Here is a 57,671-nt window from a genome sequence, read left to right on the forward strand (position 1 = left end):
CCTCCTGGGCAGCGGCGGATTCCAAAACAAACTACACCCCCAATTATGAAGAGCCAGATTGATCCCCGCAGAAGCGGGGATCAATCATATGTGGGAGAAGGGAAGCGGAGCGCTACAGGAGTCCGTCCGCTACTTGCTGGTCAGTGGTTGTGGCCGGAGTGATCCTCGGGCTCAAGGACCGTGTACCAGCACTGCTCGGTCACGAGCTCATCTCCGAGCTCGAGGGAGCGCTGGATGCCGCGGGGTGCAAATCCTGCACCCTGGAAGAATCTGGTTTTGGCCTCGTCACCAACCATGATCCACACCTGCATCTCACCCGCGTGATCTTGTTCGGCAAACTCTGCGATGGCAGCGAGGAGGCGCGAACCGTGTCCCTTCCGGCCGTTCTTCCTCGGCACCTCGAGGGCCAGAATCTCAATGGTTCCCGGGTTGTCCTCGGGATCACCGATGAGAGCCTGGTCGGCGGGAGCGAGGGCGGCGAAACCGACGATGGCGGCGCCCTCAACCGCGGTCAGGGTGCGGTAGCTGGGGGAGGGTGGAGCTGAGATAGATGCGGACCAGCTCTTGGAAAGGTTCTCTCTAGATAGCTGCTCGGCAATCTCCCCCGGGAGATCGTGGTCGAGAGCGGCTGAGAGAGTTGCCTGCATGGTTGCCGAATGAATGTCACCAATGAAGGGGACGTCGGAGATGATCGCGGGCCGGACAAAGGAATCGGGAAGAGCTGCAGTCACCTCCCTAGACTATCGACCGCGGCCACCCCGGTCTACATCGCCCCATCCGTCAGCTCCTCGACCACGCGACTGAGTGAAGGAAGCATCAAGCAAGGAGTGACCGAGATTTTCACTACGGAGATCTTCGATAGAGAGGAAGGATGCACTAGAGGGGACTTGTCTGTCCGTCACTCGTGAGTCAGGTGTCCAGTAGAACAGGAGTGGGTGACGAAGGTGCATTGCACGGCCCTGACTTTTGCTTTATTCCACACTGTCCACATGGCTGACACTTGCCCCGCATGGGCCACAGAAGGCAATGAACGCGCTAGGGTTGGGTCATGGGTAGTACACCGTCTCGAACGTTTGGCTCCGTCGGAGTGGCCATGGCAACGCCATTTGCAACCGATGGATCGCTTGATATTGACGCTGCACGGCAGCTCGCCGCACATCTTGTTGATCAGGGAGTTGACTGCATCGTGCTCTCTGGCACAACCGGTGAGTCGCCGACCACGCACCAGCCCGAAAAGGACCTCCTCGTGTCCGAGGTGGTTGCCGAGGTTGGCGGCCGCGCCAAGGTCATCGCAGGTGCTGGCTCCAACGACACCGCGCACGGTGTGCGCATCGCCAAGGGTGCCGAGAAGTCCGGTGCTGAGGGCCTTCTGATCGTGTCCCCGTACTACTCCCGTCCTTCGCAGGAGGGCGTGTACCAGCACATCACCGCGATCGCTGACTCCACGGATCTTCCCGTCATGGTCTACGACATTCCGGGACGCACCGGGGTGAAGATTGCTGACGAGACGTTTGATCGTCTCGCCGAGAACCCAAAGATCAAGGCCGTCAAGGACGTCGCCGGCGACCTGCCCACCGGCATTGCCGTCTCTCGCCGTACCGGACTCGAGTACTACTCAGGCGACGACGCTCTCAACCTGCCCTGGCTGACCATTGGTGGATCCGGAATCATTTCCGTTGTCGGTCACATTGCCGGTGCTCGCTACCGCGCCATGGTCGACGCCGTGGACGCTGGCAACTACGAGGAGGCACGCACGATCGACGACGGCCTGCACTCCCTCGTCAACATCATCATGGGTGGCGGCCAGGGTGCCGTCATGGCAAAGGAAGCCCTCGCCATGACCGGCATCATCCCGAGCGCAACCGTGCGCCTTCCCCTTGTCGGTGCCGGTCAGAGCGAACTCGATGCACTGCGCAAGGTTCTCCGAGTTCAGGGCTACCTCAAGTAGGAGCTGACTAGGCGAACAGATGTTGAGTCTGGACGAACAGAAACCAAATCTGTAACGGTGTGGGGCAGTCGACTGACTGCCCCACACCCATGTCTCTCTGTATTGCCCAATAATCCTCGAGGCATTGCTTAATCATGCTCTACCGTCGGCCGCTACTATGGCCGCTACCTGCTCCTTTGATTGTTCATCTCCTCTCGCGGGGCTTCGCTTTAGACACGAATGCTGGGAGGGGCGCGGACGTGACAAAAATCTGAGCCTGGAAGAATCACCCGTGCCCAGTACAGAATCGGCGGGCTTCATGGGAGAATGACCATGTGAATTACGCTCGACCAGATCTTCTCAAGCCCGGCCCCCTCAAAAAAAACACCCTGAGGATTGTCCCTCTCGGTGGATTGGGCGAGGTTGGGCGCAACATGACCGTCTTTGAAATCAACGGACGCCTCCTCATCGTTGACTGTGGCGTGCTCTTTCCCGAAGAGGGCCAGCCCGGCGTTGACCTGATCCTTCCCGACTTCGAATACATCGAGGATCGACTGGACGATGTCGAAGCCATAATTCTGACCCACGGGCACGAGGACCACATCGGAGCCGTTCCCTACCTCCTGCGACTCAAAAACGACATCCCTGTCGTCGGCTCGCAGCTGACCCTTGCCTTCATTGAGGCGAAGCTCCAAGAGCACCGAATCACGCCGTACACCCTTCAGGTCGCTGAGGGAGACGTTGAGCAGTTCGGTCCGTTCGAACTCGAGTTTGTTGCAGTCAACCACTCCATCCCGGATGCTCTCGCCGCGATGATCCGCACCGTGGCCGGCAACGTCCTCATCACGGGCGACTTCAAGATGGACCAGCTACCACTCGACCGCCGCATTACCGACCTGCGTGCTTTCGCACGCCTCGGTGAAGAAGGCGTCGACCTCTTCATGACGGACTCAACCAACGCCGAAGTCCCCGGGTTCACGACCGCCGAGGTGGAGATCGGTCCCGTCCTCAAGCAGGTGTTCGCTGGAGCCACCGGACAGATTGTCGTTGCGTCCTTCTCTTCCCACGTGCACCGCGTTCAGCAGGTCCTTGACGCCGCCGCTGCAAACAACCGCGTCGTCACGTTCGTTGGTCGTTCGATGGTCCGCAACATGGGTATCGCGGCCGATCTTGGCTACCTGGACGTTCCCGATGATGTTCTCGTGGATCTGAAGAAGATCAACGATTACCCGGAATCGAAGCGCGTGTACATGTCGACCGGTTCGCAGGGTGAGCCAATGGCCGTACTGTCCCGCATTGCCAACGAGAACCACCCGAAGGTCTCGGTCGGCCCAGGTGACACCGTTGTCTTCGCTTCTTCCCTCATCCCAGGCAACGAGAACTCTGTCTTCCGCCTCATCAACGGGCTTATGAGACTCGGCACCAAGGTTGTCCACCAGGGCATGGCCCGCGTGCACGTCTCCGGCCACGCCTCAGCCGGTGAGCTCCTGTACTGCTACAACATCGTCCAGCCCACGTCTGTCATGCCGATCCACGGCGAGATCAGGCACCTCGTGGCGAACGGTGCGCTCGCGGTCAAGACTGGCGTTCCTGCCGAGAACATTATGCTGGCCGAGGACGGTGTCGTTGTCGACTTGGTCGACGGTCAGGCCAGTGTCGTCGGAGCCGTTCCCTGTGGCTACGTCTACGTCGATGGCTCGTCCGTTGGTGACCTCACCGAGGCTGAGCTCAAGGACCGTCGCATCCTTGCCGAGGAAGGCTTCGTCGCCATCTTCGCCGTTGTCGATCCCTCGAAGAAGGAGATCGTTTCCGGCCCCCACATCCAGTCAAGGGCCATGGCGGAGGATGACGAGGTGTGGGACAAGGTTCTGCCCGAGATCACCCAAGCCCTCCAGGATGCTTTGGATGATGGTGCTGACCAGTACCAGATGCAGCAGGCGATCCGCCGTGCCATTGGCCGCTGGGTCTCCCGCAGGCTCCGCCGCCGGCCCATGATCGTCCCCACCGTCATCGAGGTCTAGGCAAGAAGTAGGACGTCTAAGCAAGAAGTAAGACACAGAAGCGATTCGCTTCACCTGATGGGAGGGTTGCCGGCAGGCGACCCTCCCATTCTTTTCCGACAACACCAGCTGGGTAAGTGGCCCCAGATACGTCAGTAGTTGACGCTACGACCAGCGGTAATACCCGAGTTTGTGGTTCCAGGGCGTTTGGAAAAAATCAGAGAACTCGAAAATGCAACCACTTTCTTGAAACGTCTCACGTGTTGGGACTTCCTCCCTGTGATCTGGGGCCTTACGATGGGGTGAACAAGTATATAACGGACAACGTTGTTCGATTGGGAGGTTTCAATGACGCAGTTTGTGGGTGTTAACAACATGGTGCGCTGGATTCAGCGTGAGGGCGTCGAGAAGATCACTGGGGATATGATCGTGGAGTTGGAGTCCGACTTCGGTAAGTGGCAGTCGTTTGAGAAGATTCCCCGCATTGCCTCCCATTCCCCGATTGGAGTCATCGAGCTCATGCCGACGAGCGATGGTGAGCTGTACTCCTTCAAGTACGTCAATGGTCACCCCTCCAATCCGACACGTGGGTACCAGACGGTGACGGCGTTTGGGGCGCTCGCAGAAGTTGATAACGGATACCCGGTGTTCGTTGCCGAGATGACGCTCCTGACCGCTCTGCGCACCGCCGGCATCTCATCCCTCGTCGCCAAGTATCTGGCTCGCAAGGACGCGAAGTCGATGGCGATGATCGGTTCAGGCAGCCAGGCTGAGTTCCAGGCTCTTGGAATGAGGGCGGCTCTGGGGATCGAGAACCTCACCATCTACGACGTTGACCCACATGCCATGGAGAAGTTCCGGAGGAACATGGAGCCTCTCGGCTTCCACGTGACGCTCTGCTCGAGCGCGGACGAGGCCGTCCTGGGCGCGGATGTCATCACGACCTGCACAGCGGATAAGCAGCTCGCCACTGTCCTGCACGATGCTCAGGTCGCTCCCGGGGTTCACATCAACGCCATCGGTGGCGACTGCCCGGGCAAGACCGAACTCGACGTCAACATTCTTCATCGCTCCAGCGTGTTCATTGAGTTTGAGGAGCAGACCAGGATCGAGGGTGAGATCCAGCAGGTCGGTCCCGAGTTTGAGGTAACGGAGTTCTGGAACGTCATTGCCGGAAACCACCCGGGGCGCGTGAGCGACGAGGAGATCACGATCTTCGACTCGGTTGGCTTCGCCATCTCCGACTTCGTGGCGCTTAAGGTGTGCCAGCGGATGACCGAGGGAACGGACCTGCAGGACGACATTGACCTCATTGCGGACCCGGACGATCCGAAGGACCTGTTCGCCATGACGCTCGTGAGTTCTCCCGTTCGGTAGTCCAACCGCGCCTCGGAGACCTCCATTCTGGTTTCGTTGAACCGGTGGGGATTCGACGGAGCGGACGTGGGTGCGACTGACAATTGAGTCGCACCCACACTCGTGTTTCGGGAAGCTTTGTGAGCCAGTGACAAAAACCGCTCACCTCACGACTTCGGCGCGTGGGTAGGAAAGTGACTGGTAGGCGAACTATTCTCGAGTGTGTGAGTAAGTCAGAACCGAGAAAACCGGGGCGGAAGGCGTCGCAGGAGACGAGTGGTCGAGTGCGATCGGGTGGTCGCGTGCGTTCGCAGACCCCGAAAACGGAGATCCAGCCAGCAGCTCCTGTTGAGCAGGAGTCGCCGGCACGCCGTGATGGTCTAGCCCTGACCCTCATCGGTCTCGCCATCATCATTGCCCTGCGGGAATGGTTCCAGCTTTCCGGGGCACTCGGTTCCGTCATTCACCACATCACGGCCGGCCCCGTTGGCCTGCTCTCAATCTTCGTTCCGATCGTTCTCGTGTTCTTTGCGATCAGGCTGTTCAGAGTCTCGGCGCGGGACGCGAATAAGAACCTTGTCATTGGCACGGTCCTGCTCATCGTGGCCATCACCGGCATCCTCCACGTGGCCCGCGGCGCGGGCAACCCGATGGACGACATTGCTGGAGTCGAGAACGCCGGCGGCATTGTTGGCTGGCTCGTTGGTGGGGGACTGTCCTACCTGCTGTCCCCGTGGGGCGCGATCCCGATCCTTGTTCTCGTCGCGATCTTCGCGATCTTGTACGGCGCCTCCACCTCGATCCGCGACATTCTGGACATGGTGCGGGACAAGAAGCCCGAGAGGGAGGATGGGGTTGCGAAGCAGTCTCTCGCAGAGCGCATCAAGGCGAAGCGGGATGCTGCCCTCAACGAGGAATCCGAACCCTACGAGGAACCGTACGAGATCGATCAGGCTCCCGACCTGCCCAAGGTCGACATGGCACCCAAGCAGAAGCCGAAGGCGAAGACCGAGAACCCGCCGACTCAGACCCGCGTTCTGAGCCCGAAGGAATCCATCGATCTGCCTGCTCCGGCACCATCGCCCGACGAGTCGGCCGAAGAGCCTACTGTTTTCGAACAGCCGGAACTGTCCTCGAGCCTCGCCTACGAACTACCGGACATGAAGATGCTGTCCGAGGGCGCCCCTCATCTTGAGCGTTCGCAGGTGAACGACAATGTCGTGGCGGCGCTGACACGAGTCTTCGAGGAGTTCTCGGTCGATGCGACCGTGACCGGCTTCTCGCGTGGCCCGACAGTCACCCAGTACGAGGTCGAGCTTGGTCCCGGTGTCAAGGTCGAGCGCATCACCCAGCTCTCGAAGAACATTGCGTACGCCGTCGCGTCCGCCGATGTTCGCATTCTTTCTCCCATCCCCGGCAAGCAGGCCGTGGGCATTGAGATCCCGAACGCGGACCGCGAGACCGTTGTCCTCGGTGACGTCCTGCGTTCCTCTGTCGCTCAGAAGCAGACCCACCCGCTCGTTGTTGGTCTTGGCAAGTCCGTGCAGGGCAACTACGTCGTGGCGAACCTGGCGAAGATGCCGCACCTGTTGGTTGCTGGCGCGACCGGTTCCGGTAAGTCCTCGTTCGTGAACTCGATGATCACATCGATCCTCATGAGGGCCACCCCCGATCAGGTGCGACTTATCCTCGTTGACCCGAAGCGCGTTGAGCTCACGGTCTACGCCGGAATCCCGCACCTCATCACCCCGATCATCACGAACCCGAAGAAGGCCGCGGAGGCCCTCGAATGGGTCGTGGAGGAGATGGATCGCCGCTACGATGATCTCGCTTCCTTCGGTTACCGTCACGTTGACCAGTTCAACGAGGCCGTACACGCCGGTCACGTGAAGCCGCTTCCCGGTTCTGAACGCGAGATCAAGCCCTACCCGTATCTCGTGGTCGTGGTCGACGAGCTAGCCGACCTCATGCTCATCGCGCCGAAGGACGTTGAGGCCTCCATCCAGCGCATCACGCAGCTGGCTCGAGCCGCAGGCATCCACCTCGTGCTCGCAACCCAGCGACCCTCCGTTGATGTCGTCACCGGCCTCATCAAATCGAACGTGCCGTCCAGGCTCGCCTTCTCCACTTCTTCTTTGGCTGACTCCCGAGTCATCCTCGACCAGCCGGGTGCGGAGAAGCTCATCGGTCAGGGCGACGCTCTGTTCATGCCCTCCGGTGCCACGAAGCCGATCCGCGTCCAGGGAGCCTGGGTCGGGGAGGCCGAAATCGAGAAGGTCGTTGACTACGTCAAGGGCAAGATGGAGCCCGAGTACCGTGAGGACGTGACCGCGAAGCCCGAGGCGAAGAAGAAGATCGATGACGATATCGGCGACGATCTCGACATCCTCCTTCAGGCCGCGGAGCTCGTGGTCTCCACCGACTTCGGTTCCACCTCCATGCTCCAGCGTAAGTTAAGGATCGGCTTCGCCAAGGCGGGACGCATGATGGACCTGCTTGAGGCACGCGACATCGTTGGCCCCTCCGAAGGCTCGAAGGCCCGCGAGGTTCTCTACAAGCCCGACCAGCTACCCGAGGTGCTCGCCATGATCAAGGGCGAGGAGCCACCCGAGGGTGCCTACGAGTCACCCGTGGAGGAAGAGCCGGTTGACGGCACTCAGATCCTTCCCGCATCCGGGGTCCCCTCAGCTGAGGACTGCTGGGACGAGGATGATGATGATTCGGAAGATGCCTGGCAGCTGACGGGGCGAGGCTAGCCCCGATAATCGAGGCTAATCGCAACCACATTCAGGAAGGCTATGGCTCAAGGCCGTAGCCTTCCTTACTCTGGGCTGAGGAAAGCCGTGCGTGGCTCCCGCCCATGCCTTGCTGGTCGTGTCCCTCAGTGCGCTGGTTGTGGAGTCAAGCATTTTCGGCACTGGGGATAGTGCGCGGTGAGCTGTGTAGGGACTATTCCCTGTCCTTTTTGGGGCGCTTCCTGAGGCTGTCTCGCGAACCTGGGCATTCTCGCGAACCTGCTCGCTTCGTGGCTTGTCCCCATCGACAACCCTCTTCCCATGAAATTGACGATTTGGTGTCGCGGGCATAAGACGTGAGGTGCATCGAATGCTTGATTGACAAGGGGGGATGGAATACTCTCGCTCCATAAACTCGCAGGCGTTTCATCCATGCCAACATATCGATGAAACGCCGAAAATTGCCATCTCAGGCGTCCCCTCGTTGCGGCGCCTCCAGTGTCTCCATCGGAGATGCAAGAACGATCAGTCGTGTAACTGATTGCAGTATGACAACCCCACAGCTAGACGATACTGATGGTGTTATAGCCACCTATTGAGGACGTGTTCAATGATGAAAAAGTCAGTACTGGCATTCGGCATCGTTGCCGCTTGCGCAGTTATCACTTTTGGTGGCACGAAGCTATGGCAAAAGGACCAGACCGAGCTAAATCAGGATGTAGAGACGGCTCCGGTGGGCTATTCCTCATTCGAGGATGCTCAAGAGCATCACGACGCTACATTGCTGATTATGGTGAAATCTATGGATGGCAGCTACGCTGACTTCGGCCTTGACGGAAAGCCCAACTTTGATGGGGATCCGGGGCTCGGAATCGAATACTTCACTGCGCACGTCGTCGACGTCATCTCCGGGGATGAGTCCCTCATGGGGCAGAGCATCGTCGTGACGCAACTTGAGGCTGGCACCGTGAGTGAGTCCGAGGCCGGCGATCAAATCGAAGCTGGCAAGAGCTACGTGATTATCGCATTGTCCTTCGAGCCCAATCCGGGCACGATCGAGAGCCGGATATGGTCAACGCCTCTCGCGGGGCAAGGGGTTTTTCCCGTTTTTGACGGTCAGGTGTTCCCAACCAACCCCGATGTGTTTCCGGAGGTGTTTGAAGGAAACTCAGTCTCGCTCGACGTTCTTAAAACCCAATAGCTGGTATCAGCTACCGTCGTGGCTCAACAGATGTGGAGACCTGTTCGGGAACCTCGAGGCGCTCACTACTGCCGTCCGCTTCCATGACCGGGTAGGTGACGTTCGCTCGCTCCTGGAGTTCGGCATCGCTCAGCGTGAGATTGGCAGGACGACCGCCGCGTAGCTCCTCATTGAGGAAGTAGAGGCGATTGTTGCCCGGAGCGTCCTGGGTGACAACGGTCCAATCGAGGCGGTCAACGGTTGCGGGGCCTTCGGCAGGAACATCGATGGTGGCGGTGCCGAGGTATCCGGTGGTCACGCGGTATCCGTGGTTGGCGATGGTCTGGCCGGAGATCAGGTTACCCATGGACCAGGCCACCCACATTCCCTCGCCCCGCGGGCCACCCTCGAGCTCCGTCACAGGCTCGGGAACGTGGGAATGGTTGCCATAGACGAGGTCGACCTGGCCGGAATCGGCAAGCTCCTGAGCAATGTGGAGCTGCTCATCAATTGGCTCCGACACGTACTCAGTACCCCAGTGCATGGAGACAACAACGAGGTCAGCGCCGTCGGTGCGAGCCTGTTCCGCCATGTTAATGACATCGCTCGTCTCGTACGGTCCAAGCTCACCAATGACGAACCAGGACCACGGCTCGTTCGCACGAATCGGAATGCCGTTCGTCAGGGTCGTGGCGGAGATGTTGGCGACGGTAACCGTTCGTCCCTCGACCTCAAGATCGTAGAACTGAACCTGCTTGGACTCTTCCTCCGTGCGGGCCCCGCCGTGGAAGCCCATACCGTTCTCTTCCAGAACAGTGTTGGTCCGTTCCACACCCGCGAAACCACGATCCATCGTGTGATTGGTTGCCGTATTACACCCATCGAAACCAACCTCCTTGAGGGAGGGGACGAGGTCAGCGGGCGCGCCGAAGGTTGGATAACCCGAGTACTCGGTTCCCTCAGGTGCGATCGGAACCTCGAGGGAGCAAAGGGCAAGGTCTGCTCCGCTGATCCACGGTTTGATCGCCTCGTACTGGTATGTGAAATCGAACGAGTCTGGTCCCGTCTGAGCGGTCTGATAGATCGAGGGGTGGAGAAGGATATCGCCGCCGGACACGATGGTCAGCTGTGCAATCGGCTCGGAATCGGCCGTCGCCCCCTCGGTGGGAGACTCGGACTCGCTGGGGGAGTCGGACTCCGTTGACTCATCGGTCGGATCAACCGTGGGACCCTCCGTCACGTCAGTTGTTGGTGTTTCCTCATTGGCTGATTGCTCACCATCATCATTGGTGGAAACAGAGCTGCAGGAGGCGAGGAGGAAAGCACTCGAGAGAAAGAGCGCACCGAAGCGGCGGGAAGACATGGGTCAAGCATAGGTGATGGTCCGCGATTAGGACGTAGGCTTAGAGGGTGAACAAACAAGATCCCGTACCGGTTCTCAACATCGCCAATGTTGTCACCGTCATCAGGCTCCTCCTGATCCCGGCCTTTATTTGGGCATTCTGGGAAGCCGACACCACCTCCCGGTGGATCGCTACCGGGATCTTCTTCGTGGCCGCCATGACCGACAAGCTCGATGGCTACCTGGCGCGCTCGCGGAACCTCATCACCGACTTCGGGAAGCTCGCCGACTCCATCGCGGACAAGGCGCTCATCGGAGCGGCACTCATCATGCTCTCGTGGCACGACATGTTGCCCTGGTGGATCACTATCGTCATGCTGGTCCGCGAACTCGGCATCACGATCATGCGCATGTACATGAAGCGCAAGGCCGTCATGGCGGCGGGTAAGGGCGGCAAGCTCAAGATGATGCTGCAGTCCCTGTTCATTGGTGGCCTGCTTCTGCCGTGGCGCTCGTTCCTCCCGGACTGGGCGGCAACCGGCATAGAGTGGCTGACCTGGGTCCTCGTGGCCGGCGCCCTCATCACCTCCATCTGGTCCGCCATCCAGTACGTGCAGGACGCAATCAAGATCAGCCGTGAATACGATGGCGACTCCCAGTAGCGAACCCCATCACCTCGTGGCCGCTTCCGAAGCGGCCACGATCCTTCTCGAACGGGGAGAGACAATCGCGACCGCGGAATCCCTGACCGGGGGACTGGTCAGCGCACGCCTCGTCGAGACCCCCGGCATATCAGCCGTCCTCCGCGGCGGTGTCGTGTCGTACACGAACGAGATCAAGGCCAGGGTGCTCGGTGTTGACCGGGAGGTGCTCGACACCGTCGGTCCCGTCAGCTCCCAGGTGGCGGTTCAGATGGCGTCGGGAGTGGCGAACCTGACCGGCGCGGAGCACGCGGTGTCCACGACAGGTGTGGCGGGTCCGGGACCCTCTGACGGTCACCCCGCGGGCACGGTCTGGATCGGGCGGGAGGACGGAAAGGCCACTCAGTTCCTATTCCCGGGCGACCGAGGAGATATTCGTTCCTATTCCGCGTCCTGCGCAATTATTCTCCTGGCCGGACTTGAGCTACCGGCGGAACTGGCTCAATACCAACGCTTGACGCAATCCTGGAAATAATCTGAGTGACCCAAGTGGTTCGCGGAATATCGGGAACAAATTAGGGAATCGTCTCGTTGTACTATTCGATGGCAATGGAAACACGTACCGGCGTTAACCGGAAAAAGAACCCAGAAATTGTACGCCCGCGCGACCTGGGCGGCTCCAAGTCGTCCGAACCTGTCCTTCTCCGTCGTGAACTCGGCGAGGTCCTGCGTGCATACCGTCAGCGTCAGGGCCGCACGCTCCGCGAGGTGTCCTCGGATGCTCGCGTCTCGCTCGGCTACCTGTCCGAGGTTGAGCGTGGCCAGAAGGAAGCCTCCTCTGAACTGCTTCTCTCGATCTGCCAGGCCCTGAACGTGCCCCTCGGCCACGTGCTGCGCCTCGTCGCGGACCGCATCGATCTCTCGGAAGGCCGGGTGCCCCCGAGCTTCCGTGTCCCCGACACCGTGCAGGAAGCACTCGCCGAAGCCGGCGTGAACTAAACTGCAACACGCTTGAGCCGCGGCATTTGCCGCGGCTTCTTGCGTCCCGCTATGAATCACTCAGAATTCTGGAAAGTCGTCGACGAAGCATTCGGCGCAGCATACGGCCAGGCCCTCACGAAGTCCCTGGCCCTACCCGAGCTCGGCCACCGCACAGCGGTCGAGCTCCTCGACGATGGTGAGGCACCGCAAAAAGTGTGGACCGCCATCTGCCACGAGATGGATCTTGACGAAGAGACCCAGTACCTCCACCGGCGCCAGCCAAAACGGACATAGGTCGGCGTGGTTCGTTCATTCGAACGAATGTTCAGTTAGTATGTTCTCCGGAGCAACGTGATCGCGGATGTCCACAACGAGGATTTCTGACGATTTTTGTGTCTAAGGCGTGGCCTAGCGTTGCTCTTAGGTTGCCGCTCGGCGAGGGCGGGTTCCCTACCGTTCGCCTGTTCTATCCGCCCTATTCAAGGAGAAATGATGGCTGTGAAAGCTGAAGACCGCCAAAAGGCACTCGATACAGCACTTGCCCAGATTGACCGCCAGTTCGGTAAAGGCTCGATTATGCGGTTGGGGGACCAGACGGCGCAGAGCGTGAAGGTCATTCCCACGGGTTCCGTGGCCCTTGATGTGGCGCTCGGAATTGGCGGACTGCCCCGCGGCAGGGTTATCGAGATCTACGGTCCGGAATCCTCCGGTAAGACCACCGTTGCACTCCACGCGGTCGCGAACGCGCAGCGTGCAGGTGGCATCGCAGGCTTCATCGATGCGGAGCACGCGCTCGACCCCGCGTACGCACGCAAGCTTGGTGTCGACACCGACGCTCTCATCGTGTCCCAGCCCGATACTGGCGAGCAGGCGCTCGAGATCATGGACATGCTGATCCGTTCCGGAGCTCTCGACATCGTCGTGATCGACTCCGTTGCGGCCCTTGTTCCCAAGGCCGAGATTGAGGGCGAAATGGGCGACTCGCACGTCGGCCTCCAAGCCCGCCTCATGTCCCAGGCTCTCCGCAAGATCACCGGCGCTCTCTCCGCGTCCGGCACCACCGCGATCTTCATCAACCAGCTGCGCGAGAAGATTGGTGTGTTCTTTGGCTCCCCCGAGACCACCACGGGCGGTAAGGCGTTGAAGTTCTACTCCTCGGTCCGCCTCGACGTGCGTCGCATCGAGACACTGAAGGAAGCCGGTCAGCCGATCGGTAACCGCACCCGCATCAAGGTCGTGAAGAACAAGATGGCCCCGCCGTTCAAGCAGGCCGAGTTCGACATCCTCTACGGTCACGGAATCTCCAAGGAGGGTGGCCTCATCGACATGGGTGTCGAGAACGGCATCGTCCGCAAGTCCGGTGCCTGGTTCACCTACGAAGGCGAGCAGCTGGGGCAGGGCAAGGAGAAGGCCCGCGCCTACCTGATCGAGAACAAGGACACGGCTGACGAGATCGAGCAGAAGATCCTTCAGAAGCTCGGCATCGGCGAGTACGCACCCGTCGATAACGCGCCGGCCGAAACCAACGAGGAAGAGATTCCCGACGAGTTCTAATGAAGCTCACCGGTGAGGAAACCCCGGAAGAAATCCGCGAGGAGGCCCGGGCGATTGTCTTGCGCCAGCTGACCATGACCGACAGGTCCCGTCAGCAGCTCATGACCGCCCAGGTCTCCCGCGGCGTTCCGGAGGACATTGCGGAGGAGATCGTCGACAGGTTCGAGGAGGTCGGACTTGTCAACGACGAGAAGTTCGCGAACATGCTCGTTCGGAGCCGAATGGCGGAGAAACCCGTCTCGAAGAGGGGGCTCGCCAGGGAGCTCGACAAGAAGGGCATCGATCGCGAGACCGCCGAGGCGGCCCTCGAAGAAGTGAGCGTCGATGACGAGCGGGAGGCCGCTCTCGAACTCGCCAGGAAGAAGGCCCGCGCCACCGAGGGGCTCGACCGCGAGGTCCGTAGGCGACGCATCTACGGCGCGCTTGCTCGCAGGGGATTCACCCCCGACCAGTGCATGCACGCGCTCCGAGTCGTTCTCGATGATGACGAGATCTATTGAGAAAGAGCATTCTAGGCGCTAGTCTTGAATAAGTAATTTCAAGGCCCAAGGCTTGGTGTTGAGAATGTTTGTTCTAACCATCGATCAGATCGGTTCCCGCAAGGGAGGCGACGAGGTGCCCGCGCTACTCGATGCGCTCAACGAGTACGACATGGTTCGCGAGTTCGAGCGGACCGCGGGAGACGAGGTCCAGGGAGTGACGGACGAAGCCTCCGTTGTTCGGTGGATCAGCCTCAAGCTTTTACGCGATGGGGGATGGCACATCGGCATCGGCGTCGGTGACGCCGAGCTCGGGAGCTCTGCTCGAGCGGGCACGGGTCCCGCCTACCTCCACGCTCGCGAGGCAGTCGACCGCACCAAGTCCCTCAACAGGTTCTCGCCCTCGATCGCTGTCGGTGGCGATGGGGAGGACGTCACGGCGGCAGAGTCAGTGCTGAGGGCAGTTGGGTTCATTTTCGCAAATCGCACCGATGCCCAGTGGGAGGCCATCGACGCGCACCGCGGGGGAGCCACGGTCAAGGAGATTGCGGCCTCCCTCGGCGTCAGCGTCGAGGCAGTGTCCCAGCGGCGCGGGCACGGGGGACAGGTGGTTGAAGAATCCCTGTGGCCCACCATTGACCTGCTGCTTGGAAGGAGCGCGTGATGGAGGTCGTGGTCGCGATCGTCGCGCTTGCCGTGTCCGCCTTCCTCGGTTGGCCTGTCGTTGAGGGAGTCTTTGCACTCGTGCGGGTTGTGCCGGACGAGTGGGAACGGAAGAACGACCTCGTCATTGAACCTCCCGCGCCCCAAAAGAAGCACGTGCTGCTTGGTGGTTCCGTGATCGGAATACTCGAGAGACTCTCGATCACGGGGCTCGTTCTCGTTGGTCAGCCCGGGCTCATCGCGGTCGTCGTTGCGATCAAGTCTTTGGGCAGATGGGCGGAGCTGCAGGAGGATCCCGCGGTCAACGAACGGTTCATCATCGGCTCGCTCGCCAGCTACTTCTGGGCCGGTCTGTGCGGCTTTATTGCGCTACAGATCATGGACTAATTATTTCTGCTGGTGAGGTCTCATGGCCCTAGAATGGGGGGCGATGACTGAGATGACTATTCCCCGCACCTATGCGATTCGCACCCTCGGGTGCCAGATGAACGTCCACGACTCCGAGCGCCTCGCTGGCATGCTGGAGTCGGCCGGCTACCAGCACGTTGATACCGTTCCGGAAGCCGCGCTACGTGCGACGGATGCGGGGGACGAGGGTGCGGACATTCTCGTGCTCAACACGTGTTCCGTGCGTGAGAACGCCGCCAACAAGCTGTTCGGTAACCTCGGTCAGCTTGCCGCGGTCAAGCGTGAACGCCCCGGCATGCAGATCGCCGTCGGTGGCTGCCTGGCACAGCAGATGGGCGACGGAATCGTCGATCGCGCCCCCTGGGTAGATGTCGTACTCGGAACCCACAATCTCGATGTTCTTCCCACACTTCTCGAGCGTGCCCGCCACAACCAGGAGGCCGCCGTCGAGATCGAGGAGTCGCTCAAGGTCTTCCCCTCCACGCTTCCAACGAAGCGCGAATCGGCGTACGCCGCATGGGTATCGATCTCTGTTGGTTGCAACAACACGTGCACGTTCTGCATCGTTCCCCAGTTGCGCGGCAAGGAGCGTGACCGCAGGCCAGGTGAGATCCTCCAGGAGATCGAGGCCGTTGTCGCTGAGGGCGCCATCGAGGTGACCCTGCTCGGACAGAACGTCAACTCCTACGGTGTTGGTTTTGGTCAGAAGGGCGCGTTCGCCGACTTGCTGCGTGCCTGTGGCCAGATTGAGGGACTCGAGCGGGTTCGCTTCACCTCCCCGCACCCGGCGGCCTTCACCCAGGACGTCATCGACGCGATGGCGGAGACTCCGAACGTCATGCCGTCCCTGCACATGCCGCTCCAGTCGGGGTCGGACCGCATTCTGCGTGCCATGCGCCGCTCGTACCGTTCGAAGAAGTTCCTCGGCATCCTCGATTCCGTGCGCGAGAAGATCCCCAACGCCGCCATCACCACCGACATCATCGTCGGCTTCCCGGGCGAGACCGAGGAGGACTTCCAGGCCACCCTCGACGTTGTCGAGCAGTCGAGGTTCTCCTCCGCCTTCACGTTCCTGTACTCGCCGCGCCCCGGCACGCCCGCTGCGGACATGGAGGACCAGGTTCCCGCCGAGGTTGCGAGCGAACGCTACAACCGCCTTCTCGCGCTCCAGAACCGGATCTCCACCGAGGAGAACGAGGCCATCGTGGGTCGTACCGTCGACATCCTCATCGCCGAGGGCGAGGGGCGTAAGGATGCGGACACGGCGCGCCTGACGGGCCGCGCTGAAGACAACCGGCTCGTGCACGTCGCCCTGCCCGATCACCTGCGCCACCTGGCCGGCACCTTCTCCTCCGATGATCACGCCTTCGAGTTGCCCCGCCCGGGTGACATGGTGCGCGCAACCGTCACGCACGGCGCACCCCACCACCTGCTTGCCGACTCGGCACTCGAGGGCGGCACGTTTGAGATCATCCGAACCCGTGCGGGCGATGCGTGGGCAAAGGACAAGGCCCGCGTCGCTGAGCTTGAGGCCGAGGCGCGTGGTCCCGTGTCCCTTGGTCTGCCCACCATCCGCCCCAGGTCATGATTCTCGCCATCGTTGGCCCAACCGCCGTTGGCAAGTCAGCGGCGGCAATTGAGCTGGCGGTGCGGATCGGCGGAGCCGACGCCGCGGAGATCGTTGGCGCTGATGCCATGCAGCTGTATCGGGGCATGGACGTGGGAACGGCGAAGGTGACCGCTGAAGAACAGCGGGGGATACCCCACCACCAGATCGATGTTCTCGACATCTCGCAGGAAGCTTCGGTTGCCGCATATCAGAAGCACTCCCGCGCCGACATTGACGCCATTGTCGCCTCCGGCAAGCTCCCCATTCTCGTGGGTGGTTCCGGACTGTACGTGTCTGCCGCTCTCGACAAGATCGACTTTCCCGGTACCGATCCGCACGTGCGTGAACGCCTCGAGCGTCGGGCCGAGGAGATCGGCGCAGATGCTCTGCACGCGGAACTGGAGGCCATCGACCCCGAATCAGCCAGGGTCATCGACCCCAGGAACGTCAGGCGCGTTGTACGCGCCCTCGAGGTCAACGAGGTGACGGGCAGATCCTTCCAGCCCGTTTTTCCCCGCCACACGTCCCACTACGACGGCACAGTGGTTGTGGGGTTGGAGATGGGGATGGGGGAGCTGGAGAACCGGATCGCGCTTCGCACGGACCTCATGTTCGAGAGCGGTCTTCTCGAGGAGACGAGGGCACTGCGGGAGCGGGGACTGGACGATGCTCCGACGGCCCGGACCGCCACCGGATACCGGGAGGCGCTTGCCGTGCTCGATGGTGTCATGACCGTGGACGAGGCGCGGGAATCGGTCACTTTCGCCACCCGGAGGCTCGTCAAGAAGCAGCTGACCTGGTTCAAGAGAGATCCCCGTATCGAGTGGGTGACCCCGGACCTAGCTCCGGCAAGACTGGATGAAATCGTCAGTAGAATGAACCCATGATCATCCCCGTTCTTGAAGGCCTCACACTCACCAAGGGACACGTTGGCAGCAGCGACGCAATCATCGTTCCCGACCTGACAGCATCCCGCACCATCACCCCCACCGACATTCACACCATCTGCGACCGGGTTCGCGGCATCGGTGCGGACTGTCTCATGCGAGTGGTGATCGCGGGTGATGGGGCGTGGCGCCTCGACGCATGGGACTCCGACGGCGCGCCCGCGACCGGGAACAGCTCGCTGCTACGCCTCGCCGCGCACTACCTGCGCGTCTCCGGGCTCGTTGACCTGGCCGATGGGGAATCTGTCGTGTTTGTGTCCGAGGATGGTGAGCAGTACGTCAGCAGGACGGGACTGCGGTACTCCACGGTCATTCCGCCCGCAACGCCTCTCAGCAAGGAGGCCGTCGAGCGTGGCTTTGACGTTGCCGTCATGCTCGATGGCGTGAGCGGTGCACGAGGCGGCATGAGGGGCGGTCTCACGATCATGTCCCAGAACCCCAGCGTTGTCGTCGCCGTCGAGCACGAGGACGAACTAAACTCCGCGACGGGCAAGGGCAAGGCCGATCCGGAGATCCCGGGTGCGGATCTTGTCCTGGTGGTGCCGCTTGGCGACACCACCATCATTGATTTCGACGGCGTGGAACGACCCGTCACCCAGTTCCGTGCGCGCACCTTCATGGACGGTCGGGAGGTTGCGAGCGAGAAGGGCCTGAGGGACGCTGCGATCGCGCTACACGCATGGGCGGGAGACACCGCTTCCGGGATCTACTATGCGCGCAGCTTTGGGCTGGACATGGAGATCCGGTTCGCTGGTGACGGTATCGAGATGACCGGGCCGGCCGAGATTGTGGCCGAATTTAACCTTGCAGGGATTGTGGGCGAGGGGCGCTGACGTCGAGGACGCGGAACCCGCCAGAGGATCCGATGCGTTCCACCTCGTAACCCTGCCCCTGCAACCAACTCCCGAGCGAATCGGCACCAAGGTTCTTGGACACCACGATGCTGGCGGTGCCGGTCAGGTACTGGAACCAGTCGAGCAGAAGCTGGTGAAGGGGGTCCTTGCCGATGCGGACCGGGGGATTGGACCAGAGTCCAGCGATCCCGTGCTCCTTGGCGATCGCGAGTCCCTCCTCCGGGGTGGCGACCTCAATGTTGGCAAGGCGAGCCCGCTTCGCGTTCTCGCGAGTCAGCTCGCGTGCCCGCTCGTTGACGTCAACGGCAAGGACTCGCGCGTTTGGGGAGGCCGTGGCGAGAGCGAGAGCAATCGGACCCCATCCGCACCCAACGTCGACGAGCAGACCATCCTCGGGCGGATCGATGACGTACTTGAGGAGAACCTGTGTTCCCTTGTCGAGGCGATCGTGGGAAAAGACACCACCGGACGACGTGATGTCGAACCGGGTGCCGCGGATCGTGAAGGAGTGCTCGCTTCGCTTGTCCGGTGCGGCTGGGTCGGGGGAAAAGTAATGCTCTGACACAGAAACTAAACTACCGCAGGGGAGCGCTCCGTGAGACAATGGGAGCGCGAAAAGGAGACTCTTATTACCGAACGTGACATTTTTTCCCGCAAGGGAACAGCCCTGCAGGCGGATGCTGACTATCGTCCAGAGTATGCCGGTGATGAACTTGAACGAGAACAGCGCTCGGCGCTTCGACGTGTTCCTAACCTCTCGACCGAGCTTCAAGACATCACCGAAGTCGAATACCGCCAGCTTCGCCTTGAAAACGTTGTGCTCGTTGGCGTGTGGACGTCAGGTACGGCCGAGGACGCCGAGATCTCGTTGAGGGAGCTCGCGGCCCTCGCTGAGACAGCGGGTTCCGCCGTTCTCGCGGGCGTCCTGCAGCGCCGCGACAAGCCGGACAACGCAACCTATCTGGGTTCGGGCAAGGCTCACGAAGTTGCGGACCTCGTAAAAGAAACCGGTGCCGACACGATCATCGTCGATACGGAGCTGTCGCCTAACCAGCGCCGTAACCTCGAGGACGTCACGAAGATCAAGGTCATTGACCGCACCACTCTCATTCTTGACATCTTTGCCCAGCACGCGAAGTCCCGCGAGGGTAAGGCCCAAGTCGAACTCGCACAGCTCGAATACCTGCTTCCCCGCCTGCGTGGTTGGGGTGAATCCATGTCCCGTCAGGCCGGTGGCCGCGTCGGTTCCGGTGACGGTATCGGTTCCCGCGGTCCCGGTGAAACGAAGATCGAGCTCGATCGCCGCCGCATCCGCGACCGCATGGCGAAGCTCAGGCGAGACATTGCGAACATGGAGCCGGCGCGTCGCACGCAGCGCTCCAACCGCCGCCGCAACCACCTCCCGTCCGTCGTTGTCGTGGGATACACGAACGCCGGCAAGTCATCTCTCATGAACCGCCTGACAAACGCTGGTGTGCTCGTGGAGAACGCGCTGTTCGCAACCCTCGATCCGACGGTGCGCCGTAGCGAAACAGCGGATGGTCGCACGTACACGATCTCGGACACGGTTGGGTTTGTGCGGTCCCTGCCGACCCAGCTCGTTGAGGCCTTCCGGTCCACTCTGGAGGAGGTCGCCGAAGGCGATCTCATGCTTCACGTGGTTGACAGCTCCCACCCCGATCCGGTCGGTCAGGTGAATGCGGTCCGTGAGGTTCTGAGCGAGGTCGAGGGTGCTGAGGATGTTCCCGAGGTCATCGTGCTCTCGAAGGCGGATCTGGCCGACCCGGTCGATCTTGCTGCCCTCCGGTCCCGGTTCCCGGGTTCGATCGTTGTCTCCGCCAAAACCGGTGAGGGCATCGACGAGTTGCGCGAACTGATCGCAGAGAAACTACCCAGACCCTCTGTTTCCGTCGATGTCGTCGTTCCTTTTGATCGCGGGGATCTCATCTCCCGCGTTCACACCGATGGTGAGATTCTGTCCGAGAAGTACAGCGAGGACGGGACCGTTCTCAAGGCTCTCGTTGATGAGGAACTGGCGGCCGAGCTCGTGGAGTCCAGTGTCGGTCACTGAGGTTCTCGATGATGTTGTCGGCACGATCGGTGGTCAGCGTCGCGAGGGTCAGGTTGAGATGGCGGAAGCCGTCTACGACGCCCTCAATGACGGTGGTCATCTCCTCGTGCAGGCCGGCACCGGCACCGGCAAGTCGATGGGCTATCTCGTGCCCGCGGCACTGTGGTCCGCAAAGACCGGCCAGAAAGCCATCATCTCCACCGCCACACTTGCCCTGCAACGTCAGATCACCCAGGAGGACGCTCCTCGCGTGATCGAGGCGGTCAAAAAGAACACAGGGGTCAAGGTCAAGACGGCACTCCTCAAGGGCTGGCAGAACTATGCGTGCCTCAAGCGCGTCAATCAGGACTCAGGACAAGAGGCGCTCTTTGATGCTGCCGAGGCCACCGACATGGGCAAGCAGGTCATCCGCGCCCGGGAGTGGGCACTCAACTCCGAGACAGGAGACAGGGACACTCTCGTTCCCGGTGTGCCGGATCAGGTGTGGCGCCAGATCTCCGTGACCAAGCAGGAGTGCGACGGCAAGGACTGCCCACTCATCAATGAATGCTTCCCTGACCTGGCCCGCCAGGAAGCCATGGAAGCCGACATCATCATCACGAACCACGCGATGCTCGGGGTCCAGTCCTCCAAGGTTGAGGTACTGCCCCCAGCCGGCGCTGTCATCATCGACGAGGCGCACGATCTCGTGGGACGCGTGACCAGCCAGCTCACCATCCGCATCGGAGCACCCGACATCAACCGCATCGCTCGCATGATGCGATCCTCAGGAAAGCTCGACTCCGAGTTCCTGCGCCACGGCGATTCCCTGCTCGAGGCTCTGAAGGAGATGGACGGGAGGATCCGGATGGTTCCCGACCAGGTCCGTGAATCCCTGGGAGCTATGGCCCGCACGCTCAAGGAGTCCTGCGAATCCGAGCAGTTCGCTAAGGCCTTTATCGCCGACGTCGATGACCTCCTGTCCGAGGAGGGCAAGTTCGTTGTGTGGGCGAACGAGGAAACACTCTACGGCGCACCACTCGACGTTGCTGGCCCCATCGCGAACGAAATCTTCTCCGAACGAGCCGCGATTCTCACCTCCGCAACCCTGGAGGTTGGTGGCTCCTTCGACCCGATGGCCTACCAGGTGGGCTTGGCGTTCCCCGATCAGGGGCCGTGGACCGGCATGGATGTGGGTTCCCCGTTCGACTACGCCAAGCAGGGCATCATGTACATTGCCTCCGACCTGCCCGCGCCGGGACGCGACGGTCAGTCGACCGACGCTCTCGACCGCATGGTCGAGCTGATCCGCGCCTCCGATGGTGGCGCCCTGTGCCTCTTCTCCTCCCGCAGGGGTGCCGAGGTCGCGGCCGAATACTTCCGCAAGCACGTCGATTTGCCAATCCTGTGCCAGGGAAAGGATCAACTCTCGACACTTGTTGACGAGTTCAAGAACGACGATCGAACCTGCCTCGTCGGAACCCTATCTTTGTGGCAGGGCATCGACATCCCGGGTCGAGCATGCCGGCTGGTCATCATCGACCGCATCCCGTTCCCGCGCCCCGATGATCCCGTCTCACAGGCTCGCACAGAGCAGGTCGGTAAGCGTGGCGGCAATGGATTCATGCAGGTCTCGGCAACCCATGCGGCGGTCCTCATGGCTCAGGCATCGGGCAGGCTTCTGCGCAGCACGTGTGACAGGGGAGTAGTTGCCGTGTTCGACTCCCGCCTCCTAACCAAGGCGTACGGCGGTTACCTGCGCGCAGGCATGCCACCCATGTGGCCGACAAAGGACCTTGAGCTCACGAAGAAGTCCCTGCAAAGGCTCGCGAGGGAAGAAGCCAACTAATCGCGTCAGCGTCCTTTAGGTCCGATCAGTCGCCTTGACGATCCTTGCGAGGGCCACGGTAGCCGAATCCGGATTGGTCCCGGCCAAGTCCTCACGGCCGACCCAATTTGTTCAAACCGTTCTTAGTGCATACCCTCATTGGTACAGATCCTCAGAAGTCAAAAACAAGCACTGCCTCTCCACGAGTGACCGATGAGTGGCAGTGCCTGATTACTTATATTTTCTTCTAAAGTGAGCGAATGACGGTGACGACGCGCCCAAGAATTGTTGCCGTATCGCCCGGAATGGGTGCGTAGGAGTCGTTGTGGGGCAGTAGCCACACGTGACCGTCCTTGCGATTAAACGTCTTGACCGTTGCCTCCTCATCGAGGAGAGCCGCAACAATATCTCCATTGATGGCGTCCTGCTGACGACGCACAACGACCCAGTCGCCATCGAAGATGCCGGCATCGACCATCGAGTCGCCAGACACCTCAAGCATGAACATGTCTCCGTTGCCTGTCATCTGGCGGGGGATGGAGAAGACGTCCTCCACCATCTGGTCCGCAAGGATCGGGGTGCCGGCCGCGATGCGACCAACAAGTGGTACGTTCACGGCCTCTGCGTGCTGGCTGCTCTCGTTGATCTCCGCGACGTGATCGTCACCAAGAGCGGCGTAACCAGTGTCGGTCAACATGAGGGTGCGGGGGCGACGCGGGTCGCGTGCGATCATCCCGAGTTGCTCGAGCGTGTCGAAGTGGTGCTTGACGGAGGAAGGGCTGGTCAGACCGACGCCAGCACCGGTCTCTCGCATCGTCGGGGCGTAGCCGTTGTCGGCAATGAATTGACGTAGGTACGCCAGGATCTCTACTTGCCTGTCCGTAATGTTCTCGGTCATTGCCACTCCCACAGGGTGAATCAAGGAAAAAAGTCTGTCCGAACCGCTTCGTAACGTAAATCCAGGATATGCGGCAACGAGGTGAACAACCAAACACTTGTTCTAATCGGCATGTCGTGTATAGAATACAAACAGTTGTTCGGGAACAAATGTTCGAGAGAGAAAAAGGAGATCAGCCATGAGTGCTCTTCTTGTTACGAAGCCCCAGCAGACTGAGTTGCAGCCCGTGAATCTGCCTCGACTTCGCGCAGTTTCTGCGAAGCCGGCGATTGACGTCCCGCAGTTGTCACCGGTGGCTCCCGCGCCCCGTCCGCGCCTCTCCGTTGTGTCGGAACAGCACGAGCGCGTTGTCAGCACCGAGCACCAGGGCCTCGAGCGCCTCGTGGGAGCACTGAAGGTCGGCGTTATTGTTGCCGCCTCCGTGGCCTTCGCTATTGGCCTTCAACTCTGGCTCTCCCTCTAGACACCCCGTGTAAAATGGCAGAATGCATTGCCCCTTCTGTCATAACACCGACTCCCGAGTAATCGACTCGCGCTCCCTCGATGAGGGACAGGCGATTCGCCGGCGTCGCGAATGCCCGGCATGTAAGCGCAGGTTCACAACGACAGAAACAGCCTCGCTCGTTGTGGTGAAGCGTTCCGGTGTGACGGAACCGTTCTTCCGAGAAAAAATCATTGATGGCGTGCTGAAGGCGTGCCAGGGTCGCCCCGTAAGCAGGGATGACCTAGCGGTCCTTGCCAGCCAGGTCGAAGAGATCGTTCGAGCCACCGGTGCTGCGCATATCAACTCAGACGACATTGGTCGAGCCATCCTTGGCCCGCTCCGCGAACTTGACCAGATTGCCTACCTGCGGTTCGCGTCTGTGTATCTCAACTTTGAAACCCTTGATGACTTCAACGAAGCGATCGAGGAGCTACGTCAGAGCAAGGTCGAGGCCACGGTCGAGTAGGAATCGTCAACTCACCTTCGAGCGCACTGAGGAAACTGAGCAAACGTAGATCTCAGGTGACCTCATATTCGTCGTTAAATGGCGAGGTTCAGGAACAAGAGCAAGAAGTGTAGGGCGGATGGTTGCCATGATTGGCACCATCCGCCCTACCTTTATTCTCTGAGGAGCCCGGCTCTTCAGAGAATTGTCTTACTTGTCTGCAGCGGTATCGGCTTCGTTGTTGGTCGCCGAGTCAGTATCTGATTCCTCGTCGGTGACCTTTGCCTGTGCGTTCTTGCTGACAACGTTGTCGAACTGTTGACGGAGTTCGTTTGCGCGTCCCCTCAGGTCCTCACCGGTCTCGGTCAGCTTCTTGCGCCATTCACCCGCGGTCAGCTCAAAGTTCTCGAGCTGTTCGCGGACGCTACGACGCATGACCTTGCCAAGCTGGGAGCGGGGGAGTTCGTCAAAGACGGCAATCGACTTCGGCATGGAGTAGTGGGACAGCTTGTCCTGGGTCCACTTGCGGACGTTTTCGAGGTCGATGGAGGCACCGGGCTCGAAAACGAGAGCCGCCACAACGGATTCGCCGCGGGAACCGTCGGGCACGCCGACAACAGCAACGTCGGCGACACCCGGCATGGAGCGAACGACTTCCTCCACCTGCGAGGGGTAGATGTTGAAGCCGGAGCGGATGATCATTTCCTTCTTGCGGTCAGCCATGACCAGGAAGCCATCGTCCCAGCGAGCAAGGTCACCCGTCCGGAGCCACTCCCCATCGATGAGGGTGGCGGCGGTTTCCTCGGGCTGGTTGAGGTAGCCGACAAAGACGTTGGGGCCGCGAACCAGGAGTTCGCCAACTTCGCCTTCCGGTAGCTCTTCTTCGATGTTCTCCGGATTGACGATCTTGGCGTCAACGGAGGGGAACGGGAGACCGAGCGTCGAGGGACGGCGGTCAGGTGAGACCGGGGAGCCGGAGAGGACCGGAGAAGACTCGGTCATGCCGTAGCCCTCGATGACGAGGGAGTCGGTAGCCTCCTCCCAGCGGTCTGCGAGCTCGGGGAGGAGCGGCATTGCACCAGACACCGAGTAGCGGAGCTTCGTGAACGGGTTCTCGTCTCCCATCTCGGCAAGGATCTTCTCGTACATGGGAGGAACACCCGCGAAGAAGGTGATGGGGTGGCGCTTGTTGGAGGCGATGAGCATCTTCGGATCGAACGTGGGAAGAATGTTCTGCGTGGCCGCGAGTCCGATCGAGAGCACGAGCGAGAGCATCATGCCGAAAGCGTGGAAGAAGGGGAGGATGGAGGCGATGGTTTCCTCGCCACGATCAAACTCATTCAGCCATGCAATGACCTGGGTGTAGTTGGACATGAGGTTGAAGTGGGTGAGGCACACGGCCTTCGGGGTGCCCGTGGTGCCGCCGGTGTGAAGGTAGACGGCAACGTCATCTATCTCCGGTCCCTCTGCCACGAAGTCGGCTGGGGCGGACGCCACCATCTTCTCGAACGAGTACACGTGGCTGGGAACCCTGCCTCGCATCTTGTCCCGCTGCGCGCGTGCTGCCTTGAGGGGGAGCTTGAGAAGGAGCTGCGACCGCTTCGGAAGTGCCGCGGTCAGATTGACGGAGATGATGGTGCGACCGGGAAGCTGGTCCGCCAGCTTCTCCAGGGTCTGCTCCCAACCGATCACGACGTGTGCGCCGTGGTTGTCGATCTGAGCAACGAGTTCGGAGGTGGAGGCGAGCGGGTTGTGTTCGGCGAGCGTTGCCCCGATCGCCCACGTTGCGTAGGCAACGGCCACGTGCTGGGTGCAGTTGGGGAGTATCGCTGCAACCACATCACCGCGCTTCACCCCTGCGAGGGACAGCATGGAGGCGGTCTTCTTCACCATCTCGCCAAGCTCCGAATAAGTGGTCTTCTGACCGATGAAGTCAATGGCGTGACGGTTGGGGAAGTCCGCGATCGCGCGATCTAGCAGGTCGGTGAGTGGGACGGTCGGTAGTTCGATCTCGTCCGGCACTCCAGCAGGGTAATGGGCTCTCCCCATAGCGTTCTCCTTCTCACGTAAAAACGGTACCTGTCCATTTTGACACGTGAAGTTGAACGTAACCTATGAATTAGTCTCGTGACAGAACGCGAAGGCGAATCGTGAGTTCAGATTCAGACAGTGTGCGAACAGCATCCTGAGGAATGTTGGATGCAATGTCGGTGACCATGTAGCCGACCTGCCCCTGGGTGGCGAGCTGCTGAGCGTCGATGTTGGCACCGGACTCCGCGAACACCTGGTTGACCTTCGCCAGCGCGCCGGGCATGTTCGAGTGCACCCAGGCGATGCGGTAGCGCGAGGAGTGGGCGGGAGATCCGTTGATCTGCGGCATGTTGACCGACATGTCCGTATCGCCCTTGCGGAAGTAGCTGACCAGTTTCTCGGACACGAACAGGCCGATGGCACGCTGGGCCTCCTCGGTGGAACCACCGACGTGCGGGGTGAGGATGACGTTGTCGAGACCGGTGAGAACCGATTCGAAGGAGTCGCCGTTCGAACGGGGTTCGGTCGGGAACACGTCAACGCCAGCGCCGGCGATCTGGCCCGACTTGAGGCGAGCCGCGAGAGCATCGACGTCGACAACGAATCCGCGGGACAGGTTGAGGAAGATGGCACCGGGCTTCATCATGGCGAACTGCTTCTCGCCAAAGAAGTTCTTGTTCTCGGCGCGACCATCGACGTGGATCGACACGACGTCCGCGACCTCAAGAAGCTCCTCGAGGCTATTCATGCGGCGTGCGTTACCGATGACGAGCTTCTCGGCGGTGTCGTAGAAGACGACCCTCATGCCCAAGGCCTCGGCGACGACCGAGAGCTGCATGCCGATGTTGCCGAAGCCGATGATGCCGAGGGTGCGGCCACGCACCTCGTGAGAACCAATGGCCGACTTCTCCCAGATGCCCTGGTGGAGGGCCTTGTCCTGGACGGAGAGGCGGCGGGACAGAGAAATGATCTCGCCAACTGCGAGCTCGACGACGGAGCGCGTGTTCGAGTAGGGAGCGTTGAAAACGGCAACGCCCTTGTTCGTGGCGGCTTCCAGGTCAATCTGGTTCGTGCCGATCGCGAACGTACCGATCGCAAGCAGGTCGGGGCGTGCTTCCAGGACCTTGGCGGTCACTTCAGTCTTGGAGCGGATACCGAGGATATCGATACCATCAAGCGCGTCAATGAGGTCGTTCTCGTCGAGGGCACCGCGGTGGCGTACCACCTCAATACCGGCACGAGCGAAGGCAGCATCGGCGTTTGAATGGGGATTCTCAAGTAGCAGAGCGCGAGTCATAGGCCTATCTTCCTCGCCTGTCCACAAATTGGGCAACTTTGTGCCACCACTTGAGAACTATCTATCAAGTTCGGCGCGTGCCTTGGGATCGCAGGTCTCCAGGAATTCGTCGATTCGGATCTTTTCTGGCGTCTCGCCGATGACTTCGGCCGCGCGGCCCAGGTAGAAGAGCGCCGAGAGGAAACCACGGTTGGGAACGTGTGAGTACGGGACGGGGCCGGTGCCGCGCCACCCGTTCTTCCTGAGCAGGTCGAGACCGCGGTGGTATCCGACGCGTGCGTAGGCGTAGGACTCCAGTTCCTCGCCGTCCTCCCACGCCTCCTGAGCAAGATTCGCCCACGCGAGAGGGGAGTCGGGGCGCAGTCGCGCTACGTCCTCGGGTGCGTGAGATTCGATCAGAGCGTCGACCTCGGGGTCTTCTGGCAGGCGGGTGGCTTCTGGTCCAATGTTGATCTGCATCAGATCTCCGTTCCGGGGGTGAGGATGAGGTGCTGAGTCGGGCGCGTCATGGCGACGTAGAGGTCACCGGGTTCCTTGATCGTCCCATCAATGATGACACAGTCAAACTCGAGGCCCTTGGACTCCCTCGGGGTCATCGAGTGGATCTGGGGATGGTCGATGGCGGGCGGGTTCTCGGAAATGATCGCGATGAGACCCTGGCCGGGACCGAAGCTGTCCTCAAGGAAGGCCAGCTCGTTGGTGATGGCGGTCTCGAGCGGCTCCACTCGCATCGCGTTCTCCACCTCGCGCACCGCGTTGACCGGGTGGTGCAGGGTGATGCCGCGGCGGTTCATTGCCTCCTCGGCCTCGTGGAGGATGCTGGCGGGGGTGCGGTAGGAGATGGTCAGGACCTCTACCCTCAGGTGAGAGGACAGGGAACCAAGCAGTTCCTCCCAGCCGCCCTTGGGTGCTCCGGTGGCTCTCTGGTCAAGATCGCCGACGATCGTCAGGGAGCGGGAGGGGACCCTGCGGGCCACCATGCGCCACGCGAGCGGCGAGAGTTCCTGGGCCTCGTCGACTACAACGTGGCCGTATGCCCACGTGCGATCCTGGGCGGCTCGCTGAGCGAGGGGCAGGTGCGTGGCCTCGGCATCGCGCTGGCGCTCTGCCAGCATCTTGGCCGACACAATGCCACCACCGAGGTTCATTCCCGCGAGTGTTGCTTCCGTGTACGCCTCGAGGCTGTCTTCCCGGACCGTGTCCATGGGGATGTCACCCAGGAGCTCCGCAAGCTCGTCGAGGATCGGGATGTCAGCGGGGGTGAAGCCGGAGCCGCGGGGACGGACGAGAACCCGTCGTTCCTCCTCCGTGAGCTCGGGAGCGAGCTGGGCGAGAAGCTCCGGGTGCGCGTAGAGGTGGTCAAGCAGCCACGTGTGGGTGGCGGGCAGCCACCGCAGGTTCACTTCCCTGCGCACGTCCTCATCGGAGGCAATGTCCGCAACGAGCCAGTCCTGGTTCTCGGTGTCGGAAACCTCGAGGTACTCCTTGACCAGCTCGTCGACAACGGTCCGGGCGTAGGCCTGACGCGCCTCGTTGTGCGGACCGCCGTGGCGGCGGGCACGGGCGTGCCCGTGCGCAACGAACTCGGGCTTCAGCTCGATCGTGTGTGAGTTGATGCGGAGCTTGATGGGCTTCTTCAGCGGGCGGCGCAGGTAGTCGACGGCGCGTTGGGCGATCTGCGCCCATATGGTTCGGCCCTTGATCTCGGCCGCTTCCGGGGAGTCCTCGGATGTGGGAGTGACCCCGGGCAGGAGTCCGTCCACGGTGGAGGAGACGACATCGGACTCGCCGAGGGAGGGGAGGACGCGGGAGATGTAGGAAAGGAACCCGTTGCTGGGACCGAGGATGAGAACACCGGAACGTGAGAAGCGAGTGCGGTGCGCATAGAGAAGGTAGGCGGCGCGGTGAAGCGCGACGGCGGTCTTGCCGGTGCCGGGGCCGCCCTGCACGACGAGAACGCCCGTGGAATCGGCGCGGATGATTTGATCCTGCTCAACCTGGATGGTGGCGACGATATCGGACATGTGGCCCTGGCGGGCAGAACCGAGGGACGCCATGAGCGCACCCTCGCCCGTGAGGTTGAGGTTCGCAGCAGCGTCCGTGTCAGAGGTCAGGAGCTCGTCCTCGACGGCCGTGACCTTGCGCAGGCGCGACTGGATGTGGCGGCGGCGCACCATCCCGAGCGGGTTGAGTGCCGTGGCCTGGTAGAACGGCTCCGCCTGAGGGGCCCTCCAGTCAAGAAGAATCACACTGCGATCCTCATCACGAAGGCCGATGCGACCCACGTGTGTCACGTCGCCGTTTTCCGCGTCAAGCCGGCCAAGAACCAGCTGGTGTTCAGCGTGGGCGAGTCGTGAGAGGTGATCCTCATAGTCGGCCGCAAATGAGTCCCGCTGGAACAGCTCCTCCGGATTCAGTTCATCCGATCTTCCCCGCCCTTCCTTGCGAATATCCGCCAACTTTGCCTTGTAGTCGGCGCTCAGGGAATCGAGGCGCGCGTACGCCTGATCGACGTAGCCCTGCTCCTCAGAAATTGAGTCCATTGCTTCTCCATCGCTCATGAGACATACAATTATCCAAGACGGATAGGCATCTTGTCATTCTTGAGCGGAGGTGGACCATGACGGACCTGTTGGAATTCACGTCAGATCCCGACGAATCCCCACAGCAGATCTCCACACTGATCTGCGTGGTCGGTGGGGGTCCGTTTGATGCGGGAGGAATCTCAAGTGCCGTCGGCCAAGCGATCGGCGAGGGTGAAATCATTGCCTCCTTCGATCCCGATCTCATTTTTGACTTCCGTTCAGAACGCCCCATGATCACGTTCGAGAACGGCGCCATGACCCGCATGACCGATCCCCGCCTCGACGTGCACCTCGTCGAGGACGTCGAGGGCGAGAAGTTCCTCGTGCTACGCGGCAACGAACCAGACCTGCGCTGGCACTCCCTCGCCGAAGGCGTCCTGCAGCTCGCCACCCAGTTTGGGGTCGAGAAGTTCTACGCCCTTGGCGGACTGCCCTCCGGGATCCCTCACACGAGACCGGTCGACCTCCTGATCCGCGGCTACCGCCGTACGCAACCCGACCAGGAATCGAAGTACATCCAGTCGGTCAACTTCTCCGAGTTCCTCGCCTACACTCTCGGCACCTCGGGCATCGAAACCACCTCCGTCCTGTCCCGCGTGCCCTTCTATCTCGTGAACTCGATGTACGCCTCTGCAGCCGGTGCCGTCCTCACCTACGTGTCCGACGATGCTGGACTCGCGCTACCGCTTGGTGACATCGAGCGCGTCGCCCAGTCCGAGACCGAGCAGATCGAAGCGAACTACGGAGAGCACGAGGACTTCCAGGGACTGGTCGCTTCACTCGAGCAGGAGTACGACACGGAAGGACCCAACTCCGGGTTCGTCATCCCGTCCGATGCGAGTAAGTCCGTCATCCCAACCGCAGACGAGCTCGGGGAGGCTGCGGAGCAGTTCCTTGCCCGCCGTAACCAGGAGCGCCCGGGCCGCAAGCGTGGAAGGCACGCAAAGCGTAAAGACGAATGAGCATGCGGATCTGGCTAGCTGGCCTAGCCGTCTACATCATGGCGGTGGCCGCCCGAACCAGCTTCGGCGTGGCCTCAGTCGACGCACTATCCAGGTTTGATATCTCGGCAGCGGAGCTGTCGATGTTCACCGTCATCCAGCTCGCCGTGTATGCCGGATGTCAGATTCCCCTCGGGGTTCTACTCGACCGCTTTGGCTCACGCCCGATCATCATCGGCGGGGCACTCATCCTGACGGCCGGCCAGCTGTGGCTTGCCTTTGCAGGTACCTATCCGACGGCGCTCGCGGCACGCGTCCTCATTGGACTCGGTGATGCCACGGCCTACACGTCGGTCCTGCGCCTTATCCCGCAATGGTTCCCGCCTCGCAGGGTCCCACTCTTCACTCAGCTGACCTCGTTCTGTGGCCAGTTCGGGCAGGTCATCTCCTCCCTCCCGTTCGCGATGCTTCTCGCTCGCTTTGGTTGGGAGACCGCGTTCGTCTCGTTGGGCATCGCCGGCGGCATTGTCGGCCTCATTGCCGCGATCTTCATCAGGGAAAAGGAGAAGTTCGTCCCCAACACGGGCAAGACCTCTTCCGGAACCCTCAAGCATCCGGGTGTGTGGCAGGGTTTCTGGGCGCACTTCACCCTCGGCTTCCCGGGCAACGTGTTCCTGCTCCTGTGGGGCGTGCCATTCATGAGGGTCAACGGAATCGAGCAATCGGTCTCTGCCGCGGTCCTCATTGTCTTCTCCGTTGCCGGCATCTTCACAGGTCCGCTTGTGGCCCGCATGGTGTCCCGGCACCCGCTGAGAAGGGGATGGCCGGTCGTCGCGATCGCGCTACTCCTTGCTCTCTCGTGGATCTATGTCCTGACGAGACCCCGGCCCGTGGAGGTCTGGGAGTTCGCAGTACTCCTCGTTGTCATGGCCTTGGGTTCATCCGGTTCCGGCATCGGGTTCGACTACGCGCGAACCTCCGTTCCCATCCGCTCACTCGGTGTCGCCAACGGCCTGGTCAACCAGGGTGCCTTCTTCGCGGCACTTGTATCCTCCTACATCATCGGACTCGTTCTTGACCTGCGAGCACCGGACGGCAACTACTCTGTCGATGACTTCAGGATCGCGCTCTCAACACAGCTCGTCTTCATCGCCATTGGTGTGGCCGGCTTCCTGCTTGTGGGGCGCAAGGCAACCAAGCGTTTCGAGCAGGACAAGGACATCACCGTTCCTCCCGCGCGTGACGCCATTGAGCGGATCCTGCGGGAAGCCCGTGCCGACCGCATCACCCGAGCCGAAGACCGCAGGGACCGCAGGAACGAGGGCAAGTCGCGCTGGCACTTCACTCTCCGCGGCAGCCACGCAGATCAACAAGGGGCCGATTCAGCTCAGCCCGAGTCGGATCCGGTATACGCCGCTCAGGAGACGGACCCTCCAGGTCACGCTGTGAGTGCCGGCGAGGTAGAAACAGGCGAGTACCCGTCTAACGATGACGTGGCTAATGACGCAAACGTGGCCAGTGAGGCTTAGAAGGACTTCATCCAGTCCTGGGACGACCACGACTCAGAGGCTCCCAGCGCAACGAATCCTCCCTCTGCCCCCAGCCCCGAGGGTCATTCCTAGGCAGTAACGCTTGTGCCTGAATGCTCGAGTCCGAATGCGTGTGCTCGAGAATCTGAGCGCGCGTACCTGCGTTCGACGATCTAAGCGAGTGTACCTGATCTCGAAAAGTTGAGCCTGAATGCTTGTGCTTGATTGGTTCTGATGATTGCCGCTAGTTGCCTGTGAGCCCCAGGTCGACCTCGGGGAGGTCGTGGTACGGGGAAGCGGAAGGCTTGAGGTTTGAGTAGATCCGTGCAGGGAGCGGAAGCTTGTACACCTCACGCGTCATCTCAGGCCACGGGGTCCGGCTCGCACCCAACACGATGTTCCCGTAGCGCTTGCCGGACCAGATGGCGGGGTCGGTGATGGCGACAACGTGGTCGAACACGGACAGGATCGTGGCGATCTCGGGCTTGTAGTGACGGGACAGATTGAGCAGGTAGATGCCGTCGGGGGAGAGCGCATTCCTTGCGTCGATTGCGGCCTCTTGGGTCATGAGGTGATAGGGAACGGTGCCCTCCGCGAACGCGTCGCGCACAATGACATCCCAGTTCCGTCCCGCCTGACCGTGCATGACCTGCCTGCCCTCGGCGTTTCGGATTCGAAGGCGGGGTGAGCGGGGGAGCGGGAACCACTCGCGAACCTTGGTGGAGAGGATCGCGTCAACCTCGACGGCAAGCTGACGCGAGTTGGGATGGCTGGCGTCGAGTGCCCTCGCAAGGGCACAACCTGCTCCGCCGATGTGGAGGCCCTTGATGCTCGTGCCGTGAGGGAACCTTGCGTCGGTCAGCAAGCGCATGTGCTGCATGTACTCAAACTCGAGATACTCCGGATCGTTCAAATCCAGGGCAGATGATGGCAGACCATCAAGATAGAGTGTGAGGAGGGAAGGTCGATCGGGATCAACCGTAATGCTTGCGATGCTCATCGACGTCGTTTCTTCCATAGGTTCAAGGTTACGGGAGGTGGCATGTCACGGGCTCCGAGATCCCAGGCGGGTCGCCGCATGAGAGGCGGCGACGATTCCCACACTCCCATCCTCCACGTCGACATGGATGCGTTCTTTGTTGAGGTGGAGTTGCTCGAGCGTCCCCACCTGCGTGGCAAGCCGGTTGCCGTCGGTGGTCAGGACCGGGGCGTCATCTCCTCCGCCTCCTACGAGGCCCGCGCCTACGGGGTGAACTCTGCTATGCCGGTGGCGCAGGCCAAGCGGCTCTGCCCGGATCTCATCATGATCCCAGTCCGCCACGGCATCTATTCCACCGTCTCCCGCCGCGTCATGGAGATCCTCGGATCCTTCACCCCTCTACTGGAGCAGGTCTCGGTCGATGAAGCCTTTCTCGACGTGTCCGGGGATAGGAAGCACACCCCGGTCCAGATCGCCAAGGAGATCAGGAGAACCATTCGAGAAAAGGAGGGGGTTCCCGCCTCGGTGGGAATTGCCGCAACGAAGCACGTGGCCAAGATTGCCTCCGCTCACGCGAAGCCCGATGGTTTCCTCCTCGTGCCCGAGATCGAGACACTGGCCTTCCTCGGTGATCTTCCCATCGGCGCCCTGTGGGGCGTGGGTGATGCCACCCAGAAGCGCCTCGCCAGCCGTGGCATCACTACCGTCCTCGACATCCGCGAGCTCTCGAAGGACGACCTGGAACGGATGCTTGGGAAGTCGGGAAAGAAGCTCTGGGAGCTGGCCAACGGGATTGATCATCGGCCCGTCGAAAGCACCCGAGTCGAGAAGTCCATCGGTAAGGAAGAAACCTACTTCGACCTGCTCACCACGAGGAGCGAGGTTGAGACCCGGATGCTTCACCAGTCCCACGAGTGTGCGCGGAGGCTACGGGAAAGACACCTGGTTGCGTGGCGGGTGAGTATCAAGATCCGAGATGCGTCATTTACAACGATCACAAGATCGCACACACTGGTTGCACCCACGAACCTGGCTTCGGAGATCTATCGGGTTGCGACATCGCTCCTGGAGATGCCGAGGGGAGGTGTGCGCCTGGCTGGTGTGCGTGTGGAGAACATTGAGCCGGGAGATTCAGCTCCCGCCGTTCTCGGTGACGATGGGCGGACGGAGCAGGCTGAACGTGCGCTGGATGCGGTCCGGAAGAAGTTCGGCTCTGGGGTAGTGGGACCCGGCACTCTGCTATCACCCAAGGGTGATGAACGGCTATGATATGCAGTAACGATGACTAGGAGGTCTCCATGGCGCTGTCAGAATACGAGCAGGAAATGCTCGCGCAGCTCGAGGAACAGCTACGGGATGAGGATCCCAAGTTGGCCGAGTCTTTTCAGCCTGCCCGCCAGGTTTCGCTCAAGAGACTAGTCATTGGTCTCTTCATTGCCGTTGCTGGCATCGCAGTACTCGTCGCCGCAGTCGCCTTCTCGATGAGCTGGCTCGGCATCATTGGCTTTGTCGTCATGCTCGGCGGCGCACTCTATATCTTCTCGGGCCCGCGCGGAATGGCGCCCGCCCCAACCCCCTCCGCCGGCAGCCAACGAAGCACCTCGAAGGAATCCTTCATGGCGCGCCAGCAAGAGATGTGGGAGCGACGGAGGGATCAGGACGGGCGATAGCCCCACTTTCCTCCACATCATCTGAAACCCGGCTTCGGCCGGGTTTTTCTTGTCTGAAAACAGGCTGAAAGTCATATTTCTCCTCCACCGCACTTTTTGGCTCTAACCAGCGGAAATTGCCTCCCCAGTCCGGTGATTTGCGGTTGCATGTGGAGGGAAGTGGGGTAAAGTGGTGCCAGCTGATGACAGGGGGAGGTGTGTCAGATGTTCCTTGGGACTTACGAGCCGAAGCTCGACGAGAAGGGACGACTGATCCTGCCTGCCAAGTACCGCGACCAGCTCGCGGACGGCCTGGTCATCACGCGAGGCCAAGAACGTTGCCTCTACGTGTTCAAGGTTGACGAGTTCATGCAGATGCAGGAGCAGGCCCGCCAGGCACCGCTCTCCAACAAGGAGGCACGCAACTACCTGCGTGTGTTCCTGTCCGGAGCGGTGGACCAGGAGCCTGATCGCCAGGGACGGATCTCCATCCCGGCCAACCTGCGTTCGTACGCGGGTCTCGAACGAGACCTCGCGGTGATCGGCACGGGCAACCGTGTTGAGATCTGGAACTTGGAGAACTGGAACTCGTTCCTGGAAGAACAGGAAGCGGCGTTCTCGGATCGAGACGAGGAAATCATTCCGGGACTGCTCTAGTCCCGGGCGGCGGCCTTCTCCCGTGGTTCTGGCAAAAATTCCCCATTGTCAGAAATACGGGAGGGGACCACTGTTCACGCAAAGGAGGTGTCATGAGCGCAGCGGATCTTCACGTACCAGTCCTGTTGGACACGTGCATGGAACTTCTCGCACCCGCTCTTGGCGAACCCTCCATTCTCATCGACGCAACCCTCGGCATAGGTGGTCACACGGAAGCAGCCCTCACCCGCTTCCCGAACGTGCGCGTGGTCGGCATCGACCGCGACCCGGAAGCGATCAGGCTTGCGTCCGAGAGGCTCGCACCCTTTGGTGACAGGTTCACCGCCGAGCACGCAGAGTACGATGCGATCGGTGAGATCGCTGCCAAGCACGGCGCCCCCATGGGTATCCTCATGGACCTCGGGGTCTCCTCCCTTCAGCTCGACGATGCCTCCCGCGGGTTTGCCTACGCGCAAGACGCTCCGCTCGACATGAGGATGGACACCTCCAAGGGGCAGACTGCTCAGGACCTGATTTCGAACTCGACCCACGGTGAGCTCGCCCGGATCATCTCCGTGTACGGGGAGGAGCGCTTCGCGGGCAAGATCGCCTCGAAGATCGTGAACCACCCGGACCGGCATTCGATGACGACATCTCAGCTCGCGGACCTCGTCAAGGATGCGATACCGGCAGCGGCGCGCAGGACCGGCGGCAACCCTGCGAAGAGGACCTTCCAAGCCCTGCGCATCGCCGTCAACGACGAGATGACAATCCTGGAGCGAGCGATACCGGCGGCGCTGGACAGCCTCGCGGAAGGTGGCCGCCTCGTGGTCGAGTCCTACCACTCCCTGGAGGACAGGATCGTTAAGCGGGCGATGCAGGACGCGTCCACCTCGAACACTCCCATCGGGGTACCGGTCGATCTCGATAAACCCCCGTTCACACTCATCACCCACAAGGCGATTCAGGCGGATGCCGCCGAGATTGCAAGAAACCCACGATCAGCTTCGGTACGAGTACGTGCCTGCGAGAAACTTAGTGAAGGACGTCGTTCATGAGCGCAACCGCTACGCAAACAGCACCTGCTCGCCCGGTTCGCCGGCCTGTCGTCACCGGGCTGCCGTCGATTCAGGTGGTACCGAGCCCCGCCCCCATGAAGGGCTTCATTCTTTCCATCATCGCCTGCATTGTGCTCCTGTGTGGCGCTTTCGCCACCGTGTTCTGGCTCAACACCGCCATGGTTGAGGGCGCGTACAAGATCCAGGAGCAGAAGGTGCTACTCAACGATCTTGCCGACACGCGCAACACGCTTCAGGACGAGATTGCGGAGGCCTCCACGGCCGTCGCTTTGCGCGATAAGGCCGAGTCCCTGGGTCTCGTTCCCGCGACCGAGATTCGTCACGTTGACCTCGGCAATAGTGTCGTTACCGGTGGTAGCGCGACCAACGGGCAATAATGGCAGACGTGAGCACCACGTCCTTCCGAGACCGACTGCGTAAGTTTCGCAGTAGGGTCGCCGTTAAGAATACGTTCGTTTCGAGACTCAAGCCGATCGTCGGCCTCTTTGTCGTGGGTCTCGTGCTCCTCAGCGTGCGCCTCGTTGACCTCCAGGTGGTTCGTGCCGACACCCTGTCGAACACGGCGATCCAGCATCGGTCCCGTACGTACACGCTTCCCGCGGAGCGTGGCGAGATCCTGGACGCCAACGGAAACACGCTCGCGGTCTCTCGTGAGCGCTACAACGTTGCCGTGAACCAGAACCTCATCCAGGACTACGTGCGCCGCGACGAGGAGGGCAACATCATCGGCAGGGGAGCTCCGGCCGCGGCCGAGGTGCTCTCATCCATTCTTGACATCGACGAGGCACGACTCGCCGGCATCCTCTACGGAACCGACACGAAGTCCTCGTGGACCTATATCGCACGCGACGTATCTCCCGAGGTGTGGCGTCAGATCAACTCGTACGGCATCCCCGGAATCGAGCCCGAGCAGTTCATGCGCCGCGAGTACCCGAACGATAGGGTCGGTGCCTCCGTTCTGGGCTTCCTCGGTGAGGACGATTCTGGCTCCGTCGTTGGTCAGGCCGGCATTGAACGCACCATGGATGAGTACCTGACGGGTGTCGATGGTTCCCTCACGGTTGAGATCTCTCGCTCCGGTGCCGTGATCCCCACGGGCCGCACGATCGAGGAACCCGCCGAGCACGGCAGCGACATCACGCTCACGATCGACGTTGACCTCCAGTACGCGCTCGACGAGGCACTCAACAAGTCCGTTGAGGCACAGGGCGCAGAGTGGGGTGCCGCGGTCGCCATCGAGGTCGATACTGGCCGCGTCCTTGCTCTGTCGGACACGGGCACCTTCGATCCGCAGAACGCGAGTGAAGGCGGTTCCGTTGGATCACGCGCTGTCCAGACCCCGGTTGAGCCCGGTTCCTCCGGCAAACTCATGACGTTCTCGGCCGCCCTCGACCAGGGCACGGTCACCCCCCTCACCATGTTCCCGGTGTCGTCCACGATCACGATGCCGAACGGCGAAACCATTCGTGACAACGATTCGCACCCGTCGGAGAACATGACCGTGGCCGGCATTCTGGCCAAGTCCTACAACACGGGCCTCATCCAGATCGGTGACACGATCGATGATCAGACCCGCTACGAGTACATGAGGCTGTTTGGTTTGGGAGAGCGGACCGGCATCGAGCTTCCCGCCGAGTCTCCAGGCATCATGTCCGATCCGGACAACTGGGGTCCGCGCACGCGGTACACGACCATGTTCGGTCAGTCCTACGCGCTCACCACCGCCCAGCTCGGTCAGATGGTTGCGACGATCGCGAACGGTGGCGTCCGAAACGACCTCCATATCATCGACTCGGTCACGCACCCCGATGGCACTGTGGAACCCACGATCGTTGACGACCCGGTTCGCGTCATTGAAGAGGACACGGCCGATCAGATGCTGGAGATCATGCAGGGCGTGACGGAGTCCGGATCCACCGGCTACTACGCCCGCATCCCCGGCTACAACGTGGCGGGCAAGACCGGTACGGCGCAGATGGCGGACGAGTCCGGCAGGCTGAACGACAGGGTCGGCACGTTCGTTGGCGTCGTCCCTGCCGAGGATCCGCAGGTCGCCGTCGCGGTTGTTGTCTACAACGGAAATGGACCCGGCTACGGCTCTGAGACGGCAGCGCCCGTCTTTGGCGAGTTCGGTGCCTTCGCGGTCCGCCACCTTGGCATCCCGCCCTCATCGGAGCCGATCGTCCAGTACCCCTGGACCGAGTCTGAGCTGAACAACGCACAGGGTGGCAATCTCCTCAACGAGGATGGCACCTACCGAGAGTATGTGGAGTACCGATGAAACTGAGTGAACTCACAAGCCTCGGTGAAGTGAGGGGACCAGGCCAGGACGTAACCGGGATCGTTGCGGACAACCGCGAGACCCAGCCCGGGGACCTGTTCGCTGGCGTGCCCGGCGCCCACGTGCACGGAGCAAAGTTCGCTCCCGATGCCATCGGCAGAGGAGCGGTTGCCGTTCTCACCGATCAGGCTGGCGCCGAGTACGTCCCGGCCGATGTTCCCCTCGTCATCGTCGATGACGTGGCCGGCATTCTCGGTGAGGTGGCCGCACGCATCCTCGATCGACCCGCCGACAAGCTCCGCAGCTTTGGCGTGACGGGTACGAATGGCAAGACTACGACCGCGTACATGATTGAGCACATCCTGGCGAAGCTGGGCCTCGTGACCGGCCTCGTTGGCACCGTTGCCCTGCAGATCGCGGGCAGGGATGTGCCCGCCAAGCTCACGACCCCTCAGCCCGCGGACCTGCAGAAGTTTTTGAAGCGGCTCGTGGATGAGAAGGGCACGGAGCTGGTCATGGAGGTGTCCTCCCACGCACTCTCCCAGCACCGCACCGATCCGATCACGTACTCGGTCGCGGGGTTCACGAACCTGACCCAGGACCACCTCGACTACCACGACACCCTCGAGGATTACTTCGAGGCCAAGGCCATGCTGTTCGACGAGAACAAGTCAGATCGCGCAGTCATCTGGACCGATGACGAGCACGGCAATCTCCTCTTTGAGAGGCTGAGTGGCGACGGCAGGAACCCGAGGTGGGTCGGCAGGACCGCGCGCGACGGGTACGGCTGGCTCGTCGACGGCAGTGACGACTTCACCATGACGGAACAGGGTGTGGACGACCCGGCCGTGCACCACTGTCACACGGGCCTTCCGGGTGCATTCAACACCGCGAACGCGGCACTGGCCGCGGCGATGGTGCTTGAGGCGGGCGTCGACGGGGCAGACAAGGCCATTGCCGACATCACCCCCACCGTGCCGGGACGCATGGAGGTCCTGTCGGAGCGCCCTAGGGTCGTCATTGACTTCGCACACAACGCGGACGCCCTGGAGAAGGCCATGTCGGCGTTGCGGGCCGACACGGAGGGCAAGCTCATCACGCTGACTGGGTCGGCGGGGGACCGCGACGCGGTCAAGCGGCCAATCATGGGTCGCGTCGTGGCCGAAGGTTCCGATGTCTTCTACCTGACCGACGACGATCCGCACTCCGAGGATCCCGCAACGATTCGCGAGCAGATCCGTCAGGGCGCCGAAGGACTCGTTGAGATCATTGAGATTGGGGACAGGGCCACGGCCATTGCCGCCGCCATCGAGAATGCCGATGATGCGGACACCGTTCTCGTTGCTGGTCGCGGTCATGAGACCATTCAAGAAGTAGCCGGCGTCGAGTACGAGCTTGACGACCGGGTGGAAGCGAGAGCCGCTCTCGCAAGGAGGCAAGCGCAATGATCCCTGTATCGCTTCAACAGATCGCCAGCGATGTGTCGGGTCGTCTCCTGGCCGGTGGCTCCGAGCAGGAGACTGCCGGCTCCGTCATCATCGACTCCCGCCAGGCCGTCCCCGGCACGCTCTTCGCTGCCATCCCCGGTGAGCGGGTTGATGGTCACGACTATGCGCAGAACGCACTCGAACTCGGTGCCAGCGGGGTGCTCGTGGAGGATCCCGAGCGCGCGCTCGCAACCGGTGCGGACCCCGCACGCCTCATCTCGGTCCCGTCCACGCAGGACGCCCTGGGTGAGCTCGCCAAGGCTAACCTGCTGCGGGTGCGCATGGCGGGCAACCCGCTTGTTGTTGGCGTGACCGGTTCTGTCGGCAAGACCACGACGAAGGATCTGCTCGCAACCCTCCTGGAGCCAAGGGGTCCGATCATTGCTCCTCCCGGTTCCTTCAACAACGAGATTGGTTTGCCGCTCACGGTGCTCCGCGCCGATGAAAAGACCGCGACCCTCGTGCTGGAGATGGGAGCGGATCACGTGGGTAACCTCAAGCATCTGACCGGGATTGCTCCCCTCGACATTGGCGTGGTCTTGGCCGTGGCACGCGCCCACCTGGGTGAGTTTGGTGGCATCGAGAAGGTCGCCGAGGCCAAGGCGGAGCTCGTCACCGGCATCCGCGATGGCGGCACAGCCGTCCTCAACGCGGACGACTTCCGCGTTGAGGCCATGAAGTCCAAGGCCAAGAAGGTCGTCATGTTCTCCCGCACTGGTGAGGCCGACGTGTTTGCGACGGACATTGAAGTCGGTCGGGATGGTCGGGCTGCCTTCACCCTCAATCACGACTCCGAGCAGGCACGGGTCAACCTCGGTCTTGTTGGCGAGCACCACGTATCGAACGCCCTCGCGGCGGCCACCGTTGGCGTGCTCGCAGGTTTTGATCTCGCCGAGATCGCACAGCGCCTCGGCGGACTCGGTGCCGCCTCCCCGCACCGCATGGACGTGTGGAGCGCGGGTGAACTCACCGTCATTGACGACTCGTACAACGCGAACCCTGATTCCATGAGAGCGGGACTGCGTGCGCTGTCCCAGATCGGCCAGGGTGGCCGCAGGGTCGCCGTGCTGGGTGCGATGCTCGAGCTTGGCGACGAATCGGACGCCGAGCACGCCTCCGTTGGCCGCGAACTCTCCGACCTGGGAATCGACACCCTGATCGCGGTGGGGGCTCCCGCCCTTGCCGAGAGTGCCAGTGAGGCCGGTATCGACACGACCGAGGCGGCCGACATCGACGAGGCTTGGGCGGCGTTATCCCCACTCCTTGGCGAGCCAGGGACTATTCTGTTGAAAGGATCGAACGGATCCAAGATTTGGCAGCTGGCTGATCGCGTGAAGGAGGAGACATGCTAACGATCATGGTTTCCATGGGAGTCGCTATGCTGATCTCCCTCCTGGGCACCCCGCTGTTCATCAAGTTCTTGGTGAAGAAGCAGTACGGCCAGTTCATTCGCCAGGACGGTCCGACCTCCCACGCAACCAAGCGCGGCACCCCAACCATGGGTGGCGTCGTCATCATCCTCGCGACAGTCATCGGTTACGCCGTCGCCAACATTGTGGCGGGGCGTATGCCGGGGGCCTCCGGATGGTTGCTCATCTTCCTCATGGTGGGCATGGGTTTCATTGGCTTCCTCGATGACTTCATCAAGATCTCGAACCAGCGTTCCCTGGGATTGAGTCCCGCGGGCAAGATCGTTGGTCAGGCTCTCGTCGGCATCCTCTTTGCCGTTCTCGCCCTTCAGTTCCGCAACGACGAGTTCCGCACCCCCGCCTCGATGCGCATCTCGTTCGTGCGTGACACGGACCTAACCCTCGCCTTCGCCGGAGTCGGTGTCGGCCTTGTCCTCTTTGTCATCTGGGCGAACTTCCTCATCACGGCCTGGTCGAACGCGGTCAACCTGACGGACGGCCTGGATGGTCTCGCCACGGGTGCTTCGATGATTTCGTTTGGCGCCTACACGATCATCACGATCTGGCAGTCGAACCAGTCCTGCCTCTCCATCCTTGACCCCTCGACCGGCTGCTACGAGGTACGCGACCCTCGTGACCTCGCGATGATCTGTGCCGCGATCGTCGGTGCCTGCTTCGGCTTCCTCTGGTGGAATGCGTCCCCGGCTCAGATCTTCATGGGCGACACCGGTTCGCTCGCACTCGGCGCCGCCTTCGCGGGTGTCTCGATCCTGTCCCGCACCGAGGTCCTCGCGGTCCTCATCGGCGGCATCTTCGTCATCATCGTCATGTCGGACGTGATCCAAATCGGGGTTTTCAAGGCAACAAAGAAACGCGTCTTCAGAATGGCGCCGCTTCACCACCACTTTGAGCTCAAGGGCTGGGGTGAAGTGACGATCGTGATCCGCTTCTGGATCATCGCAGCCCTGCTTGCCGCCCTCGGTGGTGGCTTGTTCTACACGGAATGGTTGGCCGTCCAGTGAGGCATGTACTTAGCCGAGAAGATTTTGATGGCGCACGCATCGCCGTTGTTGGTATGGGATTGTCTGGTCGGGCAAGCTTCGCGGCGCTCACGGAGCACACGAACGCGACCCTGTCCCAGTGGGACAGCAAGGGTGACGATGTTGGTGCCCGCCTCCTGACCCCCGAGGCACTGCTGGACTGGGGTCCGAACCTCGTCGTCATCGCCCCCGGTATTCCCGCCGTCTCCGACGTCTACGAGGCACTGAACGCCTACAAGATCCCGGTCTGGTCCGAGGTTGAGCTTGCGTGGCGCATGCGCTCCGTCGATGCCGATGGCACTGCGGCCCCGTGGCTCGCTGTGACCGGCACGAACGGCAAGACCACGACGGTGCAGATGGCGACCGCCATGGCGCAGGCCGGAGGCTTTACCGCCCAGGCTGTTGGCAACGTTGGCGACCCTCTCATCACGGCCGTGACGTCGGAGGAGGGACCAAATCTCGTGGTCGTGGAACTCTCCTCCTTCCAACTGCACTCGACGCACACGATGTCTCCGCTCGCTGCCGGATGCCTGAACATAGCCGATGATCATCTCGATTGGCACGGTTCGCGCGAGGCCTACTGGGCCGACAAGGCACGCGTCTACAACAACACGCAGGTTGCCTGCCTCTACCCGGTCGACGAACCCAAGGTCGCGGCCATGGTCGAAGAGGCCGACGTCGTCGAGGGCGCCCGCGCGATCGGGCTCACGAAGGGTGTTCCCGGCCCCGGCCAGATCGGCCTCGTTGAGGACCTCGTGGCGGAGCGCGCCTACGGACCCGAACGCTTCCATTCCGCGAACGAGCTGTTCCAGGTCAAGGACCTCGAGCACCTCGCCCACGGTGATGTTCCCGTCCACCTGTTGAACGACGCGATGATGGCGGCGGGGCTCGTGCGGGCCGCCGGCGTGACTCCCGAAGCCATTCAGCGGGCACTGTCCTCGTTCAGTCTGGGCGGGCACAGGATCGAGACCGTGGCGGTCCAGGGCGGTGTCACGTGGATCAACGACTCGAAGGCAACGAACGCACACGCGGCACGCGCCTCCATCCGTGCTCAGGAGGACGGGTCGGTCGTGTGGATCGCGGGTGGTGTCGCCAAGGGCGCACGCTTCGACGAACTCGTCTCCGACATCTCCCACAAGCTCAAGGGCGTCGTTGTCATCGGTGAGGACCAGGAACCCATTCTTGAGGCACTGAGATCAGGGGCACAGGGCGTGCCTGTCACGGTCATCCCTCCCGGCTCCGCTAAAGTCATGACCGATGCTGTCGCGGCAGCGAGACAACTTGCAGGTCAGAACGCTGTTGTCATGCTCGCCCCAGCATGTGCGTCCTGGGATCAGTTCGCGTCCTATGCCGATCGCGGCCAACAATTCGCCCAAGCAGTATTGGAGTAAAGAATGAGCGTCACACTGTCCGCGACTGACGAGCGGGCGAGAGACGTCATTCGCCAGGCCATCGTACTGGTCGTTACCGCCACCCTGATCCTTGCGGTCATTGGCATCGTCATGGTGTTTTCGGCGACCTCGGTGACCTCGATTTCGCAGGCCCTCGTCTACGACAATCCGGCCGCCCGTTTCGCTGATGCACAGCGCCAGCTCACCTTCGGCATCGTGGGCGTCATCCTGCTCCCCATCGCGGCCGCGATACCGCCCGGGTTCTACAAGCGGTTTGCCTGGCTCATCTTCATCGGTGCCGTCATCCTCCAGTACCTTGTTCTCACGCCCCTGGGCATGTCCTCGCGAGGCAACAACAACTGGGTGAACCTCGGTGGCTTTACCCTGCAGCCCTCCGAGTTCCTCAAGTTGGCGGCCGCGCTGTGGCTCGCGGTCATGGTAGGCAGGCTGAGCCGGTCGGACATGACTGACCTGAAGAAGGTGGCGTGGCCGGCGGGATCCGGAGCCATGATTGCCCTCTTCGGTGTTCTTGCGGGCCGCGACATGGGTACCGCCATCATCTTCGTCCTCATGTACGGCGTTCTCTTCTGGTTGGCCGGCATCCCCGGAAAGTGGCTCACGGTCCTCATCATCTGTGTCGGCATCGTCGCTGTCATCCTCATTGCCGCGGAACCCTCGCGCCTCAACCGCGTGGCCGACTACTTCTCGAACCTGTTCGTCACCCCCGATGTTTACGACCCGACGCAGTCCGAGTACGCGATGTGGGCGTTCGGCACGGGCGGCATCGGCGGCGTCGGACTCGGCGCATCACGAGAGAAATGGAACTATCTTCCCGAGGCACACAACGACTTCATCTTTGCCGTGATCGGTGAGGAGCTCGGCCTGGCTGGCTGCCTCGCCGTCATCCTCCTCTTCGTCATTCTCGGTTTCGGCCTCATTAGGATCGCAACCCACCACAAGGACATGTGGGTGCGGTACTTTGTCGCGATGATCGCGATCTGGCTGACCGGCCAGGCAGTACTCAATATGATGGTCGTGACGGGTGTGCTTCCGGTCTTCGGTGTGCCCCTCCCGTTCATCTCCCAGGGTGGTTCCTCGCTCATCGCTTGTCTCTTGGCGGTTGGCGTCGTGCTGTCCCTCGCGCTCCGCCAGCCCGGCGTCATGCAGTCCCTGCACCTGTCCCGGTCCGCCTTCCAGTCCACCGCTTCCCTAAGGAGCTCCCGATGAGAATTCTTGCCGCAGCCGGAGGCACCGCCGGTCACGTCAACCCGATGCTCGCCGTGGCACGGGAACTTCGGGAACGCGGGCACGAGGTCATCGCGGTCGGCACGCGGACCGGCCTGGAAGCAGAGCTTGTCCCCGCGGCCGGACTTGAGTTGCACCCGATTCCGAAGATCCCGCTCCCGCGCAAGCCCTCCCTTGACCTGGTCAAGCTCCCGGGCAGGCTCCGGGGTGCGGTGAATGACCTCGCGACCCTCATCAGGGACCGCGACATTGATGCCGTCATCGGTTTCGGTGGCTACGTGTCCACTCCCGCCTACCTTGCGGCACGCAAGGAGGGCAAGCCCGTCATCATCCAGGAGCAAAACGCACGCCCCGGCCTTGCCAACAAGCTCGGTGCGCGCTTCGCCAAGGGCGTGGCCCTCACCTTCGATTCGACCCCGCTTGTCGCCAAGAATGGCGTCACCAAGGTGACGGGCCTGCCCCTGCGCGCAGAAATCAGCGCCCTCGCGGAGGACTTTCAGGACCCGGACCGGCGCAGGTACCGCAGGGAGTTCGCGGCCACCAGGTTCGGGCTGAACCCCTTGGAACTCATCGTGCTCGTGACCGGTGGCTCCTCCGGAGCTCAGCGCCTCAACGTCGCGTTCTCGGAAGCCGCCCCCACGGTTCTCGAGAAGGCTCAGGTTCTGCACGTCACGGGCAAGGGCAAGGGCTCGGACATCGCGGCGGGCGCCGAGGGTGACCGTTACCGGGTTGTCGACTACGTGCGGGACATGGAGGAGGCGTACGCGGTTGCGGACCTCGTCATCACCCGCGCCGGTGCCGGCATGGTCGCCGAGCTGGCCGCTCTCGCCATCCCCGCCGTCGTTGTTCCCCTCGCCATTGGTAACGGCGAACAGTACCTCAACGCCAAGTCGTACATTGACGCTGGTGCCTTCACCCACATCCCCAACGACGAATTCACGCCGGAGAAGGTCCGATCCGAGATCGTTCCCCTCATCGACCCAACCGTCCTGATGAAGCGCCGCGAGATCCTTCAGGCCTCCGGTGTCTCCAACGGCGCGGCCGCGGTCGCCGACATGGTGGAGGAGTGCGCATGAAGTTCCATCTCATCGGTGTAGGTGGCGTCGGCATGGTTGCCGTCGCGGAACTGCTTGCCTCTCGCGGACAGCAGGTGTCCGGATCCGATGCCGTCGCATCGGCTAACACCGCCCGCCTCGAAGCCATTGGCATCACCGTCCACATCGGGCAGGCCGCGGAGAACGTTGACCCGGATGCTGCGGTCGTTGTCTCCTCCGCAATCAAACCCAACAACCCGGAATTCGCCGTCGCACGGGCTCGCGGTCAGCGAATCCTGCACCGCTCCGAAGCTCTCGCCCTTGCCGCCACCGGACTCGACTTCATCGCGGTCGCCGGAGCGCACGGCAAGACCTCCACGTCGGGAATGCTGGCGGTGGCTTTGACCGAGGTTGGTCTTGACCCCTCGTACGCTGTGGGGTCGACGCTGCCCGGGGGAGCCTCCGGCGCGAAGCTCGGCACCGGCGACGTGTTCGTTGCCGAGGCGGACGAGTCGGACGGCTCGTTCCTCAACTACACGCCTGCAGTCGCCATCGTCACCAACATTGAACCCGACCATCTCGACCACTACGGCACCGAGGAAGCCTTCCAGCAGGCATTCGTCGACTTTGCAGCATGTCGGGTCAAGGGCGGGCTCCTCATCGGTTGTGGCGATGATGAGGGATCGGCCAACCTGTTGCGTACCGCGGAGGGTCGGCGCTGGTCCTACGGCGTGGGCAAGCAGGTCGAGGGAACCGACGCCCACATCAGCGTAGGAATCTCCGGTCCCGGATCCGCGACCCTGTCCTTCCATCCCAAGCGTGGCAACACCCTGACCGCCAAGATCCGACTTGCCGTACCCGGTGAGCACATGCTCCTGAATGCCGCGGCCGTGTGGGCGACGGGCATCGAACTCGGTGTCGACCCGGAGAAGATGGCGAAGGCCATCGGCACCTTCAAGGGCACGGGACGCCGCTTCGAGAAGCGCGGGGAAGCCGGGGGAGTGTCGCTCTACGACGACTACGCCCACCACCCGACCGAGGTCGAGGCGACGATCCGGGCAACCGCGGAACGCACCGAGGGACGCATTCTCGTTCTGTTCCAGCCCCACCTGTACTCGCGCACCAAGAACTTTGCCGCCGAGTTCGCCAAGGCACTCGACCTTGCGGACGACGTTGTCGTGACCGGCGTGTACGGCGCCCGCGAGGAACCAATGGACGGGGTTGAGGGCGACCTCATCACGAACCTCATGGTGCGCGGCACCTTCGTTGCGGACATGCACGAGGCTGCAGCCGAGATCGCGAAGCGGGCGGAACCCGGCGACCTCATCTTGACCATGGGCGCGGGTAGCGTCACCTCCCTCGGACCTGAGATCCTGGCGCAGCTGTGAGACCACCTAAGCAACCCCGACGGATTGTCACCGATGCGGAGCGGGCAGCATCTGAGGCTCGCGAGGCCGCGGCCACCGATCACAGTGGCCAACAAGCCGCACCCGAAACGGGTGAGCGAGGTCCTTCCCAAGCGAGTAAGCCCAGGGGTAAGCAACAGCCCACGCCCCGGAGCGGGGAGAGCGCCACCGGTGCAGGTACCTCGGGCGGTGCGCAGGGGTCGAACGGTTCGAAGGCTCCTCACGGTTCTGCTCGGGTAGCGAAGCATCAGGGGCGGTCCGCCGGTGCATCAAGCAGGAGGAAGCCGACCGCTCCGAAGAGCCGGCCCGCAGGCTCTGCATCGAAAGGGATCATCTCTCGGCCCGGGACGGGCAAGACCAGTCCGTCAATCACTCCCGCAACCGCGGCAACCACGGCGACCTCGCTTTCTGCGCCATCCGCGGCGTCCCCCGATGCTCCAGCGTCCGCTTACAAGGCGGGTGCTCAAGCTTCGCAAACGCAGTCAAGGTCCCGCAAGCTCGTGCGCGGACTGCGCCGCAACAGGACGAGTTCGGTACCCGAGATTCCCGTTCCCAAGCACAGGAAGAAGTCCTCGGATCCGTACCCGCTGAGTGACAAGGTCGAGAAGAAACGGCAGGCGAAGCGCAAGAAGTTCGCCATCCGCCTCCTGCTCATTGTGTTCGGCATCGGTATCGTCGCTGGCGCGATCTGGCTCCTGTTCTTCTCCAGCTTCTTCACCGTCAAGGACGAAGGAATCGAGATCACCGTGACCGATCCCGCCGGGATCGTGAACGAGGAACAGATCCGTGGCATCGCACAAACGGAGCTCGGCACCCCCGTACTGCGGCTGTCGACCGCGGAGCTGGAAAACCAGTTGGAAGAGATACCGGAGGTTCTCGACGCGAGCGTGAGTGGCTCCTTCCCGGATGGGATGATCGTGACGATCACGGCGCGCGAACCGGTTGCCTGCGTGGGTAGCCCGGAGTCGTGCGTGGGCATTGCCGCGGACGCGACGCAGTTGCAGGTGAGTGACGAGTTGCGCGGTCAGCTCCTGAAGATCTCGATGGACTTAGGCTCGGAGCAGGCGGAGCAGTACCTCACCGGACTGCTTGATGCCGTATCTGCGCTACCCGAGGACGTTCGTGGGCGTGTCCAGGGCGCATCAATTTCTGATTCCGGTCTGATCGAATTTCAGCTCGACTCCGGCACCATCAAGTGGGGTCCGTCCGAAGAAAATGAGAAGAAAGCGCGAATTGTCGCGGTTCTCATCCAGGAACCGGCCGGCACGTACGACGTGACGCTCCCCGACGCTCCAGTGACGTATTAGACGACTTTGCCGACACGGCGCGTCGGTAGTTGAACAGGGCCCGGATCGTCCGTAACTTATGCGCGAGGTTGGAGCCAAAAAACCTCAACCATAACTTGAGGTACCCCGGAGGAAATATGTCAACAATCAACAATGCAGCAAACATCAAGGTCATTGGCGTCGGCGGCGCAGGTGTCAACGCCGTTGACCGCATGATCCAGGATGGTGTCGCCGGGGTTGAATTCATTGCCGTCAACACCGACGGTCAGTCCCTCGTGAAGTCCGAAGCCGAGACGAAGCTCGACATCGGACGCTCCGTCTCCAACGGCCTCGGCGCAGGCGCCGATCCCGCCATCGGACGCAAGTCCGCCGAAGAGAACATCGACATCATTCGTGCCGCCCTCGAGGGCGCAGACATGGTGTTCGTGACCGCAGGTGAGGGTGGCGGTACCGGTACCGGTGCGGCTCCGATCGTCGCCAGCGTCGCACGCGACCTCGGCGCACTCACTGTGGGCGTCGTGACCCGCCCCTTCGACTTTGAGGGACGCCAGCGCGCCTCAAAGGCAGCCGAGGGCATCAAGGAACTGCGTTCCGCAGTCGACACGCTCATTGTCATTCCCAACGATCGTCTACTCGAGATCGCTGAGACCGAGCCCTCGATCATCGAGGCCTACCACATGGCTGACGAAGTGCTCCGCTCCGGCGTCAAGGGAATCTCCGACCTCATCACGATTCCCGGCCTCGTCAACCTCGACTTCGCGGACGTCAAGGCAGTCATGAAGGACGCCGGTACCGCCATCATGGGTATTGGTTCTGCTTCCGGTGAGGACCGCGCCATGAGGGCAACGGAGAACGCGATCTTTTCCCCGCTCCTCGAGGCACGCATCGATGGCGCACACGGTGTGCTCCTGTCCTTCCAGGCGGGTGCCGACTTCACCATGCGTGAGCTGGCAAGCGCATCCCAGCTCGTCAAGGAATCGGTCGACCCGAACGCCAACATCATCGTTGGTCAGATCATCGAGGACTCCCTCGGTGACGTCGTCAACGTGACCGTCATTGCCGCGGGCTTCGACGAGTCCGAGGACCACATCCTTGAGGGCCGCATTCCCGGATCGGCTCCCGCACCCAAGGCGCAGCAGGTGCCCGCAAGCGCGCCGTCCGCTCCGGTCCAGCCCGAGTCCGCTTCGTCCAACGAGGCAGAGCCGGGGCACCTCGTGTCCCCGTCGGCACCGGCCGGCCCGACCCAGCAGCCGCAGCACTCCCAGCAGCAGCGTCCGCGCGTTGAGGAAGAGCGTGGCCGCTCGGATCTCGACATCCCGTCCTTCCTCTTCAACGAGGACTGATCATTTTCGAGGTCCAGCTTCCGGGGGTGCTCGCAGGCTTCACAACGCGTGATGCCGGGTCGCCCCCGGACTCGTACGCAGGGAACCTCGGCTACCACGTGGGTGACGATCCAGGAAATGTCGACACGTGGCGAGCCAAGCTCCAGGCCGAGACTGGTCCGCTGTCGTGGATGAGCCAGGTGCACGGCACCACCATCCTTGAGGCGGAGCCGCACGTGCAGGAGGCCGACGGCCTCCTGCTGCGCCCCGGTCAGGGCGGAGCCGTCATGGTGGCGGACTGCGTCCCGCTCCTCATGGTGGGAACCACCGAAGGCACTGATCCGGACTTGGGTTTGGGTTCGGACCTAGGTTCGGGTTCGGGAGCCACGGGTAAGGTGACCATTGGCGCGGTCGTGCACGTGGGCAGGGCTGGGCTGCTTGGTGGGATCGCCACCAAGGCCGCAGGTATCCTCCGCGAGGAGGGTGCCACAACCATTCGGGCCGTCATCGGCCCGGCGATCTGTGGGGACTGCTACGAGGTGGGCGAGGAGCTCGCCGCACGTTCCGAACAGATCATCCCGGGATCGTCCAGTGTCACTCGCTGGGGGAGCCGGGGTATAGATATTCCGGGGACGCTGGAGCGTGAGCTACGCATCCTCGGGGTCGAGGTAGATCGGGTGCTGGTGTGCACGATGGAGGACGAACGGTTCTTCTCGCATCGGCGTCAGCACGGGCGTGCTGGGCGGTTTGCCGGGGTGCTTGTCCTGGCACCTTGACGACACTCCGCGGGGCTTAACGCCAACGCAGAGCGGACTGAATTACCGTAAACATGGCATGCCAATATTGGAAGGGGGAGCGCCGTGGGAATGTTTGAGCGCTTCATGGAGAAGACACCGGCCATCGACGAGAACGAAGAGTACTTCGACGAGGCCTACGACGAGTATTCCGACTACGAGGAAGAGGCTCCCGTGAGCAGCATTCGGGCCGTGGCCCCCCAACATGAAGAAGTGTCCCGCATTGCGACGTGCAGGCCGCAGGATTTCACAGACATTGAGGTCTTCGCCAACGAGTTCCGCAAGGACCTCCCGGTGATCCTGAACCTGGCCGACACCGCCGACAATGCACGCCAGCGCATCGCCGATTTCGCTCTCGGTGTCTGCTACGGCCGTGGCGGCAACCTCAGGCAGATCTCCGATGACGTTCTGCTCATGGTTCCGTATTCGGTGGAGCTGGCTGATCACGGTCCTCAGAAGGAAAACCGACTCGGTCTCTGATGACACTCATCCTCACTATTCTGTGGTGGGGCCTTTGGCTATACACCCTGGTTCTTTTCGCGAGAGTCGTCATTGACCTGGTGTCGGTACTCTCGCGCGATTGGCGACCCACCGGCGTGCTGCTGGTGCTCTCCAACCTGGTGTATCGCCTCACTGACCCGCCGCTTCGATTCCTTGGACGCTACATTCCTCCGCTCCGACTCGGTGCAGTCGCGCTCGATATGGGATTCCTCGTTCTCTTTTTCGGGGTATCGATTGCCCAGTGGATCATCCAACGAATCATTATTGCTCTCTAAATGCACTTTTGGCCGCAAGTTTCTTGATATACCTGGTGTAGTCTTAAGATCGACCAAGCACTACCCAACTACCATATGAGGTGAAGACATGGCGCTGCTCACGGAAGAGGATGTCGTTAACAAGACATTCACCGAATCCCGTTACCGCGAAGAGGGATACAACCAGGACGAGGTTGATGACTTCCTCGACGAGGTTGCAGAAACCATTAAGCAGCTGACGGAAGAGCGCGACAGCCTCCGCGACCAGCTCGCACAGTCCAAGGCACGTGTTGGTGAGCTCGAGTCCGGCGATGGCCAGCAGGCCGCTCCCGCCGCCGCAGCGGCTCCCGTGACCACGGCCAACGAGACCGGCGACCTGTCCGGCCCCGCCGCAGGTGTTCTCGCACTCGCACAGCAGCTCCACGACAAGTACGTCAACGAGGGCCGCGAAGAGGGCGACCGCATCCTGTCCGAGGCTAACGCAGAGTCGGCTCGCCTCATCAAGGAAGCAGAAGACCAGCACAACCGCACCCTTGCTCAGCTCGAGCAGGAGCGTGGCCTCATGGAGCGCAAGATCTCCGAGCTGCGTGACTTTGAGCGCGACTACCGTTCGCGGATGAAGTCCTACCTCGAGTCCCTTCTCTCCAATGTTGAGAACGGCCAAACCGGCGCAGGCAACATCTAAGGAAAAGTGTTCGATGGCGGCCTACGGGCCGCCATCGGTGTGTTATGTACCGATTAGCATTCCCCATTTCCCTGGTCATTATTCTCGTTGACCAGGTCACGAAGTTCTGGGCCGAACAGGCACTCTCCGACGGTCAGCGGATCCCCGTGATCGGCGACTTCCTCAGCTTCGTGCTCGTCTACAACCCGGGCGCGGCCTTCTCCTTCGGCACCGGCAACACCTGGCTGTTCACGATCTTCTCGATCGTCGTCATCATCGCGATCACGTGGGTGCTCAAGGAGTGTCGCTCGAAGGCATGGGGCATCACCCTCGCCGTTATTCTGGGTGGTGCGGTCGGTAACTTCATTGACCGAATCTTCCGTGACCCGTCGTTTGGTCAGGGACACGTCGTTGACTTCATCAACTACAACGGATGGTTCGTTGGCAACATCGCCGATATCGCGCTCGTGCTCGGTGTTCTCGCCCTCATTGTTATCGAGCTGCGCGGCATCCCCTTCGGGGGAACAAAGGAACGGGCGGAGGACGTGACCGAAGAAATCGATGATGTGCAATGAGTGAACTGCGTCGATACTTCGTCCCCGAGGGGCTCGCTGGGGAACGCGCCGACGTTGGCGTCAGCAGGCTGACGGGCCTCACCCGATCCAAGGCTCAGGAACTCATTGACGAGGGGAAGGTGAGGGTCGCGGGGCGCGACGTTCAGCGTTCTCGCCGCCTGCTCGATGGGGAGTCCATTGAGGTTGAGATCCCGGCACCGCCGCCAACGGAACCCATTGAGACGCCGGTCGACATGGATGTCGTATTTGAGGATGACGACATCATTATCATTGACAAGCCCGCGGGCGTCGCTGCCCACCCGTCGGTTGGCTGGGAGGGCCCAAACGTCGTGGGTGCGCTCAGAGCAGCCGGCGTGAAGATCTCCTCCTACGGTCCCGCAGAACGTAAGGGCATCGTCCACCGACTTGATGTGGGAACGTCCGGGCTCATGGTCGTGGCGAAGTCGGAGCAGGCCTACACGGTTCTCAAGAGGGCCTTCAAGGAACGCACGGTCTCGAAGATCTACCACGTTCTCGTTCAGGGCCACCCGTTCCCGGCGAAGGGCACGATCGATGCTCCGATCGCGAGGGACACGAGGCACTCGTGGAAGATGGGAGTGGTGGCCGGAGGCCGCCCCTCCATCACCCACTACGACACGATCGAAACACTCGGTGGCGCGAGCCTCCTCGAGGTCAACCTCGAGACTGGCCGGACCCACCAGATCAGGGTGCATATGGCGGCCGTCCACCATCCCGCGATCGGTGACCCGCTCTACGGATCAGACCCCACCCTGTCGGCGAAGCTCAATCTCGACCGTCAGTGGTTGCACGCAACGAAGCTGTCGTTTGCTCACCCGCGCACGGGTGAGGAGATCAGCGTTCACTCGGCCTACCCGGAGGACCTCCAGTTCGCTCTGGACCGCATGAGAGAGGGTGACCTGTGGTGATCACGCGCGTGACCTCCGCGGAGGACATGGAAGGGGCCTGGGCGATCCGCAAGAGCGTCTTTGTTGAGGAGCAGCACGTTCCTCTCGAGGAGGAGCTCGACGACCTCGACCACGCCGCCACAACCATTCACCTTCTCGCCACGGACGAGGAGGGCCCGTGCGGAACGGGACGCATCCTTCTCGACGGTCCCGGCCACGTCCATCTCGGCCGCATCTGCGTGCTGAAGCGAGTGCGGGGGACCGGGCTCGGACGGGACGTCGTCCTTGAACTCGAGAAGGTCGCTTTTGAGGAGTACGCGGAAGGCGGCAACCTCGAGATCGCGCTGTCTGCGCAGGACGTAGCCCAGGGCTTCTACCAGAAACTTGGATACGAGTACGTGGATGACCGCGAGTACCTCGACGCCGGCATCTGGCATCGCGACATGAAGAAGACTGTCACGGCCCCTCGGGCCTCCTGACTCCAACTGCTATTTCTCTTCCAGAGCCCTCCCTCTTCCTGCGGTCTTCCCTCCTCCTGCGGTCTTCCCTCTACTTGCAGTCTTCACTCGTCCTTCCGCTTCGTTCTCAGTTCTATCCATGAGCTGACCTTCAGGTCCCTTTTCGCACGGGTTACTCGCGCGAGGTTTGCACGATGATTCGGATAATCAAGCTACGTCGTGGTGGTCAACCTCCCAGTTCCTCCCGCGGCGATCAGGGGGATTGAAAGTCTCTCGTTAAACGGCGTGATAGCAACGCTTTGTCTGAGTTGGCGGGGCTGTGGCCGGGGCCATTGTGGCGATTCGATCAGTTTGTTTGGGTTGGTTGGCTCGTAGACTTGTGGGCATGGCGATCAAGGATGAAGAGTTCGTGCACCTGCACGTCCACACCGAGTACTCGATGCTCGATGGGGCGGCAAAGATTCAGAAGCTGGTTGATGCGGCGGTGCGCAACGGTCAGAAGGCACTCGCCATCACCGACCACGGTTACCTGTTTGGTGCCTACGACTTCCATCGCACGGCCAAGAAGGCGGGCATCAAGCCCATCATTGGCCTCGAGGCGTACATGACTCCCGGGATCTCCAGGTTCTCAAAGAACAGGGTCCGGTGGGGCCGGGACGACCAGAAGGCCGACGACGTTTCGGCATCGGGTGCCTACACCCACATGACTCTGCTCGCGCACTCGACCGAGGGCATGCACAACCTGTTCCGCATGGGATCGAAGGCGTCCCTCGAAGGACAGATGGGTAAGTGGCCCCGCATCGACCGTGAATTGCTTGAAACCTACCATGAGGGGCTCATCGCGACGGCTGGATGTCCATCGGGTGAGGTGCAGGTCCGCCTCCGGCTCGGTCAGTGGGACGAGGCCGTGCGTGCTGCTGGCGAGATGCAGGACCTGTTCGGCAAAGAGAACTACTTCGTTGAGCTCATGGACCACGACAATGAGATCGAGCGGAGGGTCCGGAACGAATTGCTTGAGCTCGCCAAGCACATTGATGCTCCCGTGATCGCCACGAACGACTCCCATTACGTCGATGAAGAGGACGCGAGGATCCAGGACGCGATGCTATGCATCAACTCCGGCTCGACCCTGACCGACCCGGACCGGTTCGCGTTCGATGGTCACGGATACCACCTGCGCACGACGGCGCAGATGGAGAGCCTCTTTGGGGATGTACCCGGGGCACTGTCGAACACTCTTCTCATTGCGGAGCGCGCCGAGATGGAGTTCGTGACGGCCAGCCAGGGCGCGAACTTCATGCCGGAGTTCCCCACCCCACCGGGAGAGGACCCGACCTCGTGGTTCGTCAAGGAGGTGGAGAACGGCCTCCACTACCGCTTCGGTGAGACCATTCCGGATGATGTGCGTCAGCGCGCCGACTACGAGGTCAGCGTCATCACCCAGATGGGCTTCCCCGGCTACTTCCTCGTCGTCTCCGACTACATCAAGTGGGCGAAGGAGCAGGGCATCCGAGTTGGTCCCGGACGTGGTTCCGGCGCGGGTTCCATGGTTGCGTACGCGCTCCAGATCACCGATCTTGACCCGATCCCGCACGGTCTCCTGTTCGAGAGGTTCCTCAACCCGGAACGTGTCTCCATGCCCGATATCGACGTCGACTTCGATGAGCGCCGTCGCGGTGAGGTCATCGAGTACGTCGAGAACAAGTACGGGAAGGAAAACGTTTCCCAGGTCGTCACGTACGGCACGATCAAGTCGAAGCAAGCCCTGAAGGACGCGTCCCGCGTGCTCGGATATCCGTTCGATGTGGGCGAGAAGATGACGAAGGCGATGCCGCCGGACATTCAGGGCAAGTCCATCCCGCTCAGCGACGTCTTCAAGCAGGATTCCGCGAGGTACGCGGAGGCGGGGGAGTTCCGCACCCACATCGAGTCCACTCCGGATAACCAGAAGGTGTTTGAGCTCGCCACGGGCCTCGAGGGGCTGACGAGGCAGTGGGGCGTGCACGCCTGCGCCGTCATCATGTCGTCCAAGCCCCTTGAGGACGTCATCCCGATCATGCAGCGCCCCCAGGACGGCGCGATCATCACCCAGTTCGAGTACCCGCAGTGCGAGGAACTCGGGCTCCTGAAGATGGACTTCCTCGGCCTGCGCAACCTCACGGTCATTGAGGACGCGTTAGAGAATATCCGGAACAACGGCAAGGAAGCCCCGGATATCGATCATCTGCCCCTGGATGACAAGGAAACGTACGAGCTGATGGGCAGGGCCGAGACACTTGGCGTGTTCCAGCTTGATGGCGCCGGCATGCGCACCCTGCTCAAGCAGATGAAGCCGGACAACTTCGAAGACATCTCGGCTGTGTCCGCCCTCTACCGCCCGGGCCCGATGGGTGCCGGTTCGCACACGAACTACGCGCTCCGCAAGAACGGCCTCCAGGAGATCACCCCGATCCACCCGGAGCTTGAGGAACCGCTCAAGGACATCCTCGGCACCACCTACGGCCTGATTGTG

Annotated in this window: 54 protein-coding genes (1 of these 54 running past the window's edge); 45 read left to right on the forward strand and 9 right to left on the reverse strand. The window is 61.8% G+C overall.

The features are described from left to right. Nucleotides 1–140 precede the first annotated feature (140 nt). On the reverse strand, nt 141–731 hold the full coding sequence (locus QMB98_RS04220; protein WP_371684421.1) for an N-acetyltransferase family protein: 591 nt from the start codon (nt 729–731) through the stop codon (nt 141–143). A 317-nt stretch (nt 732–1,048) separates the two neighbouring features. On the opposite strand from QMB98_RS04220, the gene dapA reads away from it, so the two are divergent. The 5 genes from dapA (at nt 1,049) to QMB98_RS04245 (ending at nt 9,219) form a co-directional block, all read left to right on the forward strand. Beyond that, nucleotides 1,049–1,948 (forward strand): 4-hydroxy-tetrahydrodipicolinate synthase, encoded by a 900-nt coding sequence (gene dapA, locus QMB98_RS04225; protein ID WP_371684422.1) that lies wholly within the window; start codon nt 1,049–1,051, stop codon nt 1,946–1,948. Between the two features lie 368 nt (nt 1,949–2,316). Continuing rightward, nucleotides 2,317–3,948 (forward strand): ribonuclease J, encoded by a 1,632-nt coding sequence (locus QMB98_RS04230; protein ID WP_371684496.1) that lies wholly within the window; start codon nt 2,317–2,319, stop codon nt 3,946–3,948. A 327-nt stretch (nt 3,949–4,275) separates the two neighbouring features. Then, complete coding sequence (locus tag QMB98_RS04235) at nt 4,276–5,304, forward strand: ornithine cyclodeaminase (protein WP_371684423.1); 1,029 nt, start codon at nt 4,276–4,278, stop codon at nt 5,302–5,304. 203 nt (nt 5,305–5,507) lie between these two features. Continuing rightward, a complete protein-coding gene (locus tag QMB98_RS04240; protein ID WP_371684424.1) occupies nt 5,508–8,039 on the forward strand; it encodes a DNA translocase FtsK 4TM domain-containing protein in 2,532 nt (843 codons plus the stop codon). A gap of 589 nt (nt 8,040–8,628) precedes the next feature. Further along, the gene (locus tag QMB98_RS04245; protein WP_371684425.1) at nt 8,629–9,219 is read left to right on the forward strand and encodes a hypothetical protein; all 591 of its coding nucleotides are present in this window, start codon (nt 8,629–8,631) and stop codon (nt 9,217–9,219) included. A gap of 10 nt (nt 9,220–9,229) precedes the next feature. Here the strand turns inward: QMB98_RS04245 and QMB98_RS04250 are convergent, their stop codons facing one another. Next, the gene (locus QMB98_RS04250) at nt 9,230–10,561 is read right to left on the reverse strand and encodes a CapA family protein (RefSeq protein ID WP_371684426.1); all 1,332 of its coding nucleotides are present in this window, start codon (nt 10,559–10,561) and stop codon (nt 9,230–9,232) included. Between the two features lie 47 nt (nt 10,562–10,608). On the opposite strand from QMB98_RS04250, the gene pgsA reads away from it, so the two are divergent. From pgsA to QMB98_RS04305, 11 genes are all read left to right on the forward strand, one after another. Next, nucleotides 10,609–11,202: a CDP-diacylglycerol--glycerol-3-phosphate 3-phosphatidyltransferase gene (gene pgsA / locus QMB98_RS04255; protein WP_371684427.1), complete on the forward strand. Its 594-nt coding sequence runs from the start codon at nt 10,609–10,611 to the stop codon at nt 11,200–11,202. Further along, nucleotides 11,186–11,716: a CinA family protein gene (locus tag QMB98_RS04260; RefSeq protein ID WP_371684428.1), complete on the forward strand. Its 531-nt coding sequence runs from the start codon at nt 11,186–11,188 to the stop codon at nt 11,714–11,716. The genes pgsA and QMB98_RS04260 overlap by 17 nt, the downstream gene beginning before the upstream one ends. Before the next feature lie 68 nt (nt 11,717–11,784). Then, nucleotides 11,785–12,180 carry a helix-turn-helix domain-containing protein gene (locus tag QMB98_RS04265; RefSeq protein WP_371684429.1) on the forward strand — a complete coding sequence of 132 codons (396 nt, stop codon included), beginning with the start codon at nt 11,785–11,787 and terminating at the stop codon, nt 12,178–12,180. Between the two features lie 51 nt (nt 12,181–12,231). Further along, a complete protein-coding gene (locus QMB98_RS04270; RefSeq protein ID WP_371684430.1) occupies nt 12,232–12,456 on the forward strand; it encodes a DUF3046 domain-containing protein in 225 nt (74 codons plus the stop codon). 198 nt (nt 12,457–12,654) lie between these two features. Continuing rightward, a complete protein-coding gene (gene recA / locus QMB98_RS04275) occupies nt 12,655–13,716 on the forward strand; it encodes a recombinase RecA (RefSeq protein ID WP_371684431.1) in 1,062 nt (353 codons plus the stop codon). Then, complete coding sequence (locus QMB98_RS04280) at nt 13,716–14,216, forward strand: regulatory protein RecX (protein WP_371684432.1); 501 nt, start codon at nt 13,716–13,718, stop codon at nt 14,214–14,216. The genes recA and QMB98_RS04280 overlap by 1 nt, the downstream gene beginning before the upstream one ends. 64 nt (nt 14,217–14,280) lie before the next feature. Next, nucleotides 14,281–14,859 carry a hypothetical protein gene (locus QMB98_RS04285; RefSeq protein ID WP_371684433.1) on the forward strand — a complete coding sequence of 193 codons (579 nt, stop codon included), beginning with the start codon at nt 14,281–14,283 and terminating at the stop codon, nt 14,857–14,859. Next, a complete protein-coding gene (locus QMB98_RS04290; protein WP_371684434.1) occupies nt 14,859–15,245 on the forward strand; it encodes a hypothetical protein in 387 nt (128 codons plus the stop codon). Before QMB98_RS04285 ends, QMB98_RS04290 begins: the two co-directional genes overlap by 1 nt. Before the next feature lie 52 nt (nt 15,246–15,297). Beyond that, complete coding sequence (gene miaB / locus QMB98_RS04295) at nt 15,298–16,854, forward strand: tRNA (N6-isopentenyl adenosine(37)-C2)-methylthiotransferase MiaB (protein ID WP_371684498.1); 1,557 nt, start codon at nt 15,298–15,300, stop codon at nt 16,852–16,854. Continuing rightward, a complete protein-coding gene (gene miaA / locus QMB98_RS04300) occupies nt 16,851–17,762 on the forward strand; it encodes a tRNA (adenosine(37)-N6)-dimethylallyltransferase MiaA (RefSeq protein WP_371684435.1) in 912 nt (303 codons plus the stop codon). The genes miaB and miaA overlap by 4 nt, the downstream gene beginning before the upstream one ends. Further along, entirely contained in the window at nt 17,759–18,655 is an 897-nt protein-coding gene (locus tag QMB98_RS04305) for a hypothetical protein (protein ID WP_371684437.1), read from the forward strand. Before miaA ends, QMB98_RS04305 begins: the two co-directional genes overlap by 4 nt. Here the strand turns inward: QMB98_RS04305 and QMB98_RS04310 are convergent. Continuing rightward, nucleotides 18,621–19,241, reverse strand: a complete 621-nt coding sequence (locus QMB98_RS04310; RefSeq protein WP_371684438.1) for a class I SAM-dependent methyltransferase — start codon at nt 19,239–19,241, stop codon at nt 18,621–18,623. The two genes, QMB98_RS04305 and QMB98_RS04310, sit on opposite strands and share 35 nt — an antisense overlap. Nucleotides 19,242–19,271: 30 nt before the next feature. Between QMB98_RS04310 and hflX the strand changes: the two genes are divergently transcribed. Together hflX and QMB98_RS04320 are read left to right on the forward strand one after the other, a co-directional pair. After that, nucleotides 19,272–20,747, forward strand: coding sequence for a GTPase HflX (gene hflX / locus QMB98_RS04315; protein WP_371684439.1), 1,476 nt, complete (start codon nt 19,272–19,274; stop codon nt 20,745–20,747). Continuing rightward, nucleotides 20,734–22,575: an ATP-dependent DNA helicase gene (locus tag QMB98_RS04320; protein WP_371684440.1), complete on the forward strand. Its 1,842-nt coding sequence runs from the start codon at nt 20,734–20,736 to the stop codon at nt 22,573–22,575. Before hflX ends, QMB98_RS04320 begins: the two co-directional genes overlap by 14 nt. A gap of 226 nt (nt 22,576–22,801) precedes the next feature. Here QMB98_RS04320 and lexA read toward each other — a convergent pair whose 3' ends face one another. Continuing rightward, complete coding sequence (gene lexA / locus QMB98_RS04325; RefSeq protein WP_371684441.1) at nt 22,802–23,452, reverse strand: transcriptional repressor LexA; 651 nt, start codon at nt 23,450–23,452, stop codon at nt 22,802–22,804. A gap of 178 nt (nt 23,453–23,630) precedes the next feature. Between lexA and QMB98_RS04330 the strand changes: the two genes are divergently transcribed. Further along, the gene (locus tag QMB98_RS04330; RefSeq protein WP_371684442.1) at nt 23,631–23,915 is read left to right on the forward strand and encodes a hypothetical protein; all 285 of its coding nucleotides are present in this window, start codon (nt 23,631–23,633) and stop codon (nt 23,913–23,915) included. Between the two features lie 22 nt (nt 23,916–23,937). After that, complete coding sequence (nrdR, locus tag QMB98_RS04335; RefSeq protein ID WP_371684444.1) at nt 23,938–24,402, forward strand: transcriptional regulator NrdR; 465 nt, start codon at nt 23,938–23,940, stop codon at nt 24,400–24,402. Nucleotides 24,403–24,591: 189 nt separating this feature from the next. Here nrdR and QMB98_RS04340 read toward each other — a convergent pair whose 3' ends face one another. The 4 genes from QMB98_RS04340 to QMB98_RS04355 all read right to left on the reverse strand — a co-directional run bounded on the left by QMB98_RS04340 (nt 24,592) and on the right by QMB98_RS04355 (nt 30,252). Further along, entirely contained in the window at nt 24,592–26,430 is a 1,839-nt protein-coding gene (locus tag QMB98_RS04340; RefSeq protein ID WP_371684445.1) for an AMP-binding protein, read from the reverse strand. Between the two features lie 70 nt (nt 26,431–26,500). Next, nucleotides 26,501–27,709 (reverse strand): phosphoglycerate dehydrogenase, encoded by a 1,209-nt coding sequence (gene serA, locus QMB98_RS04345; protein ID WP_371684446.1) that lies wholly within the window; start codon nt 27,707–27,709, stop codon nt 26,501–26,503. 57 nt (nt 27,710–27,766) lie between these two features. After that, the gene (locus tag QMB98_RS04350; RefSeq protein ID WP_371684447.1) at nt 27,767–28,168 is read right to left on the reverse strand and encodes a DUF3151 domain-containing protein; all 402 of its coding nucleotides are present in this window, start codon (nt 28,166–28,168) and stop codon (nt 27,767–27,769) included. Continuing rightward, nucleotides 28,168–30,252, reverse strand: a complete 2,085-nt coding sequence (locus QMB98_RS04355) for a UvrD-helicase domain-containing protein (protein WP_371684448.1) — start codon at nt 30,250–30,252, stop codon at nt 28,168–28,170. The genes QMB98_RS04350 and QMB98_RS04355 overlap by 1 nt, the downstream gene beginning before the upstream one ends. Before the next feature lie 77 nt (nt 30,253–30,329). On the opposite strand from QMB98_RS04355, the gene QMB98_RS04360 reads away from it, so the two are divergent. After that, nucleotides 30,330–31,256: a PAC2 family protein gene (locus QMB98_RS04360; RefSeq protein WP_371684449.1), complete on the forward strand. Its 927-nt coding sequence runs from the start codon at nt 30,330–30,332 to the stop codon at nt 31,254–31,256. Between the two features lie 2 nt (nt 31,257–31,258). Next, nucleotides 31,259–32,764, forward strand: coding sequence for a nitrate/nitrite transporter (locus QMB98_RS04365; protein WP_371684450.1), 1,506 nt, complete (start codon nt 31,259–31,261; stop codon nt 32,762–32,764). Between the two features lie 244 nt (nt 32,765–33,008). Here QMB98_RS04365 and QMB98_RS04370 read toward each other — a convergent pair whose 3' ends face one another. Beyond that, a complete protein-coding gene (locus QMB98_RS04370; protein WP_371684451.1) occupies nt 33,009–33,782 on the reverse strand; it encodes a spermidine synthase in 774 nt (257 codons plus the stop codon). 24 nt (nt 33,783–33,806) lie between these two features. On the opposite strand from QMB98_RS04370, the gene dinB reads away from it, so the two are divergent. The 23 genes from dinB to dnaE all read left to right on the forward strand — a co-directional run. Next, nucleotides 33,807–35,012: a DNA polymerase IV gene (gene dinB, locus QMB98_RS04375; protein ID WP_371684452.1), complete on the forward strand. Its 1,206-nt coding sequence runs from the start codon at nt 33,807–33,809 to the stop codon at nt 35,010–35,012. Nucleotides 35,013–35,041: 29 nt separating this feature from the next. Then, entirely contained in the window at nt 35,042–35,413 is a 372-nt protein-coding gene (locus QMB98_RS04380; protein ID WP_371684453.1) for a DUF3040 domain-containing protein, read from the forward strand. A 204-nt stretch (nt 35,414–35,617) separates the two neighbouring features. Further along, on the forward strand, nt 35,618–36,049 hold the full coding sequence (mraZ, locus tag QMB98_RS04385; RefSeq protein ID WP_371684454.1) for a division/cell wall cluster transcriptional repressor MraZ: 432 nt from the start codon (nt 35,618–35,620) through the stop codon (nt 36,047–36,049). Between the two features lie 92 nt (nt 36,050–36,141). Continuing rightward, entirely contained in the window at nt 36,142–37,086 is a 945-nt protein-coding gene (rsmH, locus tag QMB98_RS04390; RefSeq protein WP_371684455.1) for a 16S rRNA (cytosine(1402)-N(4))-methyltransferase RsmH, read from the forward strand. After that, a complete protein-coding gene (locus QMB98_RS04395; protein ID WP_371684456.1) occupies nt 37,083–37,484 on the forward strand; it encodes a hypothetical protein in 402 nt (133 codons plus the stop codon). The genes rsmH and QMB98_RS04395 overlap by 4 nt, the downstream gene beginning before the upstream one ends. Then, on the forward strand, nt 37,484–39,388 hold the full coding sequence (locus QMB98_RS04400; protein WP_371684457.1) for a peptidoglycan D,D-transpeptidase FtsI family protein: 1,905 nt from the start codon (nt 37,484–37,486) through the stop codon (nt 39,386–39,388). The genes QMB98_RS04395 and QMB98_RS04400 overlap by 1 nt, the downstream gene beginning before the upstream one ends. Continuing rightward, a complete protein-coding gene (locus tag QMB98_RS04405; RefSeq protein ID WP_371684458.1) occupies nt 39,385–40,836 on the forward strand; it encodes a UDP-N-acetylmuramoyl-L-alanyl-D-glutamate--2,6-diaminopimelate ligase in 1,452 nt (483 codons plus the stop codon). The genes QMB98_RS04400 and QMB98_RS04405 overlap by 4 nt, the downstream gene beginning before the upstream one ends. Beyond that, nucleotides 40,833–42,227, forward strand: coding sequence for a UDP-N-acetylmuramoyl-tripeptide--D-alanyl-D-alanine ligase (gene murF / locus QMB98_RS04410; RefSeq protein ID WP_371684459.1), 1,395 nt, complete (start codon nt 40,833–40,835; stop codon nt 42,225–42,227). The genes QMB98_RS04405 and murF overlap by 4 nt, the downstream gene beginning before the upstream one ends. Continuing rightward, nucleotides 42,221–43,306 (forward strand): phospho-N-acetylmuramoyl-pentapeptide-transferase, encoded by a 1,086-nt coding sequence (gene mraY / locus QMB98_RS04415; protein ID WP_371684460.1) that lies wholly within the window; start codon nt 42,221–42,223, stop codon nt 43,304–43,306. Before murF ends, mraY begins: the two co-directional genes overlap by 7 nt. Further along, the gene (gene murD / locus QMB98_RS04420) at nt 43,303–44,715 is read left to right on the forward strand and encodes a UDP-N-acetylmuramoyl-L-alanine--D-glutamate ligase (protein WP_371684461.1); all 1,413 of its coding nucleotides are present in this window, start codon (nt 43,303–43,305) and stop codon (nt 44,713–44,715) included. Before mraY ends, murD begins: the two co-directional genes overlap by 4 nt. 3 nt (nt 44,716–44,718) lie before the next feature. Further along, a complete protein-coding gene (locus QMB98_RS04425) occupies nt 44,719–45,942 on the forward strand; it encodes an FtsW/RodA/SpoVE family cell cycle protein (protein WP_371684462.1) in 1,224 nt (407 codons plus the stop codon). Continuing rightward, entirely contained in the window at nt 45,939–47,036 is a 1,098-nt protein-coding gene (gene murG, locus QMB98_RS04430) for an undecaprenyldiphospho-muramoylpentapeptide beta-N-acetylglucosaminyltransferase (protein ID WP_371684463.1), read from the forward strand. Before QMB98_RS04425 ends, murG begins: the two co-directional genes overlap by 4 nt. Beyond that, entirely contained in the window at nt 47,033–48,382 is a 1,350-nt protein-coding gene (gene murC, locus QMB98_RS04435) for a UDP-N-acetylmuramate--L-alanine ligase (protein WP_371684464.1), read from the forward strand. The genes murG and murC overlap by 4 nt, the downstream gene beginning before the upstream one ends. Next, nucleotides 48,379–49,707, forward strand: coding sequence for an FtsQ-type POTRA domain-containing protein (locus QMB98_RS04440; protein WP_371684465.1), 1,329 nt, complete (start codon nt 48,379–48,381; stop codon nt 49,705–49,707). The genes murC and QMB98_RS04440 overlap by 4 nt, the downstream gene beginning before the upstream one ends. Nucleotides 49,708–49,823: 116 nt before the next feature. Beyond that, nucleotides 49,824–51,029, forward strand: a complete 1,206-nt coding sequence (gene ftsZ, locus QMB98_RS04445; protein ID WP_371684466.1) for a cell division protein FtsZ — start codon at nt 49,824–49,826, stop codon at nt 51,027–51,029. 26 nt (nt 51,030–51,055) lie between these two features. After that, the gene (locus QMB98_RS04450; RefSeq protein WP_371684467.1) at nt 51,056–51,784 is read left to right on the forward strand and encodes a polyphenol oxidase family protein; all 729 of its coding nucleotides are present in this window, start codon (nt 51,056–51,058) and stop codon (nt 51,782–51,784) included. Nucleotides 51,785–51,874: 90 nt separating this feature from the next. Beyond that, nucleotides 51,875–52,282, forward strand: a complete 408-nt coding sequence (locus tag QMB98_RS04455) for a cell division protein SepF (protein ID WP_371684499.1) — start codon at nt 51,875–51,877, stop codon at nt 52,280–52,282. Next, nucleotides 52,282–52,578, forward strand: coding sequence for a YggT family protein (locus QMB98_RS04460; protein WP_371684468.1), 297 nt, complete (start codon nt 52,282–52,284; stop codon nt 52,576–52,578). The genes QMB98_RS04455 and QMB98_RS04460 overlap by 1 nt, the downstream gene beginning before the upstream one ends. Before the next feature lie 88 nt (nt 52,579–52,666). Then, nucleotides 52,667–53,242 (forward strand): DivIVA domain-containing protein, encoded by a 576-nt coding sequence (locus QMB98_RS04465; protein ID WP_371684469.1) that lies wholly within the window; start codon nt 52,667–52,669, stop codon nt 53,240–53,242. A gap of 44 nt (nt 53,243–53,286) precedes the next feature. Beyond that, nucleotides 53,287–53,796: a signal peptidase II gene (lspA, locus tag QMB98_RS04470; RefSeq protein ID WP_371684470.1), complete on the forward strand. Its 510-nt coding sequence runs from the start codon at nt 53,287–53,289 to the stop codon at nt 53,794–53,796. Further along, nucleotides 53,793–54,722: an RluA family pseudouridine synthase gene (locus tag QMB98_RS04475; protein ID WP_371684471.1), complete on the forward strand. Its 930-nt coding sequence runs from the start codon at nt 53,793–53,795 to the stop codon at nt 54,720–54,722. The genes lspA and QMB98_RS04475 overlap by 4 nt, the downstream gene beginning before the upstream one ends. Continuing rightward, nucleotides 54,719–55,180, forward strand: a complete 462-nt coding sequence (locus tag QMB98_RS04480; protein WP_371684472.1) for a GNAT family N-acetyltransferase — start codon at nt 54,719–54,721, stop codon at nt 55,178–55,180. Before QMB98_RS04475 ends, QMB98_RS04480 begins: the two co-directional genes overlap by 4 nt. A gap of 364 nt (nt 55,181–55,544) precedes the next feature. After that, a protein-coding gene (dnaE, locus tag QMB98_RS04485) for a DNA polymerase III subunit alpha (RefSeq protein ID WP_371684473.1) crosses the window boundary here: on the forward strand, nt 55,545–57,671 show its 5' portion. The gene runs 1,413 nt beyond the window's last position; only the first 2,127 of its 3,540 coding nucleotides appear in the window; the start codon lies at nt 55,545–55,547; its stop codon lies beyond the right edge, outside the window.

It is taken from the genome of Flaviflexus sp., assembly GCF_041440645.1.
In the GTDB taxonomy this organism is placed as follows: Bacteria; Actinomycetota; Actinomycetes; order Actinomycetales; family Actinomycetaceae; genus Flaviflexus.

Excerpts from the sequence above, each read along its gene's own strand:
- ftsZ (WP_371684466.1), top strand. The coding sequence starts at position 49,824 with ATGTCAACAATCAACAATGCAGCAAACATCAAGGTCATTGGCGTCGGC.
- QMB98_RS04245 (WP_371684425.1), top strand. The coding sequence starts at position 8,629 with ATGATGAAAAAGTCAGTACTGGCATTCGGCATCGTTGCCGCTTGCGCA.
- QMB98_RS04305 (WP_371684437.1), top strand. The coding sequence starts at position 17,759 with ATGATCATCCCCGTTCTTGAAGGCCTCACACTCACCAAGGGACACGTT.
- QMB98_RS04350 (WP_371684447.1), bottom strand. The coding sequence starts at position 28,168 with ATGCAGATCAACATTGGACCAGAAGCCACCCGCCTGCCAGAAGACCCC.
- murF (WP_371684459.1), top strand. The coding sequence starts at position 40,833 with ATGATCCCTGTATCGCTTCAACAGATCGCCAGCGATGTGTCGGGTCGT.
- QMB98_RS04340 (WP_371684445.1), bottom strand. The coding sequence starts at position 26,430 with ATGGGGAGAGCCCATTACCCTGCTGGAGTGCCGGACGAGATCGAACTA.
- nrdR (WP_371684444.1), top strand. The coding sequence starts at position 23,938 with ATGCATTGCCCCTTCTGTCATAACACCGACTCCCGAGTAATCGACTCG.
- QMB98_RS04425 (WP_371684462.1), top strand. The coding sequence starts at position 44,719 with ATGAGCGTCACACTGTCCGCGACTGACGAGCGGGCGAGAGACGTCATT.
- QMB98_RS04285 (WP_371684433.1), top strand. The coding sequence starts at position 14,281 with ATGTTTGTTCTAACCATCGATCAGATCGGTTCCCGCAAGGGAGGCGAC.
- QMB98_RS04475 (WP_371684471.1), top strand. The coding sequence starts at position 53,793 with ATGAGTGAACTGCGTCGATACTTCGTCCCCGAGGGGCTCGCTGGGGAA.
- dinB (WP_371684452.1), top strand. The coding sequence starts at position 33,807 with ATGTCACGGGCTCCGAGATCCCAGGCGGGTCGCCGCATGAGAGGCGGC.
- QMB98_RS04465 (WP_371684469.1), top strand. The coding sequence starts at position 52,667 with ATGGCGCTGCTCACGGAAGAGGATGTCGTTAACAAGACATTCACCGAA.
- recA (WP_371684431.1), top strand. The coding sequence starts at position 12,655 with ATGGCTGTGAAAGCTGAAGACCGCCAAAAGGCACTCGATACAGCACTT.
- miaB (WP_371684498.1), top strand. The coding sequence starts at position 15,298 with ATGACTATTCCCCGCACCTATGCGATTCGCACCCTCGGGTGCCAGATG.
- QMB98_RS04330 (WP_371684442.1), top strand. The coding sequence starts at position 23,631 with ATGAGTGCTCTTCTTGTTACGAAGCCCCAGCAGACTGAGTTGCAGCCC.
- miaA (WP_371684435.1), top strand. The coding sequence starts at position 16,851 with ATGATTCTCGCCATCGTTGGCCCAACCGCCGTTGGCAAGTCAGCGGCG.
- rsmH (WP_371684455.1), top strand. The coding sequence starts at position 36,142 with ATGAGCGCAGCGGATCTTCACGTACCAGTCCTGTTGGACACGTGCATG.
- QMB98_RS04355 (WP_371684448.1), bottom strand. The coding sequence starts at position 30,252 with ATGGACTCAATTTCTGAGGAGCAGGGCTACGTCGATCAGGCGTACGCG.
- murC (WP_371684464.1), top strand. The coding sequence starts at position 47,033 with ATGAAGTTCCATCTCATCGGTGTAGGTGGCGTCGGCATGGTTGCCGTC.
- QMB98_RS04265 (WP_371684429.1), top strand. The coding sequence starts at position 11,785 with ATGGCAATGGAAACACGTACCGGCGTTAACCGGAAAAAGAACCCAGAA.
- QMB98_RS04380 (WP_371684453.1), top strand. The coding sequence starts at position 35,042 with ATGGCGCTGTCAGAATACGAGCAGGAAATGCTCGCGCAGCTCGAGGAA.
- QMB98_RS04460 (WP_371684468.1), top strand. The coding sequence starts at position 52,282 with ATGACACTCATCCTCACTATTCTGTGGTGGGGCCTTTGGCTATACACC.
- QMB98_RS04235 (WP_371684423.1), top strand. The coding sequence starts at position 4,276 with ATGACGCAGTTTGTGGGTGTTAACAACATGGTGCGCTGGATTCAGCGT.
- lexA (WP_371684441.1), bottom strand. The coding sequence starts at position 23,452 with ATGACCGAGAACATTACGGACAGGCAAGTAGAGATCCTGGCGTACCTA.
- mraY (WP_371684460.1), top strand. The coding sequence starts at position 42,221 with ATGCTAACGATCATGGTTTCCATGGGAGTCGCTATGCTGATCTCCCTC.
- QMB98_RS04250 (WP_371684426.1), bottom strand. The coding sequence starts at position 10,561 with ATGTCTTCCCGCCGCTTCGGTGCGCTCTTTCTCTCGAGTGCTTTCCTC.
- lspA (WP_371684470.1), top strand. The coding sequence starts at position 53,287 with ATGTACCGATTAGCATTCCCCATTTCCCTGGTCATTATTCTCGTTGAC.
- QMB98_RS04455 (WP_371684499.1), top strand. The coding sequence starts at position 51,875 with ATGTTTGAGCGCTTCATGGAGAAGACACCGGCCATCGACGAGAACGAA.
- QMB98_RS04400 (WP_371684457.1), top strand. The coding sequence starts at position 37,484 with ATGGCAGACGTGAGCACCACGTCCTTCCGAGACCGACTGCGTAAGTTT.
- QMB98_RS04290 (WP_371684434.1), top strand. The coding sequence starts at position 14,859 with ATGGAGGTCGTGGTCGCGATCGTCGCGCTTGCCGTGTCCGCCTTCCTC.
- QMB98_RS04280 (WP_371684432.1), top strand. The coding sequence starts at position 13,716 with ATGAAGCTCACCGGTGAGGAAACCCCGGAAGAAATCCGCGAGGAGGCC.
- QMB98_RS04260 (WP_371684428.1), top strand. The coding sequence starts at position 11,186 with ATGGCGACTCCCAGTAGCGAACCCCATCACCTCGTGGCCGCTTCCGAA.
- QMB98_RS04360 (WP_371684449.1), top strand. The coding sequence starts at position 30,330 with ATGACGGACCTGTTGGAATTCACGTCAGATCCCGACGAATCCCCACAG.
- mraZ (WP_371684454.1), top strand. The coding sequence starts at position 35,618 with ATGTTCCTTGGGACTTACGAGCCGAAGCTCGACGAGAAGGGACGACTG.
- murG (WP_371684463.1), top strand. The coding sequence starts at position 45,939 with ATGAGAATTCTTGCCGCAGCCGGAGGCACCGCCGGTCACGTCAACCCG.
- serA (WP_371684446.1), bottom strand. The coding sequence starts at position 27,709 with ATGACTCGCGCTCTGCTACTTGAGAATCCCCATTCAAACGCCGATGCT.
- QMB98_RS04395 (WP_371684456.1), top strand. The coding sequence starts at position 37,083 with ATGAGCGCAACCGCTACGCAAACAGCACCTGCTCGCCCGGTTCGCCGG.
- dapA (WP_371684422.1), top strand. The coding sequence starts at position 1,049 with ATGGGTAGTACACCGTCTCGAACGTTTGGCTCCGTCGGAGTGGCCATG.
- QMB98_RS04370 (WP_371684451.1), bottom strand. The coding sequence starts at position 33,782 with ATGGAAGAAACGACGTCGATGAGCATCGCAAGCATTACGGTTGATCCC.
- QMB98_RS04405 (WP_371684458.1), top strand. The coding sequence starts at position 39,385 with ATGAAACTGAGTGAACTCACAAGCCTCGGTGAAGTGAGGGGACCAGGC.
- QMB98_RS04365 (WP_371684450.1), top strand. The coding sequence starts at position 31,259 with ATGCGGATCTGGCTAGCTGGCCTAGCCGTCTACATCATGGCGGTGGCC.
- QMB98_RS04270 (WP_371684430.1), top strand. The coding sequence starts at position 12,232 with ATGAATCACTCAGAATTCTGGAAAGTCGTCGACGAAGCATTCGGCGCA.